This is a genomic window from Saccharopolyspora sp. NPDC050642 (assembly GCF_040654735.1).
GTDB classification, from domain to species: Bacteria; Actinomycetota; Actinomycetes; order Mycobacteriales; family Pseudonocardiaceae; genus Saccharopolyspora; species Saccharopolyspora elongata.
This window is the reverse complement of record NZ_JBFAIN010000049.1, coordinates 1-57671: the sequence shown is the minus strand read 5'-3', so window position 1 is coordinate 57671 and position 57671 is coordinate 1. Positions and strand designations below refer to the sequence as shown.

47 protein-coding genes (1 of these 47 running past the window's edge) are annotated in these 57671 nt (G+C 71.4%); 28 read left to right on the top strand and 19 right to left on the bottom strand.

The window, feature by feature from the left end; translation table 11 throughout:
* Window positions 1-199, top strand: partial view of a DoxX family protein gene (locus AB0H93_RS39650; RefSeq protein WP_358580959.1) — the 3' end only. It extends 227 nt beyond the left edge of the window; only the last 199 of its 426 coding nucleotides appear in the window; its start codon lies off the left edge, out of view; its stop codon occupies window positions 197-199.
* A 143-nt stretch (window positions 200-342) separates the two neighbouring features.
* Here the strand turns inward: AB0H93_RS39650 and AB0H93_RS39645 are convergent, their stop codons facing one another.
* From AB0H93_RS39645 to AB0H93_RS39625, 5 genes are all read right to left on the bottom strand, one after another.
* A complete protein-coding gene (locus tag AB0H93_RS39645) occupies window positions 343-1053 on the bottom strand; it encodes a TIGR03089 family protein (protein ID WP_358580957.1) in 711 nt (236 codons plus the stop codon).
* Window positions 1054-1224: 171 nt separating this feature from the next.
* Window positions 1225-3807 (bottom strand): AAA family ATPase, encoded by a 2583-nt coding sequence (locus tag AB0H93_RS39640; protein WP_358580955.1) that lies wholly within the window; start codon window positions 3805-3807, stop codon window positions 1225-1227.
* 29 nt (window positions 3808-3836) lie between these two features.
* A complete protein-coding gene (locus tag AB0H93_RS39635) occupies window positions 3837-4814 on the bottom strand; it encodes an SDR family oxidoreductase (protein WP_358580953.1) in 978 nt (325 codons plus the stop codon).
* 177 nt (window positions 4815-4991) lie between these two features.
* A complete protein-coding gene (locus AB0H93_RS39630; protein ID WP_358580951.1) occupies window positions 4992-6173 on the bottom strand; it encodes an LCP family protein in 1182 nt (393 codons plus the stop codon).
* 120 nt (window positions 6174-6293) lie between these two features.
* A complete protein-coding gene (locus AB0H93_RS39625; protein ID WP_358580949.1) occupies window positions 6294-7730 on the bottom strand; it encodes an LCP family protein in 1437 nt (478 codons plus the stop codon).
* Window positions 7731-8266: 536 nt separating this feature from the next.
* On the opposite strand from AB0H93_RS39625, the gene rfbB reads away from it, so the two are divergent.
* Together rfbB and rfbD are read left to right on the top strand one after the other, a co-directional pair.
* Window positions 8267-9256, top strand: coding sequence for a dTDP-glucose 4,6-dehydratase (rfbB, locus tag AB0H93_RS39620; RefSeq protein WP_358580947.1), 990 nt, complete (start codon window positions 8267-8269; stop codon window positions 9254-9256).
* Window positions 9253-10170: a dTDP-4-dehydrorhamnose reductase gene (rfbD, locus tag AB0H93_RS39615; RefSeq protein ID WP_358580944.1), complete on the top strand. Its 918-nt coding sequence runs from the start codon at window positions 9253-9255 to the stop codon at window positions 10168-10170. Before rfbB ends, rfbD begins: the two co-directional genes overlap by 4 nt.
* A gap of 175 nt (window positions 10171-10345) precedes the next feature.
* On the opposite strand, the gene AB0H93_RS39610 is transcribed toward rfbD, so the two are convergent.
* From AB0H93_RS39610 to AB0H93_RS39595, 4 genes are all read right to left on the bottom strand, one after another.
* The gene (locus tag AB0H93_RS39610) at window positions 10346-10915 is read right to left on the bottom strand and encodes a hypothetical protein (RefSeq protein ID WP_358580942.1); all 570 of its coding nucleotides are present in this window, start codon (window positions 10913-10915) and stop codon (window positions 10346-10348) included.
* A 224-nt stretch (window positions 10916-11139) separates the two neighbouring features.
* Window positions 11140-12189, bottom strand: a complete 1050-nt coding sequence (locus tag AB0H93_RS39605; RefSeq protein ID WP_358580940.1) for a glycosyltransferase family 1 protein — start codon at window positions 12187-12189, stop codon at window positions 11140-11142.
* Window positions 12179-14686 (bottom strand): glycosyltransferase, encoded by a 2508-nt coding sequence (locus tag AB0H93_RS39600; RefSeq protein ID WP_358580938.1) that lies wholly within the window; start codon window positions 14684-14686, stop codon window positions 12179-12181. Before AB0H93_RS39600 ends, AB0H93_RS39605 begins: the two co-directional genes overlap by 11 nt.
* Window positions 14687-14965: 279 nt before the next feature.
* Window positions 14966-15913, bottom strand: a complete 948-nt coding sequence (locus AB0H93_RS39595; protein ID WP_358580936.1) for a glycosyltransferase family 2 protein — start codon at window positions 15911-15913, stop codon at window positions 14966-14968.
* Between the two features lie 219 nt (window positions 15914-16132).
* On the opposite strand from AB0H93_RS39595, the gene AB0H93_RS39590 reads away from it, so the two are divergent.
* From AB0H93_RS39590 to AB0H93_RS39580, 3 genes are all read left to right on the top strand, one after another.
* Window positions 16133-17254 (top strand): glycosyltransferase family 1 protein, encoded by a 1122-nt coding sequence (locus tag AB0H93_RS39590; protein WP_358580934.1) that lies wholly within the window; start codon window positions 16133-16135, stop codon window positions 17252-17254.
* Between the two features lie 103 nt (window positions 17255-17357).
* Window positions 17358-18488: a glycosyltransferase family 1 protein gene (locus AB0H93_RS39585; RefSeq protein WP_358580963.1), complete on the top strand. Its 1131-nt coding sequence runs from the start codon at window positions 17358-17360 to the stop codon at window positions 18486-18488.
* Between the two features lie 168 nt (window positions 18489-18656).
* Entirely contained in the window at window positions 18657-19517 is an 861-nt protein-coding gene (locus AB0H93_RS39580; RefSeq protein WP_358580932.1) for a glycosyltransferase family 2 protein, read from the top strand.
* Between the two features lie 50 nt (window positions 19518-19567).
* Here AB0H93_RS39580 and AB0H93_RS39575 read toward each other — a convergent pair whose 3' ends face one another.
* Window positions 19568-19915 (bottom strand): hypothetical protein, encoded by a 348-nt coding sequence (locus AB0H93_RS39575; protein ID WP_358580968.1) that lies wholly within the window; start codon window positions 19913-19915, stop codon window positions 19568-19570.
* 171 nt (window positions 19916-20086) lie between these two features.
* Between AB0H93_RS39575 and AB0H93_RS39570 the strand changes: the two genes are divergently transcribed.
* From AB0H93_RS39570 to AB0H93_RS39560, 3 genes are all read left to right on the top strand, one after another.
* A complete protein-coding gene (locus AB0H93_RS39570; protein WP_358580930.1) occupies window positions 20087-21184 on the top strand; it encodes an NDP-sugar synthase in 1098 nt (365 codons plus the stop codon).
* A 22-nt stretch (window positions 21185-21206) separates the two neighbouring features.
* Window positions 21207-22118 carry a DNA-3-methyladenine glycosylase 2 family protein gene (locus AB0H93_RS39565; protein WP_358580928.1) on the top strand — a complete coding sequence of 304 codons (912 nt, stop codon included), beginning with the start codon at window positions 21207-21209 and terminating at the stop codon, window positions 22116-22118.
* Between the two features lie 444 nt (window positions 22119-22562).
* Complete coding sequence (locus tag AB0H93_RS39560) at window positions 22563-22856, top strand: hypothetical protein (protein WP_358580926.1); 294 nt, start codon at window positions 22563-22565, stop codon at window positions 22854-22856.
* On the opposite strand, the gene AB0H93_RS39555 is transcribed toward AB0H93_RS39560, so the two are convergent.
* From AB0H93_RS39555 to AB0H93_RS39540, 4 genes are all read right to left on the bottom strand, one after another.
* The gene (locus AB0H93_RS39555) at window positions 22857-23393 is read right to left on the bottom strand and encodes an NUDIX hydrolase (RefSeq protein ID WP_358580924.1); all 537 of its coding nucleotides are present in this window, start codon (window positions 23391-23393) and stop codon (window positions 22857-22859) included.
* On the bottom strand, window positions 23390-24733 hold the full coding sequence (locus AB0H93_RS39550; RefSeq protein WP_358580922.1) for a coenzyme F420-0:L-glutamate ligase: 1344 nt from the start codon (window positions 24731-24733) through the stop codon (window positions 23390-23392). The genes AB0H93_RS39555 and AB0H93_RS39550 overlap by 4 nt, the downstream gene beginning before the upstream one ends.
* Window positions 24730-25722 (bottom strand): 2-phospho-L-lactate transferase, encoded by a 993-nt coding sequence (cofD, locus tag AB0H93_RS39545; RefSeq protein ID WP_358580920.1) that lies wholly within the window; start codon window positions 25720-25722, stop codon window positions 24730-24732. Before cofD ends, AB0H93_RS39550 begins: the two co-directional genes overlap by 4 nt.
* A 70-nt stretch (window positions 25723-25792) precedes the next feature.
* A complete protein-coding gene (locus AB0H93_RS39540; RefSeq protein WP_358580918.1) occupies window positions 25793-26551 on the bottom strand; it encodes a site-2 protease family protein in 759 nt (252 codons plus the stop codon).
* Window positions 26552-27129: 578 nt separating this feature from the next.
* Here AB0H93_RS39540 and AB0H93_RS39535 point away from each other — a divergent pair.
* Together AB0H93_RS39535 and AB0H93_RS39530 are read left to right on the top strand one after the other, a co-directional pair.
* Window positions 27130-27360 (top strand): WhiB family transcriptional regulator, encoded by a 231-nt coding sequence (locus AB0H93_RS39535; RefSeq protein WP_177226558.1) that lies wholly within the window; start codon window positions 27130-27132, stop codon window positions 27358-27360.
* Window positions 27361-27459: 99 nt separating this feature from the next.
* Window positions 27460-30540 (top strand): glycosyltransferase, encoded by a 3081-nt coding sequence (locus tag AB0H93_RS39530; RefSeq protein WP_358580916.1) that lies wholly within the window; start codon window positions 27460-27462, stop codon window positions 30538-30540.
* 69 nt (window positions 30541-30609) lie between these two features.
* On the opposite strand, the gene AB0H93_RS39525 is transcribed toward AB0H93_RS39530, so the two are convergent.
* Window positions 30610-31080: a carboxymuconolactone decarboxylase family protein gene (locus AB0H93_RS39525; protein WP_358580914.1), complete on the bottom strand. Its 471-nt coding sequence runs from the start codon at window positions 31078-31080 to the stop codon at window positions 30610-30612.
* A 46-nt stretch (window positions 31081-31126) separates the two neighbouring features.
* Here AB0H93_RS39525 and AB0H93_RS39520 point away from each other — a divergent pair, with 46 nt between their 5' ends.
* Complete coding sequence (locus tag AB0H93_RS39520) at window positions 31127-32557, top strand: PLP-dependent aminotransferase family protein (protein WP_358580912.1); 1431 nt, start codon at window positions 31127-31129, stop codon at window positions 32555-32557.
* Here AB0H93_RS39520 and AB0H93_RS39515 read toward each other — a convergent pair.
* Window positions 32541-33014 carry a metallopeptidase family protein gene (locus AB0H93_RS39515; protein WP_177226553.1) on the bottom strand — a complete coding sequence of 158 codons (474 nt, stop codon included), beginning with the start codon at window positions 33012-33014 and terminating at the stop codon, window positions 32541-32543. The genes AB0H93_RS39520 and AB0H93_RS39515 overlap by 17 nt on opposite strands.
* A gap of 262 nt (window positions 33015-33276) precedes the next feature.
* Here AB0H93_RS39515 and AB0H93_RS39510 point away from each other — a divergent pair, with 262 nt between their 5' ends.
* The 7 genes from AB0H93_RS39510 (at window position 33277) to AB0H93_RS39480 (ending at window position 40647) form a co-directional block, all read left to right on the top strand.
* Complete coding sequence (locus AB0H93_RS39510) at window positions 33277-33636, top strand: DUF3499 domain-containing protein (RefSeq protein WP_083822372.1); 360 nt, start codon at window positions 33277-33279, stop codon at window positions 33634-33636.
* 107 nt (window positions 33637-33743) lie between these two features.
* On the top strand, window positions 33744-35093 hold the full coding sequence (locus AB0H93_RS39505) for a phosphomannomutase/phosphoglucomutase (protein WP_358580908.1): 1350 nt from the start codon (window positions 33744-33746) through the stop codon (window positions 35091-35093).
* Window positions 35094-35163: 70 nt separating this feature from the next.
* Window positions 35164-35379, top strand: coding sequence for a Trm112 family protein (locus tag AB0H93_RS39500; protein WP_093267122.1), 216 nt, complete (start codon window positions 35164-35166; stop codon window positions 35377-35379).
* A 5-nt stretch (window positions 35380-35384) separates the two neighbouring features.
* Window positions 35385-36464 carry a hypothetical protein gene (locus AB0H93_RS39495; protein ID WP_358580905.1) on the top strand — a complete coding sequence of 360 codons (1080 nt, stop codon included), beginning with the start codon at window positions 35385-35387 and terminating at the stop codon, window positions 36462-36464.
* Between the two features lie 106 nt (window positions 36465-36570).
* Window positions 36571-37815, top strand: a complete 1245-nt coding sequence (manA, locus tag AB0H93_RS39490) for a mannose-6-phosphate isomerase, class I (protein ID WP_358580902.1) — start codon at window positions 36571-36573, stop codon at window positions 37813-37815.
* Window positions 37816-37924: 109 nt separating this feature from the next.
* Complete coding sequence (locus AB0H93_RS39485) at window positions 37925-38848, top strand: cation diffusion facilitator family transporter (protein WP_358580900.1); 924 nt, start codon at window positions 37925-37927, stop codon at window positions 38846-38848.
* A gap of 260 nt (window positions 38849-39108) precedes the next feature.
* On the top strand, window positions 39109-40647 hold the full coding sequence (locus AB0H93_RS39480) for an amino acid permease (protein ID WP_358580897.1): 1539 nt from the start codon (window positions 39109-39111) through the stop codon (window positions 40645-40647).
* Window positions 40648-41035: 388 nt separating this feature from the next.
* On the opposite strand, the gene AB0H93_RS39475 is transcribed toward AB0H93_RS39480, so the two are convergent.
* Complete coding sequence (locus AB0H93_RS39475) at window positions 41036-43711, bottom strand: hypothetical protein (protein WP_358580894.1); 2676 nt, start codon at window positions 43709-43711, stop codon at window positions 41036-41038.
* Window positions 43712-44120: 409 nt separating this feature from the next.
* Here AB0H93_RS39475 and ahcY point away from each other — a divergent pair, with 409 nt between their 5' ends.
* Window positions 44121-45584: an adenosylhomocysteinase gene (gene ahcY / locus AB0H93_RS39470; RefSeq protein ID WP_358580892.1), complete on the top strand. Its 1464-nt coding sequence runs from the start codon at window positions 44121-44123 to the stop codon at window positions 45582-45584.
* Window positions 45585-45689: 105 nt separating this feature from the next.
* On the opposite strand, the gene AB0H93_RS39465 is transcribed toward ahcY, so the two are convergent.
* On the bottom strand, window positions 45690-46163 hold the full coding sequence (locus AB0H93_RS39465) for an OsmC family protein (RefSeq protein ID WP_358580889.1): 474 nt from the start codon (window positions 46161-46163) through the stop codon (window positions 45690-45692).
* Window positions 46164-46272: 109 nt separating this feature from the next.
* Here AB0H93_RS39465 and AB0H93_RS39460 point away from each other — a divergent pair, with 109 nt between their 5' ends.
* From AB0H93_RS39460 to secA, 7 genes are all read left to right on the top strand, one after another.
* Window positions 46273-46920 (top strand): dTMP kinase, encoded by a 648-nt coding sequence (locus AB0H93_RS39460; protein WP_358580886.1) that lies wholly within the window; start codon window positions 46273-46275, stop codon window positions 46918-46920.
* A 248-nt stretch (window positions 46921-47168) separates the two neighbouring features.
* The gene (gene mtrA / locus AB0H93_RS39455; RefSeq protein ID WP_093160527.1) at window positions 47169-47846 is read left to right on the top strand and encodes an MtrAB system response regulator MtrA; all 678 of its coding nucleotides are present in this window, start codon (window positions 47169-47171) and stop codon (window positions 47844-47846) included.
* Between the two features lie 304 nt (window positions 47847-48150).
* Entirely contained in the window at window positions 48151-49872 is a 1722-nt protein-coding gene (gene mtrB, locus AB0H93_RS39450) for an MtrAB system histidine kinase MtrB (RefSeq protein WP_358580882.1), read from the top strand.
* Window positions 49869-51584, top strand: a complete 1716-nt coding sequence (locus AB0H93_RS39445) for an LpqB family beta-propeller domain-containing protein (protein WP_358580880.1) — start codon at window positions 49869-49871, stop codon at window positions 51582-51584. The genes mtrB and AB0H93_RS39445 overlap by 4 nt, the downstream gene beginning before the upstream one ends.
* Before the next feature lie 58 nt (window positions 51585-51642).
* Window positions 51643-52329 (top strand): ComF family protein, encoded by a 687-nt coding sequence (locus AB0H93_RS39440; RefSeq protein WP_358580877.1) that lies wholly within the window; start codon window positions 51643-51645, stop codon window positions 52327-52329.
* A 420-nt stretch (window positions 52330-52749) separates the two neighbouring features.
* Window positions 52750-53424: a ribosome-associated translation inhibitor RaiA gene (gene raiA / locus AB0H93_RS39435; RefSeq protein ID WP_358580875.1), complete on the top strand. Its 675-nt coding sequence runs from the start codon at window positions 52750-52752 to the stop codon at window positions 53422-53424.
* Window positions 53425-53612: 188 nt separating this feature from the next.
* On the top strand, window positions 53613-56489 hold the full coding sequence (gene secA / locus AB0H93_RS39430; protein ID WP_358580873.1) for a preprotein translocase subunit SecA: 2877 nt from the start codon (window positions 53613-53615) through the stop codon (window positions 56487-56489).
* Here the strand turns inward: secA and AB0H93_RS39425 are convergent, their stop codons facing one another.
* Window positions 56490-56846 (bottom strand): Rv3235 family protein, encoded by a 357-nt coding sequence (locus AB0H93_RS39425; RefSeq protein WP_358580871.1) that lies wholly within the window; start codon window positions 56844-56846, stop codon window positions 56490-56492.
* A gap of 113 nt (window positions 56847-56959) precedes the next feature.
* Between AB0H93_RS39425 and AB0H93_RS39420 the strand changes: the two genes are divergently transcribed.
* Complete coding sequence (locus AB0H93_RS39420; protein ID WP_358580868.1) at window positions 56960-57352, top strand: HAD-IA family hydrolase; 393 nt, start codon at window positions 56960-56962, stop codon at window positions 57350-57352.
* Window positions 57353-57671: the final 319 nt, after the last annotated feature.

Genomic DNA, 57671 nt, shown 5'->3' with positions numbered 1-57671 from the left:
CCTGCTCGCGGCGGTCATGGTGGGTGCGCTGTTCACCGCGCACCTCAGCGGCGGGTTCTTCCTGTCGGACGGCGGCTTCGAGTACGTGCTGGTGCTCGCGGCGGCCAGCCTCGCGCTCGGCTTCAGCGGCCCGCGCTTCACGCTCACCGGCCTGTTCACCGGCAAGTCGGCGGCCAGCCGCGAGAAGGCCGCGGCCTGATCAAGGCGAAGGGCGCCTCCGGCCATCTCGGCCGGAGGCGCCCTTCGCCGTTGGTCATGCACAAGCCGGGGATCCCGGGGCCCAGGCGGTGTCTGAGGTTCCGCTGCCGGCACCGCAATGCAGAACGAGTTTGGAACCCGTCTCTAGGTCAGGTCGACGGTGATGCGCTCGTCGGCGCGGCGCTGCTCCAGCTTCTGCGGGTCGGGATTGGTGCAGTGCACCAGGGAGGCCCGCGCGGACAGCACGGTGAGCAAGCCGTCCACGACCCCGCCCGGCAGCTGCCATTCCAATGTGGACAGAACACGGTCGTCGCGGCCGATGTGCAGCGCCTCGGCGCGCCGCCGGGCCTCGGCCAGCAGGTCCTCGACCGACAGGTCCAGCAGCGCCGGGTTGTCGCCGCCGACCGGCGAGAGCGGGCTGAAGTCGTCGCCGTGCACGCGGATGTCCGACACGTAGTCGGCGACGCCGCCCGGCAGGCCGCGAACCGGCGCGCCGAGCGCGTCCAGGCCAACGGCGGCGATGGTGTGCGCGCCCTTGCCGCTGTCCAGGTCGGATGCCGGGACGAACGCCACCTCGGCGCCCTGCGGGTCGTCGGTGATGTGCGCCCCGCACCACCAGGCGCCCAGCAGCACCCCGACGGTCTGCCAGTGCGCGGGCAGCGCCACCAGCACCGGCGCGCCCGGCTCCAGGTCGAGCTCGTCGACCAGCCAGTTCGCCGTCTTCGCCGCCCAGTTCGCGGTGGTCGCGCGGGACAGCTCGATGCGCGCCCCGGTGGCGTCGTCGTAGTGCGTGATCAGCGGTTTCGGCGCTCCGCCGGCCAGCAGCGGACCGAGCAGTGCCTGGGTAACGCTCATGCCGCGAGCCTAAGGGGTGGCTGCACTCGTTTTGCGTGGCGGTGCGGGTGGCGGCCCCCTGCGGGAATTGCGGTCCCCGATTTGTGCATGACCAATTACGCGGCTTCGGGGACTGGCCTCGCCCAGTAGCTCAGCAGAGGGCGGGCACCCGCGGCGGTGCGAGCTGAGTCGTCACGGTTCGAGGTCGAAGCCGCGCAGCTGTCCCCGGCCGGCGATGCCGAGCTTCGGGAACACCTTGTGCAGGTGGTATCCGACGGTTCGGTGGCTGATGAACAACCGCGCGGCGATCTCGCGGTTGCTCAGCCCCCGGGCGGCGAGCGCGGCGACTTCGCGTTCCTGCGCGGTCAGCGCGGCGACGTCGCCGCGAGGCGCGGACCCGCCGCACGCCCGCAGCTCGCCGCGGGCCCGCTCCGCCCATTGCCGCGCTTCCAGGCTCTCGAACAGGTCGATGCCGACCCGCAGCTCGGCGCTGGCTTCCGCGGGCCGCCGTTCGCGACGCAACCACTGGCCGTGCAGGAGCGAGCCGCGGGCCCGCTCGAACGGGAAGTCATCGATGTCCGATGTGGACAGTAGGTAGTGCTTCTCCGAATCGTCGGCAAGCGCCAGGCAGCGGTGCAGAACCGCTTGCAACCACGGCGGATTCGCCGGATCGATCGAGGTCTCGACGATCCGCTCCACGCGTCCCGCCCGGACATGAGCTTCGACGGCGTCGGCGGCGGCCAGCCGGGCGATGTGCTCGTGGGCCTGCGGCAGGCCCGGCGCGGACAGCGCGGCCAAACGGTCGCTCGCCTGCTCGACATCGCCGGATGCCAGCTCCGACACCGCCAACGACCAGGTCGCCTGCGCGGCGGCGAGGTTGTTGTGCACCGGAATGGCGCGCTCCAGGGCGAGTTGTGCGTGCCGTCGGCAGCCCGAGGTATCACCGCGCCACGCTGCTAGCAGTGCGAGCTGGGACAGGAAATCGGCCTCGCGCGGCCGCTGGCCGGTGTCGCGGGCCAGGTGGAGGCCCTCTTCGGCGTGCTCCGCCGCGTCCGCCCACAACCCGAGCCGGCACTCCAGCTCCACCAGCCACGGCAGCGCGATCGCCGAGATGGCCAGCATCCCCGTGGTGCGCAGTTGCTCGTGGGCGGCAAGCCCGAATTCCCTGGCCGCCCAAGGATCCCGGCCGAACCGGTTGAGCAACATCGGCAGCAGCCAGCGGTGCGCGCCCGAACGGCGGACCGGCTCGGGCGCGGCATCGAACACCTCCCACGGCTCGGCGTCGACGACCCGCAGCTCCAGTACATCCGCGAGCCACCGGCCGTAGTCCCGGAACCCGGGCAGGTCGGCAACCTGCCGGGCCAGTCGGCGGGCGTCGCCGAGCCGGTCGGCGTGCAGCGCCGCATCGGCGGCCAGGAAGAACAGCTCCCCGGCCTGGTCCGGCAGTTGGGCCGCCCGCGCGTGGCGGCGCAGGAAGTGCAGCGCGGTGACCTGATCGCTGCTGTAGAGCTCGACGAGGCCGCGGGTGCGCACCTGAGTCGGAGTGTTCTCGCTGATCCGCGACAGCAGCGTGCGTGCCAGCCCGATGTGACCGGACTTCCAGGCGACGTGCGCCGCCGCCGCGGTCCGGCGCTCCCGATCGGCCCTGGTCGGACTCAACCGCGCTGCGTGCAGCAGAACCGAAGCGGTCGCGGCAAGACCGCCGCGCGCCTCCGCGTCGTGCGCGTCGGTTTCGAGCTCGGCGGCGAGCGGTTCGTCCGGCCCGGCCGTCGCCAGGCAGCGGTGCCAGCGGGCGCGAGGCGGATCGGTGGCGGCCAGGGCGGCGGCGATCCGCCGGTGCGCCCGGCCGATCTCGCCGCTGGTCGCAGCTGAGTAGGTCGTCGCGCGGGCCAGCGGATGCGCGAAGCGCAGGCGGCCGCCGGAGACCTCGATGAGCCCGGCCCGTTCCGCCGGATCGAGCGGGCCGCCGAGGCTCTCGACCAGGTCGAGGCGCCCGGTGTCGTCGGCCGCGGCGATCAGCAGGGCCGCTTGCGTCTCCGCCGGGAGCGCTTGGAGCTGGGCGGTGAACGCGGCTCGCAGCGCCGCGTCGACCGGCACGCTTCCGTCGAGCGCCAGCCGGTCCCGGTCCGCGCTGCGCCCCAGCGTGGTCAGCGCGAGCGGGTTCCCGGCGGTGGCGGCGACGAGCCGGTCGCGGGTCGGGCCGTCGACGGGCGTGCCGAGCGCATCGAGCAGCCGCGCCGCGCTTTCGCCGTCCAGTCCGGAAAGCCGCAGCTCGGCGAGCCCGGCGCTGTCCACCGCGCGCGGAGCGGGATCGCGCACCGCGAAGAGCATGCCGATCTGCCGGTCCGCCAGCCGTCGCGCGGCGAACAGCAGCGCGGTCATCGAGGCGCGATCGACGTCATGCGCGTCGTCCACGACGACCAGCACCGGAGCCCGCTCGGCGAGCCGGTTCAGCAGCCCCAGCACTCCTGCGCAGACCAGCCGATCCGTCGTCTCACCGGATTTCGTGCCCAGGGCCCGGCGCAGCGCATCCGCCTGCGGCTCGGGTAGCCCGCCGATCTCGTCCAGTACCGGGAGGAGGAGCTGGTGCAGCCCGCTGAACGCGATCTCGACCTCGGATTCCACCCCGTTCGCGCGGAGCACCCGGCCCGGCGCGCCGGCCACGACCTCGGCCAGCAGCGAGCTCTTGCCGATGCCGGCTTCGCCGCGGATCACCAGCGCGCCTCCGGCCGCGATGCCGCCCACCACGCGCAGTTCCTCGTCCCGGCCGATCACGCCACCAGCTTAGGAGCCGCGGGGAGCGGTCAAGACGGAATGCCGGGCGGCATCCGCATCTTGCCGCCCCGGCTCGGCCCACCGCCGACCTCGACGGACGAGCCCGTCATGTAGCCGAAGTCGTCGCCGGCCATCGCCAGCACCGCCCGCGCGATCTCCTCCGGCGCGGCCATCCGCTCCAGGGCACTGACGTTGAGCGGCCCCCACGCGTCCCGAAACGCGGGCCACACAGCGTCCGGGATGCCCGGCGGCCGGACGAACGCGGTGTCCGTGGTGCCGGGCAGGATCGCGTTGACCCGGATCCCCCGCGTGCCGTAGTCCAGCGACGCGGCCTGCACGATGCCCTCGATCGCGCGTTTGCTCGCGGTGTAAGCGGTTCCGCCCGGCCGCGTCGACCCGGACGAGGTGCAGATGATCACGCCGCCGCCGCGGGCGAGCAGGTGCGGCACCTCGTACTTGATCGACAGGAAGACGCCGCGCTCGTTGGTCAGGTGCACGTCGTGGAAGTCCTCCGGACGCATCTCGTGTAGCGGCGCGGTTTTCGTGATGCCGGCGTTGTTGAAGGCGATGTCCAGCCCGCCGAAGCGGCGCGCGGTCTCGTCGACGAAGTGCTGCAGCTGCTCGGGAATCCGCACGTCGGCGGGCAGGTAGACGGCCTTGCCCCCGGCCGCGCGGATCTCCGCCTCGACCTGCCTGCCCAGCTCGGTGCGCCGGCCGCAGAACGACACCCGGGCGCCCTCGGCGGCGAAGGCCAGCGCGGTCGCCCGCCCGATGCCGGAGGTCCCGCCGGTGATCAGCACGGCCTTGCCGGCGAACCGCCCGCTGGGCGCGGCGGCGGGAGCGGGCCGGGTGGCGGGCCCGGCGAGGTAGGCGGGCAGCGCCGAGCCGGTCACGGTGCCGACGGCGCCCACCGCGGCTCCGGCGGTGGCGATGCCGAGCAGCGCGCGGCGGCTCCGCCGTGCCGGTCGGGTGGTGGTTTCCTCTTCGGGGACAGGGGAATTCGTCATGATGCCGGTGCTCGACCTTTCCGGGAAGCGATGTCGCCACCAGCTTCCCGGCGGAGCCCGCCGCCGCCATCTGTCAGAACGACCAGTCCCGCCGCTCCAGGCGCGGGTCCGGGCTGCTCGCAACGGCTGATTTCGCGCGAAATCGCCACCACGCGCCGCGTTCGAAGCGGCCCGAGGTCAGTTGACGCAGGGGATCCCGCCGTCGGAGGTGATCGGCTGCTGGGCGTGCGCGGTGCCGTCCAGGCGCAGCCGGGCCGCCGGGGCCAGGCGCGGCGGGTCCAGGTTGGTCAGCCTCTCGAAGAAGCCCTGCGCCGCCGCCGGATCCACGTTGATGATGTACTGCCCGCGGTCGTCGCGGGCGCCCGAGTCGGACACCGGCAGCGTCACGAACGTGACCCGCCCGGCGGCCAGTTCCTGCATCTGCTGCACGAAACCCAGCGGGTCCCAGCCCTCGTCGAGCACCACCGCGCGGCGGGTCGCCTGCACCAGGTCGTTGATCATCCCCGGGTCGGTGAGGGTGCCGGTGGACAGCACCTTGTTCGCCAGCCCGGCCATGAACACCTGCTGGCGCACGATGCGGTCCAGGTCGCCGCGCGGCAGGCCGTGCCGCTGCCGGACGAACGCCAGCGCGTCGCCGCCGCTGATGGTGTGCCGCCCGGCGGCGAAATCGGCGCCGGAGTCCTTGTCGCTGGTGGCCTGCTGCAGGCAGACGTCGACGCCGCCGACGGCCTCGGTGAGCTCGAAGAACCCGACCAGGTTGAGCTCCGCGTAGTGGTCGATGCGCACCCCGGTGAGGCCCTGCACGGTCTGCACGAGCGCGCGCTGCCCGGCGAGCCGTGCGGCGTGCTCGATCTCCGACTCCGGCATGCCGTCGCCCCGCAGCTTCTCCGCGGTGGCGCTCTTCGTCAGCCCGTAGACGGCGTTGATCTTCTCCGGCCGGCCGCCCGGCACGTCGGTGTAGGTGTCGCGCGGGATGGAAACCGCGGTCGGCTGCGCGGTGTTGTGCGGGATCCGGATCACCACGAGGCTGTCGGTGTTCAGGCCGCCGACGGCCTCGGTGCGCAGCTGCTTCAGCACGCTTTCCGGGAGCGGATTGCCCTGTGCGTCGGTGCGGCTGTCGCTACCGACCAGCAGCACGTCCGTCGCACCGTCGTCGGCGGGTGGCCCCGGCGGCGCATCCGCGAGCACCTTGGCGGAGCTGACGTCGCTGAGCCGATCCACCACGATCCAGCCGATGGCGGTGAGGGCGAGCACGACGGCCGAGACCAGCGCGAGGAGGCTGCGGCCGGCGATGCGGATCCCGGCCCGCTGCGGGCCGACCGACTCCGCCGCCTCCGGTTCCCGTTCCGGTTCGCCCACGTCGTTCCCCCAACCGTTGCGTGCCGACGACCAAGGTTAACCGCCAGGGGAACCCGTGAGGGGCAGCCCGGCGATTAACCTCGGAGGTGAGACGCGCTCACCCCGCCGGCGTGACGCCGGTCATCGAATGCAGGGCACGTCGTCCGCGGTGATCGCGGGCACGTCGTCGGTCGCCGGCTGGGCCAGGAGCGGACCGGCTTGGCTCAGCCTGTCGAGCTGGACGGTCTGGGCAGGAGCGAAGTTCTGCGTGCCCGGGCCCTTGTAGTCCTTGCCCAGGTAGACCTCGACGCTGCCGGCCTCGACGCTGGAGCGCACCTCCGTCGGCACGCCGCCGAGGGCGTCCGACACCTGCTTCGCGGCGGCCTCCTCGCCGGTCGCGTAGTAGATGACCGAGCGGTCCATGGTGTCGGAGTTGGAGCTGCCGCCGGCCTTGAAGCCCTGCCCGGAGATCTCTTCGAGCACCCGCGCGGCCAACCCGCTGGCCCCGGAGGCGTTGTAGACGCTGACCGAGGTCGCGGCCCGGGCCTGCATCGCGACCTGCTTCTGCTGCCGTTCGGTCGGCGACAGCAGCAGATCCGCGGCGAACTGCCGGACCTCGGGGATCTTGATCGTGACGTCCTCCGCGCCGGACGAGCCGACGAGGTGCACCGGGGCGGTGAAGAACTGCACGTTCCCGCCGGCGATGCCCTGCATCTGCTGGGCGAAGCCGAGCACGTCGTTGGCCAGCGCGGGGTCGAGGATGACCGACTTCTGGACGGCGTTGACCAGTTCGGTCAGCTTCGCCGGGTTGGTCAGCGTGCCGGTGGACATGACCTTGCGGGCGAGCGCGGACACGAAGACCTGCTGGCGCCTGCCGCGGTCGAGCTCGTTGATCAGGCCCTTCCGCTGGCGGACGAAGGCCAGCGCGTCGGCGCCCTGGATCGTCTGCCTGCCCGCGTGGAAGTCCGCGCCGGAGTCCTTGTCCTTGGTGTCCTCGAGCAGGCAGACCTCGACGCCGCCGATGGCGTTGGTGACGTCGTAGAAGCCGAGCAGGTTGACCTCGGCGTAGTGGTCGATGCTGACGCCGGTGACGTCCTCGATGGTCTTCAGCAGCAGCTGCTTGCCGGCCAGCCGGGACTTCTCCTCCAGCTCCTTCGGGTCGGTGACGCCGTCCTTCTTCAGCTTCGCCATCTCGGCGTGCTTGCCGCGGTTCATCGTCTCGGTGAGCTTGGTCTTGCCCTCTCCGAGACCGACGTCGACGAGGGTGTCGCGGGGGAAGGAGATCGCGCTGGCGCTCTGCCCGCCGTTGGGGATGCGGACCAGGATCATCGCGTCGGTGAGGTCACCGCCGTCGTAGCTGGTGCGCAGCTCGCGAAGCACGTTGTCGGGCAGCGGATTGCCGAAGGCGTCGTTGCGGCTGTCGTTGCCGATCAGCAGGATGTCGGTGGCGCCGTCCGGGGCGCTCAAGCCCTTGCCGATGACGTCGGCGGTGGAGGTGCCGCCGGCCCCGGGCCGGAACATGGCCCAGCCGAACCCGGTGGTGCTCAGCACCAGCACGGACAGCAGCGCGAACAGCACCCGGCCGAAGTTCCGCGCGCCCCGGTGGTTGCGCCGCCGCTGCCAAACGTCGCCTTCCGGGGGGACCTCCTCGTTACCCGAACGGGGGGCTGAGCGGCGCCGGGCGTCACTCTGCGCTGGCCTGCGGCCGGGGCCGCCGGGCGGCGGGGCAGCGCCACCGCGCCGCCCGCCCGACGGGGTGCCGCCGGACGCTGGCCGGCCCTGTCCACCGGGGCCGCGGGGCGGCACGGATCTACCGGGCTGGCCCTGCGGGCCACCTGGCCACCTCGGCCGGTCCTCCACGCCGAATCCTCCTTGGCCTGTCGGCGAGCGTTACATGTTGGCGAAGTGATTTTGCTCGTGTTCCGGTTGCAGGCTAGCGGTGAACCTGGGGCGGGTGGGCAGGTCCCAGTAACAGGGGTGACATCACTCATAAGAGTTAGGCGCCTTTGTGACGCTGAGTAACGCGGGAACCTGCCTCGTAGCTCGCCGTGTCATGCCAGACTGCGGACGCGGGCCCGCTGCGGGCCGCGGTAATCCCGGCGAGGAAGGGCGCAATGCGGATTCTGGTCACCGGTGGGGCCGGCTTCATCGGCTCGCACTACGTTCGGCAGCTCCTCAGCGGCGCGTATCCCGCGTTCTCCGATGCCGACGTGATCGTGCTCGACAAACTCACGTACGCGGGCAACGAGGCGAACCTGGCGCCGGTCGCGGACAACCCGCGGCTGAAGTTCGTCCGCGGCGACATCTGCGACCGCGAGCTGGTCGGTGGCCTGATCACCGACGTGGACGTGGTCGTGCACTTCGCCGCCGAAACCCACGTGGACCGGTCGATCACCGGCTCGGACGCCTTCGTGCTCACCAACGTCGTCGGCACGAACGTGCTGCTGCAGGCCGCGCTCGACGCCGGGGTCGGCAAGTTCGTGCACGTGTCCACCGACGAGGTCTACGGCTCCATCGACGAAGGCTCCTGGCCCGAGGGCCACGCGCTGGAGCCGAATTCGCCGTACTCGGCGGCGAAGGCGGGCTCGGACCTGCTGGCCCGCGCCTACCACCGCACGCACGGCCTGCCGGTGTGCATCACCCGCTGCTCCAACAACTACGGGCCCTACCAGTTCCCGGAGAAGGTGCTGCCGCTGTTCATCACGAACCTGATGGACGGCGCCCAGGTGCCGCTCTACGGCGACGGGCTCAACGTGCGCGACTGGCTGCACGTCGGCGACCACTGCCGGGGAATCCAGCTGGTGGCCGAATCCGGGCGGCCGGGCGAGATCTACAACATCGGCGGCGGCACCGAGCTGACCAACAAGGAGCTGACCGAGCGGCTGCTCGCCGAGCTCGGCGTGGACTGGTCGATGGTGCGGCCGGTGGCGGACCGCAAGGGCCACGACCGCCGCTACTCGGTGGACCACGGCAAGATCGTCCAGGAACTGGGGTACCGGCCGCAGGTCGACTTCGAGACCGGGCTGCGCGAGACGGTCCGCTGGTACCAGGAGAACCGCGACTGGTGGGAGCCGCTGAAGGCCCGCGCGGAGGCGGCGAAGTGAGCCGCCTCGCCGTGCTGGTCCCGGGCGGCCACGGCCAGCTCGGCTCGGAGCTGGCCCGCATCCTCGCCGCGCGGTCCGGCGCGCTGGTGCACGCGCCCGGCTCCAAGGAGCTGGACATCACCGACGCCGAGGAGATCGCCGACGCGGTGGGTTCGTTCGCGGAGGCGGCGAAGGACGCCGAGCTGGAACCAGTGGTGATCAACGCCGCGGCCTACACGGGAGTCGACGCGGCGGAGTCCGACCCGGATCGCGCGGCCCGGATCAACGCCGAAGGCGCCGCCGACCTGGCGAAGGCCTGCCGGACCAGCGGCCTGCCGCTGCTGCACGTGTCGACGGATTACGTGTTCCCGGGCGACGGGACCCGGCCGTACGAGCCGGCGGACCCGACCGGGCCGCGCTCGGTGTACGGGCGCACGAAGCTCGAAGGCGAGCAGGCGGTGCTGGAATCCGGCGCGCGGGCCTGGGTGGTGCGCACGGCGTGGGTGTACGGCGCGCGCGGCGGGAACTTCGTGAAGACGATGATCCGCCTGTCCGGCGAGCGGGACTCGCTGTCCGTTGTGGACGATCAGATCGGCTCGCCGACCTGGGCAGCGGACCTGGCGCACGGCCTGCTGGAACTGGCCGGGCAGGTCGCCGAGCGCCGTGACCCGAAGCAGAAGGTGTTGCACTGCACCAATTCGGGCCAGGCGAGCTGGTTCGAGTTCGCCCGGGCGATCTTCGCGGAACTGGGCGCGGACGAGAACCGGGTGAACCCGTGCACGACGGCGGACTACCCGCTCCCGGCGCCCCGGCCGGCCTACTCGGTCCTGTCCGACGCGGCCTGGCGCGAAGCGGGCCTGACCCCGATGCGCCCCTGGCGAGAAGCCCTGGCGGCGGCCTTCGAAGCGGACGGCGAAGCCCTCCGGGGAAGGTGACGAAGTCGCCTGACCCGGTGAAGCCGACCGCGAAAGGCCGTGCCAGGGGCATAACGGCTGGTGTGGAATCGGGACGACGTGCATAATGGGCACTGCCTGATCCCGCGGGGAGACGGAAGGAAGGCCAGGTGGCCCGGGGCATTACCGGGAGCCTGGCCTGACGCCTATCTAGGGGTCAGCAATTGGTGTCGATCTCGATGTCATATACCCGGTCGGCCAGCATCTCTCGATATTCATCATCGCCGAGATATGCGGCCCTGCATACGCCTGCGACGACGTCGGCGGCCCACAGCAGGGGCTGGCCAGGGCCTGGGCAGTGATCAATGCGGAATTGGGCACCGCGAGGGAGCCAGGTCTGACGGACCCCGGCTGCGGTTTGCACATCGCGTTGGTTGAGATCGGGAGACCGTGCCTCAAGCACCAGCGTATCGACATCGAGCCCGTGCAACTCGATGATCAGCTGAGTCAGACACTTTGCGCGTGCCCGTTCCTGTCTCTGCAAGGGCACTGGCGAGCCTATGACAACAACGTGCAGGCCATCGAGATCGGCCAGTTGCTTGACCACTCGCCGTTGCTCATCGGCATCCATCCCGTGCCAGTGCAACTTTCGCCGCTTTCCGCGGAGTGCTAGCAAAGTCTCACGCGCGTCTTCGAGAGTTGGAATCTCAAAGACTGCGCTGGCAAGAACGTAGAAGCCGTGCTTCAGGTGTTCCCGGAAGGACTCATCGCCGTATGCAACAGGCACGAGGGATCACGGTAACGGGCGGGTCGAATTCTCTTTCGAGCGATACGGGGACCCCTGGTGATCGCCTGATGCGGTGATTTTCCCTATTTTCAGGCAAAATTGGGAGTTCGGCCGCCTTCGCGGCGGGCATGATGGCGGTGCCTGATCCCGTGGGGTGACGGAAGGAAGGCCAGGTGGCCCGGGGCATGACTGGGAGCCTGGCCTGACTCATGTCTGGGGTGTGTTCAGGTCGTTGCGCGTTGGTATGCCGTGATCGTGGTTTCCGCGCAGGCCCGCCAGGTGAAGGTTTTGGCCCGGGTGCGGGCGTTTTCCGCGTTCGGCGGGTTGGTCAGGGCTTGGTGCAGGGCTTCGTTGAGGGCCGCCGGGTCGCCGTGGGGCGCGAGGATCGCTTGGTCTGCCGTGACTTCGCGGAGGGCCGGGATGTCCGAGCACACCACCGGCGTTCCGCAGGCCATGGCTTCCAGCGCTGGTAGGCCGAATCCCTCGTCGCGCGAAGGCAATACGAGCGCGGCGGCGCCGGCGACCAGGCGGCGCAGGTGCTCGTCGGGGAGGTAGCCGGTGCGGATCACGCCGCCCCGGCTGCCCGGCTCGCCGGGACCTGCGATGACCAGCGGGGGCAGGTCGGGGCCGTGGGCTTCGAGCAGCGTCGGAAGCCCCTTGCGGGGACCTTCGGCGCCGACGAACAGCAGGTACTCCGACGGAAGTCCATAGTGGACTTCCAGCTCGGAATCCATGGGTGCCGCGGAGAACCACTCGGGGTCGACGCCGAGCGGAGTCACCAGGACCTTCTCCCGAGGCACGTCGAGCCGGGCGCTGACGGCGTCGGCCACCGCGGTCGTCGGCGTGCATACCACCCGCGCCCGCCGCGCGGAACTCCGCACCAGATCGGGCAAGTCGGGTTCGGCCAGCAACGGATCGTCCAGGAACGCCAGGTCGTGCACCGTCACCACGCCGCCCGCCCGGATCGACGGCGGAAGCACGAAGTTCGTGCCGTGCACCACCTGCGCCGACCCGGCGAGCAGTTCGACGGGCGGGAAAGCGCCGCGCTGCCAGAGCTTCCGCAGCACCCGCGCCGGAATCGGCGGCCCCACCGCGCGCGTTCCGTTCGGTGCCAGCGAACGCAGCTCACGCCAGCCGCGGGTGGTGAACCCGATCAGCCGGACGTCCACCAGGGCCGCGAGCTCGCCGACCAGGGACGCGGTGTAGCGCCCGATTCCGGTGCGCCGGCCGAGCAGCGGCGTGCCGTCCAGCAGGACGCGCAGGTCAGCGCCCACGGAACCGCTCGCCGGCGATCCGCCGGAGCCGCCCGGTCGCCCGCTTCGCGACCTCCAGCGGGCCGCCCGCGTCGAGGTACTCGCGCAGCAGCGCGATGTCGCGGCGCGCCGTCTCGACGCGGTTCAGCTGCGGGCTGCGCACGAGCGGCGCGCTCGCCTTCAGCCGGTCGGCGGCCGGGCGCGGGTCGCGGCAGAACTCGGTCAGCGGCGCCAGCACGGATTCCCAGGTGAACCGCTCGCGGACCGGGGCGATGCGGCGGCGGCACTCGGCGGCGAACTCCTCGTCGTAGAGCACCTTCTCCAGCGCCTCGGCCAGCGCGTCCGGATCTTCGGCCGGGACCACGACGCCGATGCCCTCCTCGCGCACCAGGTCGGCGAACGAGTCGCCGTCGGTGGTCACCACAGGCAGCCCGGACCACAGGTAGTCCAGCACGCGGGTGCGGAACGCGAACGTCGTCTCCACGTGCTCGAAGTGCGTGGTGACGCCGCAATCCGCGTCGAGCAGGTAGTTCTGCCGCTCGCCGTAGGGCACCCACGTCTCGTTGAAGAACACGAACTTGTCGGTCAGCCCGAGCCGGCGGGCCAGGCCGCGGGTCTGCCCGGCCATGCCCATCTCCGGCACGTCCGGGTTCGGGTGCTTCATGCCGAGGAAGAACAGCCGGACGTCGTTGTGCTGGTGGGAAAGCCGGTGCACCGCGTGCAGCAGCGTCAGCGGGTCGAACCAGCTGTAGACGCCGCCCGCCCACAGCACGACCTTGTCCTCGGCGGCGATGCCGGACCGGTTGCCCTTGATCGCCGGGCCGGTGCGGCGCGGCGCCACCGACGGCAGGCCGAACGGCACGACCGACAGCAGCGACCGGACGGTCGGGTCGTTGTCGTACAGGCCGGGGGTCAACCTGCCCAGCGATGCGAGGTGGCCCAGCCAGAAGTGCCGCTGCCGTTCCGAGGCGCAGAGGAAGAAGTCGCCGCGCTGCAGCTGGGTGTTGAGCACCTTGGTGACCCCGGCCAGGTCCTTCGCGCGGCGCTCGTCGTCGGTGTCGCGGCCCTGCTCCAGCAGTTCCAGGTGCATCGGGTCGTAGACGTCGCAGACCACGATCTTGGTGGACTCGACGTTCTTGAGCGCCGGCACCATCTCCAGCACGTGGCCCTGCAGCACCACGACGTCCGCCCAGTCGACGTGGGCGCCGAGTTCGCGCGGTTTCGCCGCGACCACGGCGAAGCGGGACTCCGGCGGGCTGACGAGCGCGTTGACGCTGACCAGCCGCACCTCGTGCTCCGCGGAGAGCACCTCGGCCATGTGCCACGCGCGGATCGCCGGGCCGGCCATCCGCTCGGTGACCGCGTCGCCGGTGATCACCACGACCTTCCGGGGCCGGCCGAAGAGCTCGTCCAGCCCGAACGCCTCGACCAGCGCGTCGTGCGCGGCGAGGTAGCGCGGCAGCGGGTAGGCGGGCTCCATGGCCTTGCGCATCAACGGCACCAGGTCGGCGTCGGTGCGCACCCGCGCCCGCTGCTCCTCCTCGCGGGACTCCTTCAGCGACGGCAGCAGCTCGACGAACTGGTCGATCGCCAGCATCCCGGCCAGCGCCGACCGGTCGATCGGGACCGGGCTGTCGTCCTCGCTGTCGCCGCGCCGGGTGATCTCCAACTGGGTCGGGTCGATCTCGCCGCGCGCGGTGGCCCGACGCACGGCCAGCGCCATCGCGGCGGGCAGCGCCTTCGCCAGCGTCTCGTCGGAGACGTTCTTGTACAGCGCGGCGAGCGCGTTGCGCTCCAGCAGGTAGTGCTCGCGGGCCGAGGAGACCTCGGCCATCGAGGCGTGGTGGCGGTGGAACGTCAGCGAACCCGGTTCGTAGCGGACCCGCCAGCCGCGCAGGTTCAGCCGCCAGCCGAGGTCGACGTCCTCGTAGAACATGAAGAAGCGCTCGTCGAAGCCGTCGAGCGCGGCGAACAGCTCGGCTCGCACGAACAGCGCCGAACCGGTGCCGAACAGCACGTCCCGGGCCGCGTCGTGCGAGCCGTCGTCGACCTCGCCCGCGTGGCGCTTGTAGCCCATCCCGAACCAGGTCAGCCCGCCGTCGACGAAGTCGATGTGGCGGCCCTCCCAGTCCAGGACCTTGCTGGCGACCGCGCCCACCGTCGGCTCCGACCGCAGCACCGCGACGGCCGCGCGCACCCAGGCGCGATCCGGTTTGGCGTCGTTGTTGAGGAAGGCCAGCACCTGGCCGGTGGCGTTGCGGGCGGCGAGGTTGCACCCGCCGGCGAAACCGAGGTTGGTGTCCGACTCGATCAGCCGCGCCTCCGGAGCGGCGGCGCGGATCCGCTCGGCGCTGCCGTCGCCGGAGGCGTTGTCGACGCAGATCACCTCCAGCCGGTCGGCCGGGTAGTCGAGCTCGTCGCGGAGCGCGCGCAGGCAGGTGATGGTGTCGTCCGCGCCGCGGTAGTTGACCACGATCACCGACACGACGGGCAGGGTGCTGTCGGACAATTCAGCCACGCCCTAAAGCGTGCACCATCCCCCGGCGCAGCCTGCGGGGTGTTCGCGAAAACGCGGCCATCCCGACACCTGGCCGCCCGGGGCGGAGCGAACCCGCCTCGCGAGGTGAACGGACCGTTCGCCTCGCACGCGGCGCTCGCAGGACGGTTTGGATCAGAGCTGTGGTGGGACTAGGACACGCCGGAGCGTGTCGGCGCGGGTCGGTGTGTTGGGTGGTGTGAACGGCCTGTTGACTCCGTCTAGCGAGGTGAACGGGCCGTTCGCTCGACGGTGCCGGGTTCAGGCTCCTGCCCAGGTGTTCCAGACCTCGCGCCGCGGAACCCGCGCCGTACGGCCGATCTGTCGCCGGGCGCGGAGCGCCGCCGGTAGACCGGCCGCGACCTCGGCCAGCACGCGGAGCCGCAAGGCGACGCGGAAGTTCGCCGCGTCGGGAACGGAACGAGCCCCGGTCGCCCGGCGCAACGGCAGGGCGAGGGTGATCGCCGCGAACCGGGCGAGCTCCCGTGCCGTGACCGAAGCGGGAGCGCAGCGAAGCAGGGTGAGCAGGCGGTTCCGCTCGTTCCAGCGGTGGAACAGCGCCGAACCCGGCAGCGTCGTCGCACCGTGCAGGTGCGAAGCGGTGGCGTCGGCCGCCGGGACGATCCGGTGCCCCGCGAGGCGCAGCCGCCACGCCGTGTCGGTGTCCTCGTAATAGCAGAAGAAGTGAGCCGGAACACCGCCGACGGAACGGAGGTGCGAGGTGCGCAGCAGCGCCGCCCCGCCGCAGAAGCCGAACACGCCGCCGGAGGCATCAGGCGCGTCAGCGCCGTGGCCGTCGGCCGTGAGGCGCACGCCGGCGGACTGCACCCGGCCGTCCGGCGTGCGGAGCACGGAGGACGCAGCGGCTGCGGAGCCGTCCGCGTCGAGCGCGGCTTCGAGCGCCGCGAGCCAGCCGGAGGCTGGCGCAGCGTCGTCGTTGAGCCACGCGACGTAAGGAGTGTGGATTCGGTCGAGCGCAGCGGCGATCCCACCGGCGTAGCCGGTGTTGCGGCGTAGCCGCAGCACCTCCGGCGCCGACGGGTGGGCGGCGATCAGGTCGGCCGTGCCGTCTGCGGAGGCGTTGTCGACCACCAGTGTCCGATGTGGACGATCCTGGGTCGCCAGCGCGTCCAGGCACGCCTCGATGTGGTCCCGCCCCCGCCAGGTCACCACGACAACGGTGCTGCGCACCCGCTCCGACGCTGTCACGCCCGAAGACGTTACGCACCAGCGACCCGACACCCGCCGTTGGTGGCGCAATCTCGCGATGGTCGAGTTCTCGCGAAACCGTCCGACGCTCACGGAGTGGTGCACGGAAGCTACGGGACGTAGCGGGTCTCGTCGCCCCGGACCGGTGCGATTTCTCGCGAAATTGCGCCCCGTCCGCGATGGGACTACGGCGGTGAGGTGGCGTGGGAAGCTGGGCGGGTGCCCGAGCTAGTCACGATCGCCGAGCAGCTGCTCGCGCCGGTTCCCGGCGGAACCGGCCGCTACACGCGGGAACTGCTGCGCGCGATGGCCGAAACCGCGCCGAGCGGGTGGGAGCTGAGCAGCGTGATCAGCCGCGGCGGTGATCCCGAGGCCGCACGGGTTCCCGGCGTGCTCGGGCCTCGGGTGCTGCCGCTGCCGCGTCGCGCGCTGATCGCGGCCTGGGAACGCGGCATCCCGTTCTGGCCGGGCGGTGACTCGGTGCACGCCATGACACCGCTCGCGCCGCCCGCGAGGCGCGGGCGGGGCCTGGTGGTGACGGTGCACGACACGGTTCCGTGGACGCATCCGGAAACCCTGACGCCGCGCGGTGTTTCCTGGCACCGGCGGGCGATCGCCCGGGCCGCGCGGCACGCCGACGCGCTGGTAGTGCCGACCGCCGTCGTGGCGGCGGACCTCGCGAAGCGCGTCCAGGTCAGCGCGAGGCTGGAGGTCATCGGCGAAGGCGTCACGCCGTCGTTGCTGGCCGAACCCGACCCGGCCATCGCCGCACGGCTGGCGCTGCCCGAGCGGTACGTGCTGGCGATAGGCACCATCGAGCCGCGCAAGGGCTACGAACACCTGGTGCGGGCGATGGCCGAGCCCGCGGCCCCGGATGTGCCGCTGCTGATCGTCGGCCGTCGCGGCTGGGGCGATGTCGACGTGCTGCGGATCGCCGCCGACTGCGGCGCGGAGGACGTGCGGGTCTTGGAGTCGGTGTCCGACGCCGAACTCGCGGCGCTGCTGCGGAACGCGACGGCGCTGGCAGCGCCGAGCCTCGCGGAAGGCTTCGGCCTCCCGCTCGTCGAGGCGATGGCGCTCGGCGTGCCGATCGTGCACTCCGACGCACCTGCGCTCGTGGAGGTCGCGGGCGGGGCGGGCGTGACGGTGCCGCGGGCCGACCCGGCCGCGCTCGCCGCCGCACTGCGCGCGGTCGTCGACGACCCCGGGCACCGGGCCGGGCTGATCGCCGCGGGTTCTCGGCGGGTCGCGGATTTCACCTGGTCACAAGCGGCGCGACAGGTCTGGCGTCAGCACCTCGACATCGTCACCCGATCCGGGGATCCCGGCGGCGCCGGCTAGGACCTTCACCGGGCATAGCAGGACAGAACACATTTTCGCCGACTCGACGCAGGTTCACCCATCCGCACCGTAATCTGCTCTGGTGCACAGAGGCGAGCCGCACATCCTCATCGACGCCACCGCAGTACCAGCGGATCGAGGCGGCGTCGGCCGATACGTCGACTCCCTGCTGGCTGCCCTGGACGCGGACGGTGCCCGGCTCACGGTCGCCTGCCAGCCCCGCGACGCGGAGCTGTACGCGGCCATCGCCCCGCGCACCGACGTGGTGCCCGCCACCGAGGCCGTCGCCACCCGCACGGCCCGCCTGACCTGGGAGCAGACGACCCTGCCGCTGCTGGTGCGCCGGCTCGGGATCGACGTGCTGCACTCGCCGCACTACACGACCCCGCTGGCCAACCCGGCCGCATCGGTGGTCACGCTGCACGATGCGACGTTCTTCACCAACCCCGCGGTGCACTCGCCGGTCAAGGCCAGGTTCTTCCGCGCGTGGACGCGCACCGCGCTGCGCCGCGCGACGCTGTGCATCGTGCCGAGCAAGGCGACCGCGGCCGAGCTGGCCCGCTCCGTCGGCGCCGACCGCGCCCGGATGCCGGTCATGTACCACGGCGTCGACCCGGACCGGTTCCACCCGCCGACCCCGGAGGAGATCCAGGAGGTGCGCGACCGGCTGAGCCTGCACGACCAGCCCTACGTCGCCTTCCTCGGCGCGCTGGAGCCGCGCAAGAACGTGCCCGCGCTGATCCGCGGCTTCACGATCGCCTGCCAGGGCCGCACCGACTCGCCCGCGCTGGTGCTGGCCGGCCAGCCGGGCTGGGACACCCGCGTGGAACGGGCGCTGGAGGCCGTGCCGCACCGGATCCGGGTGATCCGGGCCGGCTACCTGCCGTTCGACCAGCTGGCCGGGTTCCTCGGCGGCGCGCACCTGGTCGCCTACCCGAGCATCGGCGAGGGCTTCGGCTTACCCGTGCTGGAGGCGATGGCCTGCGGCGCCGCGGTGCTCACCACGCGGCGGCTGAGCCTCCCGGAGGTCGGCGGCGACGCCGTCGCCTACTGCGGGGTGGGGGCGGGCGAGATCGCCAACGGCCTGACCGAACTGCTGGACGACCCGGCCCGCCGTGCCGCGCTCGCCGCGGCGGCCCAGCGCCGGGCGAAGGAGTTCACCTGGGCGGCCTGCGCGACCCAGCACCGGGAGACCTTCGCCAGGGCCCACCACATCCACACCAGGACCCGTTAGAACAGTTCCGCTTGCGCTGCTCAGGGCCCGTGAATGTTTTGTGCTGCCATCGCGACACACCGTGCTCACGGGGTCTGACCAGTGGAAACGGAGCCTCCGCCGGCGTGCTCGCGGGGAACTGCGGTCGGGTGGCCGTCCGGTCTGCGCCGTTCGGCAGAATGTATCGGTGTGACCGACGCTCGCACCTACGGCGATGAAGTCGCCGTTGTCACCGTGACCTACTCCCCGGGCGAGACCCTGGAGCAGTTCCTCGACACCTTGGCCAAGGCGACGGAGCGCTCGGTCCGGGTGATCCTCGCCGACAACACCTCCACCGACGGCGTGCCCGAACGGGCAGCCGCGGAGCGAGCGAACGTCGACTTCGTGCCGACCGGTGGCAACCTCGGCTACGGCGGCGCGGCCAACCGCGGCGTCGCCGAGCTCGGCGACGAATTCGGCTGGGTCGTGATCGCCAACCCGGACCTGGAGTGGCAGCCGGGCTCGCTCGACGAACTGCTGGACGCGGCCAAGCGCTGGCCGCGCGGCGGATCGTTCGGCCCGCTGATCAAGGAGCCCACCGGCGAGGTCTACCCGTCGGCGCGGCTGCTGCCGTCGATCGGCCGCGGCGCCGGGCACGCGGTGTTCGCCAAGATCTGGCCGAACAACCCGTGGTCCCGCGCCTACCACCAGTCCGAGGCGACGATCACCGAGCGGCCCGCCGGTTGGCTGTCCGGCTCCTGCCTGCTGCTGCGCCGCGAGGCCTTCGACTCCGTCGACGGCTTCGACCCGCGCTACTTCATGTACTTCGAAGACGTCGACCTCGGCGACCGGCTCGGGAAGAAGGGCTGGCTGAACGTCTACGTGCCGAGCGCGGAGATCATGCACATCGGCGGGCACTCCACGGCGGGCGCCTCCAAGCGGATGCTCGTCGAGCACCACCGCAGCGCCTACCGCTACCTCGCCGACCGCTACCCGGGGCCGGCCTGGGCGCCGCTGCGCCTCGCCCTGCGCGTGGCGCTGACCGCCCGCGCCCGCATCGCGGCCCGCTGACGACTGTGAGTCCCGCACTTCAAGCGGCTGACGCCGCTTGTAGAACAGCCCTAGTGCTGGTGGTAGTGCTGGCCGGCCTGCGAACCGAGCGGCCCGAACTCGTGCGGGGCGCGCTGCGCGTGGTACGGGTTCGGCGGCAGATTCTGCTGGCCCTGCTCGTAATCCTCGGTCGGCCAGCCGCCGTGCTGGGGCTCCTGCCGCTGCGGCTGCTGACGGGGGTGACCGCCGGGCAGCACCTGCGTGGTGTCCGCCGGGTCGGCCTGGCTGACGACCTCGCGCGGGATGCGCACGGTGCTCGCGGCATCCATCGGCGAGGTGGCATTGTCGGGGGTGACGACGAACGCGCCGCGTGCCCGCGCGCGAGCAAGTGCTTCGTCGGCTCGGAGGCGCGGGTCCATGGGGATGCCCTCTCAGTCGTTCGCAGTCGGTGGTCCGCGTTGGCGGGCGTCGGACTGGGCGCGGCCGCTGCGGGCGGGCCCAGTGCTCATTATGCCGTTGCCCCTGCCAGAGTATTCCCCCCAATGGGTTTTCGTCACTGAAGTGCATCAGGTAGAGGAGGATCAACGCCGATGTCCGCGGATGCGCAGGACCCGGCCGCGTCGCCGACGGCGGAAGCGGTCGTGCTGGTAGGTGGTCGGGGCGTGCGGCTGCGGCCGTTGACCTTGTCGGCGCCCAAGCCGATGCTGCCGACCGCCGGGGTCCCGTTCCTGAGCCACCTGCTGTCCCGGATCCGGGCTGCCGGCATCGAGCACGTGGTGCTCGGCACGTCCTACAAGGCGGAGGTGTTCGCCGAGCACTTCGGCAACGGATCCGAGCTCGGCCTGCGGCTGGAGTACGTCGTCGAGCCGGAGCCGCTGGACACCGCGGGCGCGATCCGCAACGTCGCGGACCGGCTCAGCGCCGACGACGTGCTGGTGTTCAACGGCGACATCCTCTCCGGCGTGGATCTCACGGATCTGCTGGAAACGCACCGCAGCGCCGCGGCGGATGTGACGCTGCACCTGGTGAAGGTCGCCGATCCGCGCCGCTTCGGCTGCGTGCCCACTGACGCGGACGGGCGGGTCACGGCGTTCCTGGAGAAGACAGAGAATCCTCCGGTCGACCAGATCAACGCGGGTTGCTACGTGTTCCGCCGCGAGGTGATCGACACGATCCCGGTGGGTCGGCCGGTGTCGGTGGAGCGCGAGACGTTCCCGGAACTGCTCGCGTCCGGCGCACGCGTGCAGGGCCACGTCGACACCTCGTACTGGCTGGACATGGGAACCCCGGAGGCGTTCGTCCGGGCTTCCGCGGACCTCGTCCTCGGCGTGGCGCCGTCGAACGCGCTGCCCGGCGAGCGCGGCGAAGCGCTGGTGCTGGACGGCGCGGAGATCGCCGCCGACGCGGAAGTCTGCGGGGGCAGCGCGATCGGCGCGGGCAGCACTGTGGAATCCGGTGCGCGCGTTGCGGAATCGGTGCTCTTCGAAGGCGTGCGCATCGAGCGGAACGCGGTGGTCGAGCGGTGCGTGATCGGCAACGACGCGACGATCGGCGCGGGTGCCGTGCTGCGCGACGCGATCATCGGTGACGGCGCGCGGATCGGCGCCGACTGCGAGCTGCTGGGCGGGGTGCGGGTCTGGCCCGGCGTCGAGCTGCCGGCCGGCGGCGTCCGCTTCTCCGCGGACTGAGCGGGCGTACGGTCGGGGGACCATGAGCGATGCCCTGACCCGGACCTGGCGCCCGCCGCATCCGCTGGACCTGCCGCGGGTGCTGGCCCCGCTGCGCCGGGGGAGCGGCGATCCGACCACGCGCGTGGACGCGTCGGGCGAAGTGTGGTGGGCCACCACGACCTCGACCGGCCCGACGACGCTGCGGTTGCAGAAGGACCACACCGGAACCGTGACCGCGACGGCGTGGGGGCAGGGCGCGAGCTTCGTGCTGGACAACGTGCCGGACCTGCTCGGCGCTTCCGATGACGACAGCGGTTTCGTCGCGGTGCACGACGTCGTGGAGCGCGGTCGGCGCGCATCGCGGGGCGTGCGGTTGTGCGCATCGGGCCGGGTCTGGGACGTCCTGGTCGCCGCGGTGCTGGAGCAGAAGGTCACCAACCGGGAGGCGTGGCGGTCCTGGCGGGAGCTCTGCCGGCGCTTCGGCAGCCGCGCCCCGGGACCGGTCGACGGGCTCTGGGCGGCGCCGGATCCGTTGCAGCTGCGCCAGATCCGCGACTGGGAGTGGCATCGGGCGGGCATCGACGGAGCCCGCCGCCGCACGCTGCTCGCCGCCGCATCGGTGGCCGGAAGGCTGGAACGGGCGGTCGAGCTGCGCGGAGTCGCGGGACGGGAACTGCTGCAGAAGGTGCCTGGCATCGGCCCGTGGACGGCGGCCGAAGTCGCGCAGCGCGCCTGGGGCGACCCGGACGCGGTCAGCGTCGGAGACTTCCACCTGCCGACGATCGTCGGCACGGCGCTGGTCGGCCGCCCCCTGGACGACGAGGGAATGCTCGAAGCCCTGGCCCCGTACGAGGGCCACCGCCACCGAGCGGTCCGCTACTTAGGAGCGGCGGGCGTCCAACGCCCCCGCTACGCCCCAAGAATGCCGGTCCGCAACTACCGCACCATGTGACGCCTTCCGTTCACGCCTCGCCGGGTTGGATCCGGTTGGTGGGTCGCCGACGGCGAGGAAATCGTCGAGGAGTGCGGATCAGCCGACTGCTCTCGACCTCTTCGAGTGAAAGTCGATCAAGTCGTGCCGCAAGAACGCATTGCGACGCAATGCGTCGTGTTCTACTCTGGCGGTGCGTGAAATTGTCTGGACGGAGCAATCCGAGGAGCACATAGCCCGGCACTGCGTAGGGCCGAGCGAGGTGGAGGAGGTCGTGTACAGCCGGCCGCAGTGGGTGGTTCCCCGGCCCGACGAGGTGGAGCTGCTGTTCGGCCGCACCCACGCTGGTCGCTATCTGCTAGTCGTACTGTCCGACGGGATGGACGGACGTTGGTATGTGGTGACGGCACGCGAAATGACCCACAGAGAGCGCCGCACCTTCCGGCGTAAGGGAAGGTAAGAGACATGGCGAAGTTGGATGAGCTCGCGCAGTACTACGACACCCACGACATGAGTGCCGAAATGGATTCCGGGCATTGGGAAACCGAGCCGGCCCCGCCGGATCCGATGATCACCACCTCGCTGCGGTTGCCGAAGTCCCTGCTGGATCGAGTGCGTGCGCGGGCCGCCGAGGAGGACATGAAAACCACGGCGTGGATCCGCGTGCTGATCGAGTCGGCGTTGTCCGAAGCCGGCCGGAACAACATCGAAGAGCGCGTGCGGCGGCTGGAAGCCGCGGTTTTCAAGGAATCCGCTTAATCACCCGCGGGCGCGGGCGGCGGCCATCAGGGGGCCGATGTCGGAGCCTTCGGGAAGGGCGTTCAGCGGCCACCAGCGCAGGTCCAGGGACTCGTCGCTGCGGGCCGGCTCGGCTCCTGCCGGGGCTCGCACGATGAAGCGCACGTCGAAGTGGCGGGTCGGCTTGCCCAGCGAGCAGGTGATCGGGTGCACGTCCAGGTGCACCGGCTCCGGGTCCACGACCAGACCGTCCACGCCGGACTCCTCGGTCGCCTCGCGCAGTGCGGCCCCCGCCAGCGACGTGTCCGCCGGCTCGCAGTGGCCGCCGAGCTGCAACCACATCCCCACCCGGGGGTGCAGCGTGAGCAGCACGTTCTCGCCCGCCGCGTCGAGCAGCACGGCCGACGCGGTCACGTGGCCCGGCTCGCAGGCCCGCAGGCAGGCGTCCGCGCGGGCGTCCAGCAAGGTCAGGAAGGCGTGGCGCAATGCGTCCTGCTGCGGATCGGCCGGTCGCCAATCGCCGAGGACGCGCAGCGCGTCCGCGTGCGGCCCGCTCACAGCTCCACCAATCCGCCGTCGAGCTCCCGCGGTTCCCGCGGCCCGCCGCCCGCTTCCGCGGGATGGCCGACCGCCACCGCGCCCAGCGGCTCCCACGAGTCGGGCAGGTCCAGCGCCGCCCGGACGACCTCCGGACAGAACATCGTCGAGGACACCCAGCACGAGCCGAGCTCCTCGGCCGCCAACGCCACCAGCAGGCCCTGCACCGCGGCGCCGCCCGCGACGGTGAACATCTGCCGCTCCGCGTCGGCGCGCAGATCGTCGGGGTAGTCGTGCGCGCCCTCGCGGACCAGGAACGGCAGCACCAGTTCAGGCGCGGCGTAGAGCAGGTCGCCGCGGCCGACCCGGCGCTGCGCGGCTTCCTCGGAGAGCCCGTCGGCGCGCAGGTCGGTCAGCCAGGCGGAGCGCATCGCGTCCAGCAGCTTCGTCCGAAGTGGACGATCACGCAGCCAGACGAACCGGACCGGCCGGGTGTGGTGCGGCGCGGGAGCGGTCAGCGCGGCGCCGACCGCGCGGCGCACCGCCTCGGCGTCGACCGGGCCGTCCACGAACGCCCGCACCGAGCGGCGCATCAGCACCGCCTCGCGTCGGCCCTGCGCCAGCGCCTCGGCGGTGCCCATCCGGAACAGGTCTTCCTCGACGGGGCGCGTCAGGTCGCGGGCGGTCGACCCGTCGTCGGTGGTCGTCAGCCCGCGCACCACGGCGACCGGAACCGAGCCCAGCTTGCCCTTGACCAGGTCGGCCGCCCCGGCGATCTCGTCGGCCACCGCGACCTCGGTCACCGCCAGCTCGTTGCCCTGCGAATCGGTGGTGCCCGCGTAGCGGTGCAGCACCCGCAGGCCGGCGGAGCCGATCGCCACGTCGGTCTGGCCGACCCGCCAGGCACGGCCCATCGTGTCGGTCACCACCACGGCGACCTGCACGCCGAGCCGCTCGGCGAGCCCGGCCCGCAGCTTGCGCGCGGAAGCGTCCGGGTCGTCCGGCAGCAGCGCGATCTGGTCCAGCGCCACGTTCGAGGCGTCGACGCCCGAGGCCGCCTGCACGATGCCCAGCTTGTTCTGGGTGATCATGAACCGCTCGCGGCGCGCCAGCACGTGGGTGGCCTCGGCCAGCACCAGCTCGCGGCGCAGCTTCTCGCGCAGCTCCGGGTCGCGCGGCGTGGTCACCATGCGGCCCTCGACCTTCGACACCACCTTGCTGGTGACGACCACGACGTCGCCGTCGCTGAGCCAGGGCGCGGCCGCCGCGATCGACGCGGCCAGGTCGTCGCCCGGGCCGAACTCGGGCAGCCCGCCCACCGCGAACAGCTGCAACCCGCCCGCGGCCGCGTGATCCTTCATCGCCCCTCCCGGGCCAGGTCGAAGGCCGCCTGCGCCATCGCGGCGGTGGCGTCCACATCGGACATCAGCAGCGGCACGGCGCGAACCCGCACCCCGGGCACGTCGGCGCTGTCGCCGGTGTGCACCAACCAGCCGTCCAGGATGCCCTCGGCGTCCTGCCGGGAGCCGTAGTGCCGGCCGACCGCCTCGGCGGTGCTGTCCACCCCGATCGCGGTCAGGCACGCGTCCGCCATGCCGCGCAGCGGCCGGCCGCCGACGATCGGCGACAGCCCCACCACGGGCGCGGACGTCTTCCGCAGCGCGGCGCGGAAGCCCGGCACCGCGAGCAGCGTCCCGATGCTGACCACCGGGTTCGACGGCGCCAGCAGCACCACGTCGGCCTGCTCGATCGAGTCCAGCACGGCCGGCGTCGGCTTCGCCTCGTCCGCGCCCACCGGCACGATCGCGTGCGCCTTCGGCTCCGCCCGGTACCGCACCCACCACTCCTGGAAGTGCACCGCCCGCTGGTCGCCGTGCTCCGGATCGTCGATCGCGACGTGCGTCTCGACCCGTTCGTCGGTGACCGGCAGCAGCCGCACGCCCGGGCGCCACCGGTCGCACAGCGCCTCGGTCACCGCCGACAGCGAGTAGCCCGCGCGCAGCATCCGGGACCGCACCAGGTGGGTGGCGATGTCGCGGTCGCCGAGCCCGAACCAGGTCGGCTCGGCGCCGTAGGCCGCCAGCTCCTCCTTGACCGACCAGGTCTCGTCGACCCGGCCCCACCCCTTCTCGGTGTCGATGCCGTCGCCGAGGGTGTACATGCAGGTGTCGAGGTCGGGGCAGACCCGCAACCCGTGCATCCACACGTCGTCGCCCACGTTGACCACCGCGGTGATCTCGTGCTCGGACTGCTGCTGCGGTTCGCCGATCGCGGGCAGTCCCAACGCCGCTTTGACCCCGAGCAGGAAACGCGCGCCGCCGACTCCGCCGACCAGAACTACGACCTTCACGGCCCCGATCCTCGCACGCCCGCCCGCGCGCCCGGGCGTGAACCTGATGACGGTCCAGCAGGCGGACGCATCACAGGAAGCCGAAGATGCTGCGGAACATGCTCTGCCCCAGGTAGCTGTGCAGCGTGTCGCCGCCGACGAGGTCGAAGACGAAGTAGGCGAGCCCGAAGAACGCCTGGCCGACGAACGGCACCCCGATCAGCAGCAGGAACAGCACCAGCGGCGCCCACGGCCGCGCCTTCTCGCCGAACCGCCGCGCCGGGGCGGACAGCCACGGCTCGATCGCGCCGTACCCGTCCAGGCCGGGGATCGGCAGGATGTTCAGCACGAACGCGATCACCTGCAGGAAGGCCAGGTAGGACAGCCCGGCCGCCAGCCCGGTCGGCATCGGCACGATCGCGACGGCGGCGCTGATCAGCAGGCCCAGCACCAGGTTCATCAGCGGCCCGGCCAGCGACACCATCGACTCGGTGCGCCGGGACCGCAGCGCGTGGTGGTTGATCCACACCGCGCCGCCCGGCAGCGGGATGCCGCCGAGCGCCACGAAGATCAGCGGCAGCACGATGCTCAGGACGGGGTCGGTGTAGTGCCGGGGATCCAGCGTCAGGTAGCCCTTGGCGCGCACCGACCAGTCGCCGCCGCGGAACGCGGTGATCGCGTGCCCGAACTCGTGCAGGCACAACGAAGTCGCCCAGCCGCCGAGCACGATCAGCACCACACCGCCGACCCGGGCGGCGTTGTTCTCGAGCGTGGCGAGCACGCCGCCCAGCACGGTCAGCCCGACCAGGCCGAGGAACAGGGGACTCACTCGAACCGCGGATTTGCTCACGCCTCCAGTGTCCATGAGCGACTCCCGGGCCGACCGCGCCCGCACCCCGGCACGGGCGGCCGCGCGGTGGTATCCATGATCATGGGTCTTGCCGATGCTGCGCACGGAGTACCGGCGATGCGCCGAACGCGCCCATCGGGCGGCTTGCGGGGGTTGTCCCCCTACGGAAGGTCTCCGCTTGACCGCAAGGAGCTACACGGGTGTAATCACAGCAGTGTCATTCGTCGCTGAAATGATCGTTCCTCGGGTGGAAACCGGTTGGATGGTCGCAGGCGGCGGCCGAACGGGTACGGGAGACCCGGTCGGGCACGGGTCGATCGAAGTGCCGCCCGCGGTGAGAGGCGGGCGGTGCGGTCGATCGGCGACGGCGCCGCCGCCGTCGAAGCGCGGGGCTCCCGGCCGACGGGGGCCGGGCGACCTGCGATCAGGAGTGCGTCCTGTTCCGGCCCTGGGGAGGGCCGGCGGGAACGGGAGAAATCGGGGGAAACCAAACGATGTGGGAATCAGGAGATAGCCGCCTCGCGGAGCGTGGGGACGCCACCGCGGCGGAACTCGACGTCCTGGCCGAGCTGTTCGAGATGGGCGACGACGAACAGGAATGGCAGGAGCGCGCGCTGTGCGCCCAGACCGACCCGGAGGCGTTCTTCCCGGAGAAGGGCGGCTCGACGCGGGAGGCGAAGCGCATCTGCGCGGGCTGCGAGGTGCGCTCCGAATGCCTGGAGTACGCGTTGCAGCACGACGAGCGCTTCGGCATCTGGGGCGGTCTGTCCGAACGGGAGCGCCGCAAGCTCAAGCGCCGCGTGGTCTGATCGGCCGCAGTTCGTTTCGAGGGGTTTTCTTCCGCTCCTGGTGCATTACCGTTCAGCGGTAGTGGATCAGGTTAGCGGGAGGGCATTTTGGTCGCGCCGGTGCTGGCGGTGTTGGTCTGTCACGACGGCGATTCGTGGCTGCCGGAGGTTCTCGCAGCGCTGGGCGACCTGACGGAGAAGCCGCGGCACGTGGTGGCCGTCGACACCGGTTCGACGGACCGCACCGCGGAACTCCTGGCGCGGGCACGCGCGGACCGAGTCGTCGACGACGTGCTCACGATGCCGCGCGACACCCAGTTCGGCGCCGCCGTAGCGGAAGCCCTGGCGCACGCGACCAAGCGGTGGGCCGATCCGGGCCGCTGGTTGTGGCTGCTGCACGACGATTCCGCACCCGAGCCGGAATGCCTGGAGCGCTTGCTGCGCGCCGCCGAGGAGGATTCGGCCGCGGCGCTGCTCGGCCCGCTCGGGTTGGACTGGGCGGATCCCCGGCTGGTGGTGGACGCGGGCCTGAGCACCGATGCCGCCGGGCACCGGCAGACCGGCATCGGACCGTCCGAACTGGACCCGGAACTCGTCGGCGAAACGCCCCCGGCGTCCGGCGTGCTGGCGGTGACCACGGCCGGTGCCTTGGTGCGGCGCGATGTCTTCGAGCAGCTCGGCGGTTTCGACGCGGATCTCGGCGGCAGCGCGGACGTCGACCTGGGCTGGCGGATCAACCTGGACGGGCACGGCGTCCGGTGGGTTCCCGGGGCGCGGATGCGGCATGCGGCCGCGAAGCGCGGGCTCCAAGCGGGGGAGCGGGCCGATCAGGTTCGCACCTTCTTGGCGAACGCGCCGGTGTGGGCGTTCCTGCTGGGCCTGCCGCGGCTGTTCTGCCTGGCATTGCTGCGGATGTGCGGCTTTGCGGCGCTGCGGCGGTGGAGCGAGGCGGGCGCCGAGTTCGCGGTGCTGCGCGGTTTGCTCGGCGGGCGGTTGAAACTGCTGGCCGGCCGGGCTTCGCGCGCCGCGACGATCCCGATCCGGCACGGCGGCCGAGGGCTGTTCACGAGCCGGCCGGCGCGGTTGCGGAACTGGGCGCGCACGTCGTTCGAGGGCCTGGTCAGGGAGCGGGTGCGGCGCGATCTGGCCTTGGGGCGGGAGCCGACGGGTTGGCTCATCAAGGCCGACCCCGAAGCGCCGCGGCCCGACAAGCCTGGCCGGTCGGGGCTGGTCGTGGTGCCGGTGCCCGACATCGGGGCGCCGAAGCCGTCGCCGTTGAAGCGGGACGCGATCCGGCGGGACCTGCTGCTCGTGCCGGTCGACCGCTGGCGGGTGCTGCGCGAACTGGTGCTGACGCCGCCCGTGGCGCTGACGGCGTTTCTGGTGCTGTTCGCCCTCGTCACCAATGGACTGATCGCCGACCGCTTCGGGGCCGGTCTGCAGGGCGGCCGGATGCTGCCGGTGGCCGATCTGGCGACGACGTGGCGCGACTACCTGGCGGCCTGGCACCCGGTCAACGGCGGCACCGGCGCGCCGGCTTCCCCGTCGCTGCTGGTGCTGGCGCTGCTCGGCACCGTCCTAGGTGGACCGTCGGTGGTGGCGTCGGTGCTGCTGCTGTTCGGCGCTCCGCTGGCGGGCCTCAGCGGTTACCTCGCGACGCGCGCCCTCCCGGTGTCGCGTCTGCGGCGAGCCGTCGCGGCCGGTGCTTACGCCTTGCTGCCGGCGGCTTCGCTTTCCGCCGGGCAGGGCCGGTTGGACGTCGTGGTCGCGCACATCCTGGTTCCGCTGCTGCTGGCCGGGATCGTCTCGGTGCTCGGGCAGTCCGGCGGGAAGTGGTTGGGAACGGCGTGCCTGACCGCGCTGGGCCTCGCGGTGCTGGGCGCCTTCGCGCCGCTGCTGCACATCGCGTTCATTGTGCTGACCCTGATCGCCTTCGTCGTGCTGCCAAGCGCGGGTTCGCGCGATCGGCGCCGGGTGGCCGGGCTGGTCGCGGTGGCACTGCTGTCCGTCGCGTGCCTGCTGCCGTGGCCCGCGGTGCTCCTGCACCACCCGCAGATGTTGTTGCACGGCCTTGGTGCGCGGATCACCGAGACCCCGGCGGGTGCATGGCTGCTGGCGCTGAGCCCTGATGGGTCGCCGGCGAGCCTGGTCGGCGCGTTGTTCGCGCTCGCCGTGGTCGCCGCGTTGGTCACCGCTTGGTCTCCGCGGATGTTGCCGGGCGCGGCCGTCGCGGTCTTCGGCTGGGCGCTGGCCGCGATGGTGGACAACCTCGCCGCCGAACCGATCACCGGCGGCCCGAGCACGACCGGCTGGACCGGCGGGCCGCTGGTGATCGCCGCGGCCGGGTGCGGGTGGATCGTGCTGGTGGCGCGGAAACCGCGCGTGCCCGGCAAGATCCTGCTACCGGCCCTGGTGGTCGGCCTGCTGGGGCTGACGACCGGTGCCGCGTTCGCCACGGTCGGCGGGCCGCTGCGAGCCCAGCAGACCATCGCAGCCGATCTGCCCGGTTCGCTGCTGGTTCTCGACCCCGGGCCGCAACCCGCGCGGCTCGTGGATGGCACCGCGCCCCGCTTCGGCGACGACGACCTCGCGCCGGTCGGCACGGCCGTCGAATGGCTCCGCCGGGTCGACGACGACCTGCAGTCCGGCGATCCCGCGCGGACGCGCGCCGCGCTCGCGGCGTCGGCGGCTCGTGGCGTCGGTTTCATCGCGGTACCGGATGATTCGCGGCTGCCGGCAGTCGCTGCGGGGCTGGTCGCCGAGCACGAGCGGCTGCCCGACGGGCGCCGCGTCCTGCGGCTGCTGCTGCCGAACAGCCCGGTGGAGCTGCTCGGGCCGGACCTCGCTCGGCAGGCGCGCACCGAGCCCGCGCCGACACCGGAGGCGAGGCCGTTGCAGGTGGCCGCCGGGCTGCCCCTGTTCACGGTCCGGATGTCCGAGGGCGGTGCCGGCCGGGCGCTGGTCCTCGGCGCGGAGAACGAGCCCGGCTGGTACGCCCGGATCGACGGCCGGACGTTCCCGCTGGCCACGGCCTGGGGCCACCAGGTGGCGATCCCGCTGCCCGAGAACGCCGCCGAGGTCCAGGTCGGCTACACGGAGGTGCCGCGCACCGCGTTCCTCGGCGTGCAGTTGGCGTTCGTCCTGTTCGCCCTCGTCGCTGCTTTCCCGGAACGCCGCCGTGCGAAGCCCAGGAGCACCTGAGCCGCAGCGCCGCCCGGTGCGGGTTTTTCCCAATTCTGCCTAAAGATTGGGAAAACCCGGTCCTGATCGTCAGGCGGCGGTGCGCTCGTCGGTGCCCGGGACCTTCGCCGTGCTGAGCGCGATGCGGTTCCAGGTGTTGATGGTGAAGATCAGCGCGAGCAGCCGAGCCAGCTCCGGCTCCGCGAAGTGCTCCGCGGCGCGGGCGTAGACGTCGGCCGGCACGCCGCCATGGGACACCAGCGTGACGGCCTCGGTCAGCTCCAGCGCGGCCAGCTCCGCCTCGGTGAAGAAGCCGCGTGCCTCCCGCCACACCTGCACCATGTGCAGCCGCTCTTCGCTCTCCCCGGCCTTGCGGGCGTCCGTGGTGTGCATGTGCAGGCAGTACGCGCAGCCGTTGAGCTGGGAGGCGCGGATCTGGACGAGCTCGACCAGCGCGGGGTCGAGGCCCTCCCGCGCCGCGGTGTCGAACCCGATCAGGGCCTTGAACGCCTTCGGCGCGGACTTCGCGAAGTCGAGTCGCTTCATTTCGTTGTTCGTCATGACTTCACGCTATGGCGCGAATCGACCGGTCGTAGAGTGCATTCACGTGTCAGATTCTTGGGTCAATTCGGCCGAGCGGACGGGCAGCGACCTGCATCTGGACCTGTCGGGTCCGGGCAGCCGCCGGTCGGTGCTCATGGGTGCCTTGCGGGACGCGATCCGGTCCGGGCGGCTGGCACCGGGCACCCGGCTGCCGCCATACCGCTCGCTGGCCGCGGACCTGGGTCTCGCCCGCAACACCGTCGCCGCCGCCTACGCCGAGCTCATCGCGGAGGGCTGGCTGACCGCCCGACAGGGCTCCGGCACCCGCGTTGCGCAGCGCGCCGAACCGCGCAAACCAACCCGTGCGCCGAAAGAAGCGCGAAGCGTCGCCGCGCCGGTCCACAACCTGCGGCAGGGCCAGCCGGACGCTGCATCGTTCCCGCGCACCGCCTGGCTGGCCTCGGCCCGGCGAGCCATCAACGCCGCGCCGAACGAGGCCTTCGGTCCCGGCGACCCGCAAGGCCGGCTCGAGCTGCGGCGAGCGCTAGCCGACTACCTCTCGCGGGTCCGCGGCGTGCGGGCGCGACCGGACCAGATCGTGATCTGCTCCGGCTTCGCGCACGCGCTGCGCCTGCTGTTCCCCGGTGTCCTGCGCGGACCGCTCGCCGTGGAGTCCTACGGCCTCGCCTTCCACCGCGAACTGCTGCACCAAGCGTCGATCAAGACCATCCCGCTCGAGCTAGACGAGCACGGGCCCCGCGTCGACGAACTGCCGTCCCGCAAAGGAGTGCGCGCGGTGCTGCTGACGCCCGCGCACCAGTTCCCGACCGGCGGCCCGCTGCACCCGGCCAGGCGCGCCGCCGTCGTCGACTGGGCCAGGGCCCGTGACGGGCTGGTCCTGGAGGACGACTACGACGGCGAGTTCCGCTACGACCGAGAACCGGTGGGCGCGGTGCAAGGCCTGGACCCGGACCGCGTGCTGTACATCGGCTCGGTCAGCAAGAGCCTGTCGCCGGCGGTTCGGCTCGGCTGGATGGTTCTGCCCGAGCACCTGGTCGACGACGTGCTGGCGGTCAAGGGCGAGCGGGAGGCCTGGGCCAGCGTCCTTGACCAGCTCACCCTCGCCGACTTCGTCGACTCCGGGCACTACGACCGCCACGTCCGCCGCATGCGCCAGCGCTACCGCCGCCGCCGCGACCAGCTCGTCGCGAGGCTCCTCGAACGTGCTCCGCACGTCACCGCGACCGGCGTCGCCGCAGGCTTGCACGCCGTGCTCCGCCTGCCCCCGGGCTCCGAGCGCTCCGCTGTCGCGGCCGCGGCCCGGCGGGGCCTCGCCCTGGACGGGCTCGCCGGCTTCCGCCACCCGGACGCCACGATGCCCGCGATGGACGGGCTGGTCGTCGGCTACGCCACGCCGCCCGAACACGCGTACGCATCGGCGCTGGACGCGCTGGTGGATGCGTTGAGCGCGGGGGAGGTCACTGGCCTTCGATGACGTCGGGATCCAGCCCGAGGTAGGTCGCGACCTGCTCGACGAGCACGTCGTGCAGCAGGTCCGCCATGTCCGTGCCGTCGCGGGCCCGCGCTTCCAGCGGCCGCCGGTACAGCACGATGCGCGCCCGGGTCGGCAGGCCGCGCCGGTCCACGCCCGCCGGGACGAGCCGGGCCAGCGGCACGTTGGCGTCCACCACCACGTCGTCGTCCCAGACCAGCTTCTCCGGGGTGGTGCTGGTGATCTCGGGTACCTCGTCGACGGCCACGTCGAGCTGGGTCAGCTCGGCGTGCCAGCGCTGTTCGATAGGTTCGAGCGCCTCCAGCACCAGCGCGTCGAACCGCTGCGAACGGCTGCGCGATACCGGAACCGAGGACGGGTACAGCGGTCCGCGCAGGCCACGGCCCCGCCGGTCCCGGCGGAAGCGGCTTCGACGCCGAGATCCACGTGCGGTCACCACGGGCCGAGGGTACGCCTTCGGCGGTCAAGGTCGGGACAAGCGTCGGGAGGATTCGCGTTCCGCCACCCGCCACGCCCGGGACCGCGCGCGACGTCGCTCGCCGCCGGGCTCCGAAGACGGGACAACCCGTGCAAATCGACCACCGCGCCGCCGGCTGTTCGCGCAGAGCTGACTGCTGGAAACCGGTGCTCGCGCGGGCTGTCGCGAGCGGTTTCCGCGTGCCTGCGCCGCGCGCCGGAGCGAGGGCGCTATCGTGCGTGTCGTGCGGAGCGTGAGGCGTTGCTCGCGGACCGGGTGTACCAACCCGGCCGTCGCCACGCTCACTTATGCCTACGCGGACTCCACCGCGGTCGTCGGCCCGCTCGCCACCTACGCCGAACCGCACAGCTACGACCTGTGCGAAGCGCACGCGCTGCGGCTCACCGTGCCGAAGGGCTGGGAGGTCGTGCGGCACGAAGGCGAATTCGCGCCACCGGAACCTTCCGACGACGACCTGACCGCGTTAGCGGAGGCCGTGCGGGAAGCAGGTCGACCGGACCGGCCGGTCGAGGCCCAGGGCCTCACCCCGGGCGGCAGCCGACGCGGACATCTGCGCGCCCTGCCCGATCCGATCGACGAGTGAATAGATCGTGACGAACAGCTCGCGTGTGTCGAGCTGGCGCCACCGCGCCCTCGATCGCCGGTAGGCTTCGAGCCACGTCGTCGGACGCGGAACGGGGAGGGTGCAGCGTGCGGGACCTGTCGGGGATCGTCAAGGCCTACGACATCCGCGGGGTGGTCGGTGACGGCCTGGACGCCGACGTGGTGCGGGAGATCGGCGCCGCTTTCACACGGCTCGTGGGTGGCCCGGCGGTGGTCATCGGACACGACATGCGGGAATCCTCGCCGGGACTGGCCGCGGCGTTCGCCGAAGGCGTCACCGGCCAGGGCGTCGATGTGATCAACATCGGGCTGGCCAGCACCGACATGCTGTACTTCGCCTCGGGGCGGCTCGACCTGCCCGGCGCGATGTTCACCGCCAGCCACAACCCGGCCCGCTACAACGGCATCAAGCTGTGCCGCGCCGGGGCCGCTCCGGTCGGCCAGGACAGCGGCCTGTCCGAGATCCAGGAGCTGGTCGCGCACGGCGTGCCGGAGTTCCTGGGCGCCAAGGGCGCCACCACCCAGCGCGACCTCGTCGACGAATACGCCGCCTTCCTGCGCGAACTGGTCGACATCAGCGGCATCCGCCCGCTGAAGGTCGTGGTCGACGCCGGGAACGGGATGGGCGGGCACACGGTGCCGACCGTCTTCGACGGCCTGCCGATCGAGCTGGTGCCGATGTACTTCGAGCTGGACGGCACCTTCCCCAACCACGAGGCCAACCCGCTCGACCCGGCGAACCTGGTCGACCTGCAGGCCAAGGTCCGCGAGGTCGGAGCCGACGCCGGGCTGGCCTTCGACGGCGACGCCGACCGCTGCTTCGTGGTCGACGAGCGCGCCGAGCCGGTCCCGCCGAGCGCGATCACCGCGCTGGTCGCGGTGCGCGAGCTGGCCAAGGAGCCCGGCGGGACGATCATCCACAACCTGATCACCTCCAAGGCCGTGCCCGAGATCGTCGCCGGGCACGGCGGCAAGCCGGTGCGCACCCGCGTCGGGCATTCGTTCATCAAGCAGACGATGGCCGAGACCGGGGCGATCTTCGGCGGCGAGCACTCCGCGCACTACTACTTCCGCGACTTCTGGCGCGCCGACTCCGGCATGCTCGCCGCGCTGCACGTGCTCGCCGCGCTCGGCGGCCAGGACCAGCCGCTGTCGGAGCTGATGACCGACTACTCGCGGTACGCCGCCTCCGGCGAGATCAACTCCACGGTCGACGACCAGCAGGCCCGGATGCGCGCCGTGGCCGAGGCCTTCGGTGACCGCAATGGCGCTCGTGTGGACGAGCTCGACGGGCTTACCGTGGAGCTGGCGGACGGCTCCTGGTTCAACCTTCGCCCGTCCAACACCGAACCGCTGCTCCGGCTCAACGTCGAGGCAAGGGACACTGACGCGATGGCCGCGCTGCGCGATGAGGTGCTGGCAGTCGTCAGAGGATGACGACCCGGCGTCGCCGCGATGGCAGGAGTGCGTGCCCGCGAGGTCGGCGCGGGTGATTTTGGGAGGAAAAGTGGCCGTTGACCTGCAACCACAGCTGTTGGAGATCCTGGCATGCCCGTGCCCAGAGCACGCGCCGTTGCGGCCGGGGCTCGGCGATGACGCGCAGGCCGACTACCTGACCTGCACCTCCTGCGGCCGTGGTTTCCCGGTCCGGGACGGAATTCCGGTGCTCTTGCTGGACGAGGCGGTCGGGGGGCCGGCCCCCGGCGCGGCCGGGGAGGGGTGACGTTCGTGCTGGACGACAGTCTCTTCGACGACCCGGCCAGGCTGGTCGATGTGGATTCCGGCGGCCTGCTGCGGCTCGCCGCGCTCTCCGGGGCGCAGGTCCGAGCCGCGGTGGAGAGCGCGGGCGAAGCGGACCTGGCCGAGCTCGCCGACGGGCGCCCGCGCGCCGTGGTGCTGCTGGCGCGCCCCGGCGTCGGCCCGGGCGTCTGCAGCCTGCTGGCGGCCCTGGCCGGGCCGCGGTGCCCGGTCCCGCTGGTGATCGCCGAATCGGTCCCGGCGTGGGTCGGTGCGCTGGACGTCGTCTTCGCACACACCGACGACGTCGGCGACGCGGCGCTGGCAGAGTCGGTCTCGGTGGCCTGCCGCCGCGGCGCGTCGGTCGTGCTCGCCGCCCCGGCCGACGGCCCGGTCGCGGCCGCCGGTGCGGGCCGCGCCAAGTTGCTCCCGCCGCGCATCCCGGTGCCACCGGCGCTGTCGTTCGCGCACGTCTTCGCGGCCGGGCTCAGCATGCTCGGCGCCCTCGGCCTGCTCCACTTCGACGCCGAGAGCCTGGCCGGCGTGCTGGACCGGGAAGCCGAACGTGCGCACCCGAGCCACGAATCCCTGGTCAACCCCGCGAAGTCGCTGGCCCTGCGGCTGGCCGACCGCGCCCCGCTGCTATGGGGCCTCGACCCGGTGTCAACGGCAGTGGCGGCGCACGGCGCGTTCGCGCTCGGCTGCCACGCAGGTGTGGCCTGCGGCGTCGCCGACTACCCGCAGGCGGCCACCGAGCGGGCGTTGCACCGCGCCGCCGCCGCGGTCGGCTCCGAGGCGGACCTGTTCGCCGACCCCGAGGACAACCCGGGCGCGCTGCTGCGCGTGTTCCTGGTCAGCGCGCGGTACGACGCGCGGGGGGAGGCATTCGAACGAGCCGCGACGCGGGACCTGCCCAGCGCGGACCTGGTCACGCCCGGCGAATCTGTGGGCGACGACGCCGTGCTGCGGTCCGCGGCGCTGGCCGCCCGGTTCGACCTGGCCGCCGTGTACCTGGGGCTGGCCGCCGGAACCTTGAACGGGCCCGGCTGGCCGGCGATGGCGGTTCACTGAGGGAAAGTTCAGGGGATGCCCCGATGCCGCCCGCCGGTCCGGCGCGGTGTGCTGTGCTGGGCGTCGGGCACGAGCAGACGCTAGGACGAGGAAGCGAGAATCGACTGTGGAGCTACTGCGGAACGCGGTGCGCCCCTATGCGTGGGGCTCGCGTACCGCTATTGCTGATCTGCTCGGTCGGCCCGTCCCCACGCCGCACCCCGAAGCCGAGCTGTGGATGGGCGCCCACCCGGGTGACCCGTCGCGGGTGGTCCGGTCCGGCGGGGAAGAGGTGTCGCTGCTGTCCCTGCTGGACAGCGACCCGGCGCACCACCTCGGCCCGGCGTGCGTGGACCGCTGGGGCGGCCGGTTGCCGTTCCTGCTCAAGGTGCTCGCGGCCGACGAGCCGCTGAGCCTGCAGGCGCATCCGTCCGCGGCGCAGGCGGCCGAGGGCTTCCAGCAGGAGGAGCGAGCGGGCATCGCCCGCAACGCCCCCAACCGCAACTACCCGGACCCCACCGCGAAGCCCGAGCTGATCTGCGCGCTGACCGAGTTCCACGCGCTGGCCGGGTTCCGCGACGCGCAGCGGACCGTGCGCCTGCTCGACGAGCTCGCCGTCCCGAGCCTGCGCGCCCACCGCGAACTGCTGGCCGCGCAACCCGATGCCGACGGTCTGCGCGCCCTGTTCACCACCTGGATCACGCTCCCCGAGCACTACCTGCGCGAGGTGCTGCCAGACCTGCTGGAAGCCTGCGTGGCCCACGTGCGGGAGCACGGCGAGTTCGGGCTGGAGTGCCGGACGGTGCTCGAACTCGGCGAGGCGTACCCGAACGACGCCGGAGTGCTGGCCAGCCTGCTGCTGAACCGGATCGTGCTCCAGCCCGGCGAAGCGATCTTCCTGCCCGCCGGGAACCTGCACGCCTACCTGCACGGCACCGGCATCGAGATCCTGGCCAACTCCGACAACATCCTGCGCTGCGGCCTGACGCCCAAGCACGTCGACGTGCCCGAGCTGCTGCGGGTCCTCGACTTCGCCTGCGGCGACATGCGGGTGCTCAAGGGCGAGTCGCTGGACGCCAACCTGACCGCCTACCGGACGCCGGCCGACGAGTTCGAGCTGTCCAGGCTGGACTGGACGCCGGCCGAGGGCGGCGCGGTCCGGCTGGACTCGCCCGGGCCGCAGATTCTCCTGTGCACCAGGGGACGCGTCCGGTTGACCAGCGGCAACGGGTCGCTGCCGCGCGAGCTGGTGCTGGAGCGCGGCCACTCGGTGTGGCTGGCGGCATCCGACCCGGCGGTGGAGGTGCACCCGGTCGAGCTCGACGCCGACGGCAGCGCGCAGGTCTTCCGCGCCGCCGCGGGCGTGTTCTGAGGTCGCCGGTTCTGCGGACCTGATCCCCCGGCGCGGGGCCAGCGGGTAGATTTCTCCCGTCATCGGGCCGGGCACCGGCCTCCCCGCACACCGAATCGGGAGATACATCGTGTCAGCAGGAGGCGGAACCAAGGCCATCCTGGCCGCGCTGGCCGCGAACGCGGGCATCGCCGTGGCCAAGTTCGGCGGGTTCCTGTTCACCGGTTCCTCGTCGATGCTGGCGGAAGCGGTGCACTCGGTCGCCGACACCTCGAACCAGGGCCTGCTGCTGCTCGGGCAGAAGACCTCGCAGCGCAAGCCCACCCCGGAACACCCCTTCGGGTACGGCCGGGACCGCTACTTCTACTCGTTCGTCGTCGCGCTGCTGCTGTTCAGCCTGGGCTCGGTGTTCGCGCTCTACGAGGGCATCCACAAGATCCAGCACCCCGAGCCGCTGCACTCGGCGTGGGTGGCGGTGGTCATCCTGCTGATCGCGATCGGTCTGGAGACCTTCAGCTTCATCACCGCGATCCGGGAATCGAAGGTGATCAAGGGCGAGCTGACCTGGTGGCAGTTCATCCGGCAGGCCAAGACCCCGGAGCTGCCGGTGGTGCTGCTGGAGGACTTCGGCGCGCTGATCGGCCTGGTGCTCGCGCTCGGTGGCGTCGGCCTCACCGCGCTGACCGGCGACCCGGTCTGGGACGGCATCGGCACCGCGTGCATCGGCGTGCTGCTGGGGGCGATCGCGATCGTGCTGATCGTCGAGACCAAGAGCCTTCTCATCGGCGAGGGCGCGACCCGCGACGTGCTCGACGAGATCGTGGGCCAGCTGGAGTCCGAGCGGGTGGAGAAGGTGATCCACATCCGGACCCAGTACCTCGGCCCGGACGAGCTGCTGATCGCCGCCAAGATCGGCCTCGCCCCGTCGCTGTCGGTGGCCGAGGTGGCGGCCGAGATCGACGGCGCCGAGGCGCGGGTCCGGGCGAAGGTGCCCGCGGCCCGGCTGATCTACCTCGAACCGGACCTGGAGCGGGGCCGCGCCGCGACCGCGTGACCGCCGCGGCGGCGCGCCAGGTCCTGCCCCGGGCCGAGATCCCCGACATCATGTGCCTGTGTGACGTCGGGGGGTTCCCGATCGATCACCGTACGTAGGTGAAAAGGGCAGACATTCCGCTTCCGGGGGTAAGGCCAGGGCGTGTTTGCATTACAAGGAGTTAACGAAACGGGTGGCGGGCTCAAGTCAGCTAGTTCCGATCGAGATACTGCCGCGTTAGGGTGCGGACCCACCATTTGGGCTCAATGAGGGAGGCGACAGTGCCAGGCACTGGGCTGTGGCGAACCAAATCGGTCGAACAATCCATCTTGGATACCGACGAACCGGACACCAAGCTGCGAAAGAACCTCGGAACCTGGGACCTGATCGTCTTCGGGGTTTCCGTGGTCATCGGTGCGGGCATCTTCACGCTCGCCGCGCGAACCGCCGGTGATGTCACCGGCCCCTCGGTGTCGCTGGCGTTCGTGCTCGCCGCGATCGCCTGCGGGCTGGCGGCGCTGTGCTACGCCGAGTTCGCCTCCACCGTTCCGGTCGCAGGCAGCGCGTACACCTACTCGTACGCGACGTTCGGCGAGTTCATCGCCTGGATCATCGGCTGGGACCTGATCCTGGAGTTCGCCGTCGCGGCGGCCGCGGTGGCCAAGGGCTGGTCGATCTACCTGGAGCAGGTGCTCAAGCTGATCGGCCTGGAGGTGCCCACGGTCCTGCCGCTGGGCCCGCTGCAGTTCGACTGGGGCGCCGTGCTGCTCACGGTGGTGCTGTGCACCCTGCTGGCCCTCGGCACGAAGCTGTCGGCCCGCGTCAGCCTGGTGATCACGCTGATCAAGGTGGCCGTGGTGCTGCTGGTCATCGTGGTCGGCCTGGCCTACGTGAACGCGGCCAACTACAGCCCGTTCATCCCGCCGGCGCAGACCGCCGCCGAGGAAGGCCCGAAGCTGGAGCAGTCGCTCCTGTCGCTGATCCTCGGCGGTGAGACCAGCACGTACGGCGTCTTCGGCCTGCTGGCCGCGGCATCGCTGGTGTTCTTCGCCTTCATCGGCTTCGACATCGTGGCCACCACGGCGGAGGAGACCAAGAACCCGCAGAAGATGGCGCCCCGCGGCATCCTCGGCAGCCTCGCGATCGTCACCGTGCTCTACGTCGCGGTCGCGCTGGTCGTCACCGGCATGGTGCCCTACACCGACCTCGCGACCGCCGAGGACGGCAGCCGTTCCACGCTGGCCACGGCCTTCGCCCAGCACGGCGTGAACTGGGCGGCGGCGATCATCTCGGTCGGCGCCCTGGCCGGTCTGACCACGGTCGTCATGGTGCTGCTGCTGGGGCAGACCCGCGTGCTGTTCGCGATGTCCCGCGACGGCCTGGTGCCGCGCGGCCTGGCCAAGACCGACCCGAAGCACGGCACCCCGGTCCGGGCCACCATCCTGGTCGGCGCGGTCGTGGTCGTCGCGTCCGGTTTCTTCCCGGCGGACAAGCTGGAAGAGATGGTCAACGTCGGCACGCTGTTCGCCTTCGTGCTCGTCTCGCTCGGCGTGATCGTGCTCCGCAGGACCCGGCCCGATCTGCCGCGCGGCTTCCGGGCCCCGCTGGTGCCGCTGGTGCCGATCCTGGCGATCCTGGCCTGCTTCTGGCTGATGCTGAACCTGACCGCCCTGACCTGGGTCCGGTTCGCGGTCTGGATGGTCGCCGGTGTGGTGATCTACTTCCTGTACGGCCGCAAGCACTCGCGGCTGGCCCAGCGCCAGGCCGGTGAGGTGGCCGCAGGGGGTGCGGTGCCCCAGGACGGGGGCTCCAGGGACTAGCCGGGTGACTGGCTGACCGATCGAAGCGGCGCCGCCCTGCGAGGGCGGCGCCGCTTTTTCGCCTGCGATTCGAACAAATGTTCACCTGGCTGAGTGATGATCTCCGGCGTCCGGCTCCGGATCATGGAGGCATGACACGGAGAACAGCTCAAATCAGGAACGGTCATCACTCCGCACGCCGCCGCAGCAGGGCTCGCGGAGGCAGGAATGCGAGGGTCGAGGGCGGGCCCTTGCCTATGGCGTTCGTGCCCGCAGGCCTCGTCGGCGAGGCGCGATCTTCCGGAGCGCCTCCGCCGCTACGGAGGTCGGCGCTCGGTGCACGCGTGGAGCGAGCCATGTCGCTTTGGTACGCCGCCGGGCTGCCCGGCGGGTGGTCACGTGCCGTTGCTCAGCGCTCGGAAGCGCGCAGCGCCATGCCGCGCTCCCACGGGGCGCTGCGCCCGCGGGGCTCGGTGATCTCCGGAAGCACCGAAGGCTCCGGCCGGGGCTTCGCGTCCTGCTGTCGTGGCACCGCCGCCGTGGTCCGCTCCGGCTCGTCGTGCTGGGCGGTTTCGGGCTCGTCGGCGTCGGTCTTCGGGCGGGTCAGCCCCTCGATGGTCTCGGTGAGGGATCCGCCGTCGCCGCCTTGCGCCGTCAGGTGAGGCGTCTTCGGCGCGCTCGCCGTGGCCGGGACCTGAGCCGGGGTCGGGGTCTGCGGCTGCAACGGGAGCGCGGCGCCGCGAACCGGGGACTCCAAGCTCGCGGCCATCGCGACGGCGCGGTCCCACTCCGGGTCGCCGCTGTAGTCGGTGTGCCCGAGCACGCCGGGCACCCAGCGCCGGCACGAGAACGGGCCGCGCTGCGGGTCGGGGAGCCAGTGGTCGCCGCCGAGCACCAGGGCGCCGGTGGGGCCGCGGGTGGCGGCGGGCAGCGGCCCCTCGGTGCCATCGGCACGCAGTCCGACCCCGATCAGCATGCCGTCGTAGACCTGCCGGTTCCAGGTGGTCACGGCGCCGCCGATCGGGTCGGTGCCGCGGCACAGCGAGCGCCAGCGGCCGCCGAGCGCGCCGGCCAGGTCGCGCAGCGAAGCGTGGGGCACCACGCCGGGGAACGCCCGCGGGTAGGCCCACTGGAGCTGGGAGCCCGCGGTGACCAGGCCGACCCGTTCGCGGTCGGCCTCCGGCAGGGATTCCAGCAGCCGGGCGGTCGCGACGGCGGCGAGCAGGCTGCCCTGGCTGTGCCCGACGAGGACGACGCGCGTGTTCGGGTCGGCGAGGTGCTCGGTGGCGCGGGCGGCGAGCTCGGGGATCACCTTCAGCGCGTAGCACGGCGGCACCACGGGGTGCCCTTCGCGAGGCCAGAACAGCGCCAGGTCGCAGAGCACGCCGAGGTAGCGGGCGGTGTCCCGCTTGGTGGCGGCCAGGTACACCATCCGAAGCAGCCCGACGGCGAGCGTCGCGAGCGCGGCGACCCCGACCCCGATCAGCCAGGTGAAGCCGGGCAGCTCGGCGACCCGGGCCACCAGGGTCAACGCGGTGCTGACGGCCAGCACCCCAGCGATCACGAGGAGGACGAGATGTGAGTAGCGGCGCTGCAGGTCCGCCCACTTCCAGGCGTTGGCCGCGGCGCGCTGGTCCGCGGGCCGCCCGGCGTGCAGCAAGGCGACCTCGTCGGGAATCGAGTCGTCGGTGCCCACGGAGCTGTCCACGCCGTCGCCATCGCGGCGTCCAGCGCGCCACCGCTTCAGCAGCATCCACGGGGTGCCGATGATCCCGGCGGCGAGCAGCAGAACAGCCGTCGTGCCCCAGAAGATCGTCACGTCGTCGTAGGCGGTGGGCAGCATGAGCACCGGGTCGCCCGGCTCCTGCGAGGCGCCCAGCGCCCGGGCCACGCTCAGGCCGAGTCCCGCGCCGAACCCGTTGCCGAGCATGCAGGCGAGCATCAGCACGGGGGCGGTCATCCAGCCGCCGATCCAGGGGCGGAGCCGGGGCGGGCAGGTCTTCCAGCCGGGCCGGGCGAGCAGTGCGGCGGGTGCGAGCAGGACGGCCACCGCGAGGCATGTGATCACCAAGGCACCGGTGATCGCGTCGATCGTGTCGCCCGAGCCGGGCAGCGGGCCGGTCAGCTGCCCGGGGAAGAGGGCGACCGTGCACAGCAGTAACGCGGCAACGGTCATCAGCGCGCGACGCGGAGTGCGGCCGAGCGTGATCCGCAGCGCCTTTTCCTTGCCGTCGGGGCGCATTCCGGCCGGGTCGTCGAGCACGACGGTTCCGACCAGGGAGAAGACGAGCAGCGCCGCGGCGATCAACCAGCGCGGATCGGCGCTGATCGAGAACGGTCCGCCGAGCGCGAGAAGCGCCACAGTGGACAGTGCCGCGATGACGTGCAGGGTGCGCAGCACCGGCGTGTCCGGGTCCGCGACGACGTTCGCGCCGGGCAGCATCGGTGCCCGCGACGAGTGCTGTGGTTTGTCGGTCTTCGGCGCGGAGACCTGCCAGGACACAGTGGACAGGCGATGCATGAGGAGGATCACGAGAGCAACGGGCAGCAGAGCGACCGAGGCGCGCAGGATGTCGATGCTCCGAATGGCGCCCGGGACGAATTCCATGCACTGCACGCCAGGTCGGAGGCATTGCGCGGCGACCAGGTCCAGGGTGACCACGGCCAGCTGCGCGACGAGCAGCATCGTCAGCAGCAGGGCCGAAATCCGGAGCAGCGCGCGCAGCACGGACGAGAGCGCGGTGCTGATCGGGTTGCCGGTCCGGGCCGGCGGCAGCATCCAGTGCGCCATGTTGGCCAGCGCGAACGGGAACAGCAGGGCCCAGGTCGCCTTGGCCAGGCCGCCGGAGGTCATGCCGCCCCAGACGTAGCCTTCGACGATGCGGGGCACCGAGCGGTCCCCGGCCGACAGCATCGGTCCGGGAACCGGTCGGCGAAGTCGGTCGGCCGGGCGCATGATGCGTCCGATGCCGTCGCCGGCGACGTCCACCGAGGCGACCGAATCGGTCAGCTCGTCGCCGGTGGTGCCGAGGATGCCGTGTACCCGCAGCTCGACGACGCGGGTGTCGGGCCCGGGTATTTGCACTGGATCCTCCCGTGCGGTTGTTGATCGTCGAAACGCCGGTGGCGATTCTCCACTGCTGATCGACATCTGGCGAGCTCTGCCCCTCCGATTGTGATCGTCCGGGGCGCCCCATGTCCCGCATTCCTCGCAGGTTTCCCGGTGCTTTTCCGGCAGTGGTGCCTCTCGTGGCCGACGGGGACCTGCGAAGCACGGCGACCGCGGCCGGCGTGGTCGGCGAGCGGCGAAGCCGGAGTGCAGCGCGGACCAGCGGCTGGGCTGCGCTGGGCCGGCGCGGAGCGGCGCTAGCGCGGCACCGGCCAGATGTTATCGCCACGAGTGATCGATCGAATACCGACGGTAGTCTCGGTGCGGGGTCGGCTGCCGAATCCGTGCCCTGACCAGCACGCATCTTCCCGAGGGGGGGCGAAGGATGAGCGTCGAGAAGCTGCAGACCCGCGGCGGTGTCGAATTCGCCGTCGCGGATCTGGCGCTGGCCGCCGACGGCCGGAACCAGATCCGGTTGGCCGAGCACGAGATGCCCGGGCTGATGGCGCTGCGCCGGGAGTACGCCGAGGTGCATCCGCTGAAGGGCGCGCGCATCTCGGGTTCCCTGCACATGACGGTGCAGACCGCCGTGCTGATCGAGACCCTGGTGTCGCTGGGTGCCGAGGTGTGCTGGGCCTCCTGCAACATCTTCTCCACCGACGACGCGGCGGCCGCCGCTGTGGTGGTCGGTCCGCACGGGACTCCGGACGAACCCGGGGGCATCCCCGTGTTCGCGTGGAAGGGCGAGACCCCGGCGGAGTACTGGTGGTGCACCGAGCGGATGCTGACCTGGCCCGGCGACCAGGGGCCGAACATGATCCTGGACGACGGCGGCGACGCGACCCTGCTGGTCCACGAGGGTGCGCGGTGCGAGGCGGCCGGGGTGGTGCCGAATCCGGCGGACGACGACCCGGACGAGCTCAAGGTGATCTTGGACGCGTTGCGCGCGTCGCTGGCCGCCGACCCCCACAAGTGGACCCGCACGGCGGCGGGCGTCCGGGGCGTCACCGAGGAGACCACGACCGGCGTCAACCGCCTCTACCGGCTCGCCGCGCGCGGCGAGCTGCTGTTCCCGGCGATCAACGTCAACGACTCGGTGACCAAGTCGAAGTTCGACAACAAGTACGGCATCCGGCACTCGCTGATCGACGGCATCAACCGGGGCACCGATGTGCTCGTGGGCGGCAAGGTCGCGGTGGTGTGCGGCTACGGCGACGTCGGCAAGGGTGCGGCGGAGTCGCTGCGCGGTCAGCGGGCCCGCGTGATCATCACCGAGATCGATCCGATCAACGCGCTGCAGGCGATGCTGGACGGGTACCAGGTGGCCCGGCTGGAGAGCGTCATCGACCAGGCCGACATCGTGATCACCACGACGGGGAACAAGGACATCGTCACCGTCGACCACATGCGGCGGATGAAGCACCAGGCGATCCTCGGCAACGTCGGCCACTTCGACGACGAGATCGACATGGCCGGCCTGCGCCGTGCCGCCGATGCGCGCCGGGTGCGGATCAAGCCGCAGGTCGACGAGTGGGTGTTCGACAACGGCAGGTCGATCATCGTGCTGTCCGAGGGGCGACTGCTGAACCTGGGCAACGCCACCGGGCATCCGAGCTTCGTGATGTCGGCGTCGTTCGCCAACCAGACGATCGCCCAGATCGAGCTGTTCACCAAGCACGAGGAGTACGACAACGAGGTCTACCGGTTGCCCAAGATCCTCGACGAGAAGGTCGCCCGCATCCACGTGGCGGCCCTCGGCGGCGAGCTGACGAAGCTCTCCAAGGAGCAGGCCGAGTACATCGACGTCGACGTGGAAGGTCCCTACAAGCCGGACCACTACCGGTACTGAAGCCCTGCGTGCCGGGCGGCAGAACCTCAGGTGTCCGGGCGGGCTGCGGATCGCCGACCCGCAGCCCGCCCGGCCCGAGGTCCTGCGGCGATGCTGGCCGGCTCGTCACTGCGCGATGTGGATCTCCGGTTCGTGGCGGACCGGGAAGTTGACCGAGTTGGCGATGAAGCACTTGCGATGCGCCTCTTCGTGCAGCTTTTCGGCGGTCGGCAGCTTGGCCGGGTCGGTGATCGTCACCTGCGGGCGGAGCACGACCTCGGTGAAGTGCCCGCCGGTGTCGGGGTCTTCCGCCATGGCGCCGCTCGCGTCGTCGCGGTAGGCGGTGACGACGATGCCGGAGGTGCTGCACAGCGCGAGGTACCACAGCATGTGGCACTCGGACAGCGATGCGACCAGGAGGTCTTCCGGGTTGTGGAGGCCGGGGTCACCGCGGAAGGCGGGATCGGCCGATGCGGTCAGCTGCGGCTTGCCATCGATGTCCACGACGTGCTCACGGCTGTAGTCGCGGTACGAGGCGGTGCCGCGGCCGGTGTTGCCGGTCCAGGTCACGGTCGCGCGGTACGAGTGGGTCTTTGGCATACCGGTTGTATACAGCAGAACGGGTTGCGGCGAAAGCGAATTCACGCGCCGGGACGATCGGACGAGGGTGTCCGGATGGGGGTGTGGCGGCTGGACTACCGTCGACGGCGTGGGTCGACTAATCGTCATCGAGGGACTGGACGGCGCGGGCAAGCGCACGCTCGCCAACGGCATCGCGGCGGAACTGACCGCCCGCGGCCACTCCGTGGCCCGCTCGGCGTTCCCGCGCTACGCCGACGACGTCCACGCCGAGCTCGTCGCGGAAGCGCTCCGCGGTCGCCACGGCGACCTCGGCGACTCCGTCCACGGCATGGCCGTCCTCTACGCGCTCGACCGCCGCGCCGCGGCGGACGCGCTGCGTGCGGACCTCCGCGCGCACGACGTCGTCCTCCTCGACCGCTACGTCGCCTCGAACGCCGCCTACGGCGCCGCCCGGCTCCACCAGGACAGCCACGGCGACTTCGTCGCCTGGGTCCGCGAGCTGGAGGTGACGCGCTTCGCGCTGCCGAAGCCGGATCTGCAGATCCTGCTGCAGGTGCCGTCGGAGGTGGCGGCCGCCCGCGCCGAGCACCGGGAGCGGACCGAAGTGGACCGCCAGCGGGACAACTTCGAGTCCGATGCCCCGCTGCAGCAGCGTTGCGGCAAGGTCTACCAGCAGCTCGCGGCGGAGGACTGGTGGTCGCCGTGGGTCGTGGTGGACGGCGTGAACCACGTGGACTTCGGCGCGCTCGTCGACCAGCACGTCCTCGCGCGGTAAGCGTTCGGCGGCACGGCGAACGCCCGCACTGTCCGAAGTGCACACTCGTCCAGGCAGCCCAAGCCGTTGCTACGCAACGTGAGTCGATCGGCACGCGGCGTCGAACCGGATCGGTGTGCGAAACCACTGGACCGGATGCTCCATTCGGCGGTATTCGCTGGGCCGATTCGGTTGTCCCGCCGCGACCTGCGGCGACGATCAGCGGGTGGATGCACGGCGGCGGGGTGACAAGTGCAACCATGTTGGCCATGAAGGCACGCGTGCTCGTGGTGGACGACGATCCGGCCCTGGCCGAAATGCTGACCATCGTGCTCCGAGGTGAGGGCTTCGAGACGGCCGTCGTCAGCGACGGCACCAAGGCGCTGCCTGCCTTGCGCGAGCTCAAGCCCGACCTGGTCCTGCTGGACCTGATGCTGCCCGGGATGAACGGCATCGACGTCTGCAAGGCCATCCGCACCGAGTCCGTCGTGCCGATCGTGATGCTGACCGCCAAGAGCGACACGGTCGACGTGGTGCTGGGCCTGGAGTCCGGCGCCGACGACTACGTGGTCAAGCCGTTCAAGCCGAAGGAGCTGGTCGCCCGGCTGCGGGCCCGGCTGCGCCGGACCGACGCCGAGCCGGCCGAGGTGCTCACCATCGGCGACGTGACCATCGACGTGCCCGGCCACGAGGTGACCCGCGACGGCCAGCCGATCGCGTTGACGCCACTGGAGTTCGACCTGCTGGTGGCGCTGGCCCGCAAGCCCCGCCAGGTGTTCACCCGCGAGGTCCTGCTGGAGCAGGTGTGGGGCTACCGGCACGCCGCCGACACCCGCCTGGTCAACGTGCACGTCCAACGCCTGCGGTCCAAGGTGGAGCGCGACCCGGAGCGTCCCGAGGTGGTGCTGACGGTCCGCGGCGTCGGTTACAAGGCCGGCCCCCCGTGATGTCCTGATCGAAATGGGCGCCCGCTCGCGAGCGGGCGCCCATTCGTCCGGTCCGGAACTTCGGATCCGGCCCGGGATCGCGATTCTCGCCTGCGCGCGGCGCGAGTTGCGGGTGTGGAACAAGAGGAAATGACTGCGCCGCCGGCACCGGACTGCGGGTGGGCGCGGTGATCCGGAACTGCGCACCGGTCGGGGCACCGGTGTGGGCGGTCGGCCGGGCCTTTGACACAGTTGCTAGCCGGGTCGTAGTGGCGGAGTGGCCCGGGGGACGGTTGCCGTGAGGGTGTGGACGCGTCGAGGCCGCTTGGTTCAGCGGCTGATCAGTCGTGTCCGCGAGGAGGTCCGCAGCCGCTGGCGCCGCTTCGAAGCGCTGTGGCGGCGGTCGATGCAGCTGCGCGTCGTGGTCAGCACCCTCGCGCTGTCGATGGCCGTGGTCTTCGCGCTGGGCATGATGCTGCAGTGGCAGATCACGTCGCAGCTGCTGTCCACGAAGGAGACCGCCGCGATATCGCAGGTCGAGGTCAGCCTGCCGATCCTGGAGCGCGAGCTGACCGCGGTCGACCCGAACGCGGACAACGTCACCGAACAGCTGCAGGCCGCGCTGAACCGGCTGACGACGACGTCCTCCGGGCAGTCCACCACCGAGACGGTGGCCGGCGCGTTCGAGCCGGTGCTGGTCGACGGTCGCGCGCCGGGCGAACGGTCGCAGCAGCCGGCCGCCGGCCCGATCGACGACGTGCCGTCCGATCTGCGCCAGTTCGTCGAACGCGGCCAGCTGGCCACCAAGATCACCACCGCGCACCGGGAGAAGGGCACCTCCGTCACGATGCTGGCGGTGGGGACGCCGGTGAGCACCGCGACCCGGCAGCTCCAGGTCTACCTGCTGTTCCCGCTGACCGCCGAGCAGAACACCCTCGAGGTCCTGCAGCAGACCCTGCTGCTCGGCGGGCTGGTGCTGCTGGTGATGGTGGGCGCCATCACGAATCTGGTGACCCGCCAGGTGGTGCGCCCGGTGCGGCAGGCCGCGCAGATCGCCGAGCAGCTGGCCGAAGGCGACCTGGACAAGCGGATGCGGGTGATCGGCGAGGACGACGTGGCCCGGCTGGCGGAGTCGTTCAACGAGATGGCCGACAGCCTCAAGCAGCAGATCACGCAGCTGGAGGAGTTCGGCCAGCTGCAGCGCCGGTTCACCTCGGACGTCTCCCACGAGCTGCGCACCCCGCTGACCACCGTGCGGATGGCCGCCGACGTGCTGCACGCCTCCCGGGAGCAGTTCCCGCCCGGCCTGTCCCGGTCGACCGAGCTGCTCGTCGACGAGCTCGACCGGTTCGAGCTGCTGCTGGCAGACCTGCTGGAGATCTCCCGGCTTGATGCCGGCGTCGCCGATCTGGCGGCCGAGCAGCTGGACCTCACCGAGATCGTGGACCGCTCCGTGGAGGCGCTGCGCCCCATCGCCGACACAAGCGGTGTGGAACTGCGGCTGATCGCCCCGTCGGGGGGCGAGCTCTCCATCGTCGCCGACGCCCGCCGGGTGGAGCGGATCATGCGGAACCTGGTGGCCAACGCCATCGACCACGCCGAGGGCGGGCCGGTCGAGATCCGCTTCGGTGGCAACGAGCAGGCCGTCGCGGTGACCGTCCGGGACTACGGCGTCGGCCTGCGCTCGGGCGAGGCCGAGCTGGTGTTCACCCGGTTCTGGCGGGCCGACCCGTCCCGGAACCGGCGCACCGGCGGCACCGGCCTCGGGCTGTCGATCAGCCTCGAGGACGCCCGGCTGCACGGCGGCGGGCTGGACGCGTGGGGCGAACCCGGCGAGGGCTCGTGCTTTCGCCTCACCCTGCCCCGTCGGCCGGGCGAGGCGTTCGACACCAGCCCACTGCCGATGCCGGGCGTCCGCCGGATCGCGGCACCGGAGGCGCTGCTAGCGGCCAGCGTCGACCCGCCGAAGGACGGCGAGGCCGGCGATCCGGACTTCCGCGACCGCGGGCCGGCTCGGTTGTCCGAACACTCCTGGGAGGACGAATGATGGGCGTGCGTCGGGTGGCGGTGCTGCTGGCGGTGCTGCTGTCGGTGTCGGCGTGCGCATCGATCCCGGAGAGTTCGGATCCGAGGGCGATCCGGGCGGTCGACGAGAGCAACGCGACCGCGCCCGTGCCCCCGCCGCCGGACGGCGCCGACCCGCTCGCACTGGTCCGCAGTTTCGTCAACGCGTCCGCCGCCCCGGAGAGCAACCACGAGTCCGCGCGACAGCACCTCACCCCGGCGGCGCGCCGGAGCTGGACCCCGGCGCCGGGCCTGCTCATCGTGGACAACGTCGACACGATCCCGGCGACGCAGCCCACGCCGCTGCCCAACGGCGTGCAGATGGTCACCGTGCAGGCCGACAAGGTGGGGCGGCTGCTGCCGGACTCGTCCTTCGTCCCCGAAGTCGGCGAGTACCAGGTCCAGGTGCGGGTGGAGCTGCAGCCGGACGGGGAGTGGCGCATCGCGACGCCGCTGCCTGAGATCGTCGCCAGCAAGGGCTCGTTCAGCACCGTCTACCAGGCGGTCCCGATCTACTTCCTGGACCACGACTCGACCGGCATCGTCCCGGATGTGCGGTACGTGGTGTCGCAACCGGCGAGCACCCTGCCCAGGCAGGTCATCGACCTGCTGACCAGCGGCCCGTCCGCGGGGCTGGAGTCGGCCATGCGCACCGCCATCCCGCCCGGCGTGCACCCGAAGACCAACCCGGCCGACCCCGGGGACGGCGCGCTGGAGGTGAACCTCAGCGATCTCGGCGCCCTCCCGCGGGAGGACCGCCAGCTGATCGCCGCGCAGGTGGTGTTCACCTTGCAGAGCGTCAACAACGCGCGGGTCCGGCTGAAGGTGGAGGGCGCGCCGCTGCTGCCGGACGGGAAGGACCTGCGGCCGACCGACCTCGGCTCCTACGAGACCAACAACACCGCCCGCCCGGATCTGCCGGGATTGGTGGTGGTCGACGAGCGGCTGCTCACCCTCGACACCGCGCAGCCGATCCAGGGCCCGGCCGGATCGGGCGAGTACGACGTGCTCCGGGCGGGCCAGTCGCTCGACGGCAGCCATCTCGCGGCGGTCACGCGCGTCGCCGGTGGCGTCGGCGTCGAGCTGCGGGTCGGCCGCTACGGCGCGCAGCTGCCCGAACTCCCGGTGCGCGGCGCCGATATGAGCAGGCCCACCTGGCGCGGGAAATCCGAGGTGTGGACCGTTGTGGACGGTCGCAACGTGGTCCGCGCGCTGGATGCCGGGAACAGCTGGGTGCCGCGCCAGGTCGACGCCGGGCAGCTGACCGGCGACGGACCGATCAGCGATCTGCGGTTGTCCCGCGACGGAACGCGGGTGGCGGCGGTGGTCGGCGGCCGCCTCGTGGTCGCCGGAGTGTCCGATCAGGACGGTCAGGTGGTGCTGCAGCGGCCGATCACGCTGCCTGCGCCGGGGGTTCGGATCACCGGAGTCGACTGGCTGAAGGACGACTCGCTGGTGGTGATCAGCGACAGTAACATCACGCCGGTCTTCGAGGTGACGGTCGACGGGTTCCAGTGGGTCCCGTTCACCGCCGCGAACCTCGGCCAGCCGTTGAAGGCGGTCACGGTCGCCAACCGCGGCCGGGTGGTCGTCAGCGACCGCAGCGGGATCTGGGAGTCCAGGGAGACCGACGACGTCTGGTCCCTGGTCCAGGGCTCGATCGGCGGCGGTTCGATCCCGTTCTTCCCGGGCTGACCGCCGATCCCGACACGCGTCGGTGAGTCGGGACGCCGACCTGCGGCACCATCGGCCGGTGCGCGTTTCCTGGTTCGGTGCGGGGCTTTCCGGCTTGGTCGACCTGATGCTGCCGCTGCGCTGCGCGGGCTGCGACGCGGCGGGTGTGGCGTGGTGCCGGGACTGCGCGCGTGAACTCGGCGGGCTCCGCCGAGTCGAGCGACCGCTGCTCGAAGCCGTCCCGCCGGTGTACGCGCTCGGCCAGTACCGGGGCGCCGCCCGGCGAGCGGTGCTCGCCTACAAGGAGTCCGGCCGTCGCCATCTCGCCGATCCGCTGGCCCGCCACATCGCGATCGGCCTGCGTGCGATCACCGCCGAGCACCGGCTCGATCCGGCCTGGTACCTGGTGCCGGCGCCGTCCCGGACGATCGCCTCCCGCCGAAGGGGCGGCGCGCACATGTCCCGCATCGCGCACCAGGCCGCGGCCGGGCTGACCGACGCGGGCCATCCCGCGGCCGTCGCGGACTGCCTGGTGACCGCGCGCGGTGCGGCGGATTCGGCTGGGCTGGATGCGGCCGAACGAGTGCGCAACCTGTCCGGCCGAGTGCTCGGCCGGACGAGTCGTTTTCCGCCGCAGGCGGCGCAAGTCGCGCTGATCGACGACGTCATCACGACCGGCGCGACGGTCGCGAGCTGCTTGGCGGTCCTCGGAACCGCAGGCATCGAGGTCGCCGCGGTGCTCGGCCTGACCGCGACGGCCGCCTGAAGCATTCGGGTGGATTGCCATTACTCGAACAGCCGCGGGAACTTCACCTGCCGTCCACTCGTTTTCCAGTTATGAGCAGGCAGGACCCGGCCCTCCGGCGGCCCGGCGCGGAGCTACGGCACGTAGCCCCCGATCGGGTGAAAAATGAGGCCGATGGGGCGCCTGGGGTAGGGCACGCCCGCGCCCGCTGCCTGCTTCGAACGGTGGCAGCAATCACTCTCGGTGGCCGCTTGACTTCGCCCGACAAGGGGGGTGTCACAAATCGGTAAACCGAGCTAACGTGCCACTCAATCCAGCCAACCCAGGCGGGAGGGAAGGAGCGAAACCCCATGTCCCTGGCGCCGGAAGTGAGCTGATCGCCTTCTAGCCGGCGCCGCCGTGCACACCTCGCCTACGGCACGCAAGGAACGGAGGTCGTGAATGGATATCGTCGTCAAGGGTCGCAACGTCGAAGTTCCCGCGCACTACCGGGAGCACGTCAATGCGAAGTTGACCCGGCTTGAGCGGTACAACAAGAAGGCAATCCGGGCGGACGTGGAACTGTTCCACGAGCGCAATCCCCGTCAGGCCAAGAATTGCCAGCGAGTCGAGATCACGCTGATGGGCAAGGGCTCGCCCGTGCGGGCCGAGGCTTGCGCAGGCGATTTCTACGCCGCACTCGACGCCGCCACGACCAAGCTGGAGAGCAGGCTCCGGCGCATGCACGACCGTAGAAAGGTGCACTACGGGCAGCACAACCCGACATCCGTGGCACAGGCGACCGCAGCGATGGCGGATCGACCCGTCGCGATGGGCCAGGCCGTGGCCGAAGGCCGGACCGCGCTACTGGAAGCGCCGCTGGAGGTCGACGAGTACGCCGCCGAGGTCCCGGGCCAGCGGATGGCCGCGGAAAACGGGTACGACGAACCAGGCCGAGTCGTCCGCGAGAAGGACCACCCGGCCGAGCCGATGACGGTTGACCAGGCCCTCTACGAGATGGAACTGGTCGGACACGACTTCTACCTCTTCTCCGATGCGGACAGCGGTAGGCCCAGCGTGGTCTACCGGAGGAAGGGATTCGACTACGGAGTGATCAGGTTGGCTGACGCGCTATAGGGCGAGTCTGCGCCAACGCCGACCCGAACGGCTGTCCCCCGCGTACCGTGGTTCGCGGGGGACAGTCGCGTGTGGGGGTCCGCCACCCGGACCTGCACCGGATGGCGGGTCCCCACTACCAGCTCTAATACGATGACCGCAAAGCGTCCGTGACGGACGCGTCACGATCAGCTAGTGAGGTCGACCGGATGGTCCTGTCCCGACTGCTCCGCGCCGGCGAGGGCAAGATGCTCAAGCGTCTGCGCAACATCGCGGCGCACATCAACGAGCTTGAAAAGGACATCGTCGCGCTGTCCGACGCCGAGCTGCGGGGCAAGACCGACGAGTTCAAACGCCGCCACGCCGACGGTGAGTCCCTCGACGAACTGCTGCCCGAAGCGTTCGCGGTGGCCCGCGAGGGCGCCAAGCGCACCCTGGGCCAGCGGCACTTCGACGTGCAGCTGATGGGTGGCGCGTCGCTGCACCTCGGCAACATCTCCGAGATGAAGACCGGTGAGGGCAAGACCCTGACCTGCGTGCTGCCCGCCTACCTCAACGCGATCACCGGCAAGGGCGTGCACGTCGTCACGACCAACGACTACCTGGCCCGCCGCGACGCCGAGTGGATGGGCCGCGTGCACCGCTTCCTGGGCCTGGAGGTCGGCGCGATCCTGGCCGACATGACGCCGGAGCAGCGGCGCAAGGCCTACGCCGCGGACATCACCTACGGCACGAATAACGAATTCGGCTTCGACTACCTGCGCGACAACATGGCCTGGAGCCTCGCCGACTGCGTGCAGCGCGGGCACTACTTCGCCGTCGTCGACGAAGTCGACTCCATCCTGATCGACGAAGCCCGGACGCCGCTGATCATCTCCGGCCCCGCCGACCAGTCCTCCCGCTGGTACCAGGAGTTCGCCAGGCTCGCGCCGATGCTCAAGCGCGACCAGCACTACGAGGTGGACGAGCGCAAGCGCACCGTCGGCGTCACCGAAGACGGCGTCACCCTCATCGAGGACCAGCTCGGCATCGAAAACCTCTACGAGGCGGCCAACACCCCGCTGGTGGGCTACCTCAACAACGCGCTGAAGGCCAAGGAGCTCTACAAGCGCGACAAGGACTACATCGTCCGCGACGGCGAGGTGCTGATCGTCGACGAGTTCACCGGCCGCATCCTGGCCGGACGCCGCTACAACGAGGGCATGCACCAGGCGATCGAGGCCAAGGAAGGCGTCGAGATCAAGGCCGAGAACCAGACGCTGGCCACGATCACGCTGCAGAACTACTTCCGCCTCTACGACAAGCTGGCCGGCATGACCGGTACCGCCGAGACCGAGGCGGCCGAGTTCCACACCACCTACAAGCTCGGTGTGGTGCCGATCCCGACGAACAAGCCGATGGCCCGCGCCGACCAGCCCGACCTGGTGTACAAGACCGAGCCGGCGAAGTTCGAGGCGGTCGCCGAGGACATCGAAGAGCGGTACCAGAGCGGCCAGCCGGTCCTGGTCGGCACGACCAGCGTGGAGCGCTCCGAGTACCTGTCGAAGCTGCTCACCAAAAAGGGCATCCCGCACAACGTGCTGAACGCGAAGAACCACGCGCGGGAGGCCGCGATCATCGCCGAGGCGGGTCGCAAGGGCGCGGTCACGGTCGCCACCAACATGGCCGGTCGCGGTACCGACATCGTGCTTGGCGGCAACATCGACCACCTCGCGGACGCCGAACTGCGCAGCCGCGGCCTGGACCCGGTGGAGAACCGCGAGCAGTACGAGGCCGAGTGGCCCGCGGTCGTCGAGAAGATCACGGCGCAGGCCAAGGCAGAAGGCGAGGAGATCCGCGAGGTCGGCGGACTCTACGTGCTGGGCACCGAGCGCCACGAGTCCCGCCGCATCGACAACCAGCTGCGCGGCCGCTCCGGCCGCCAGGGCGACCCCGGCGAGTCCCGGTTCTACCTGTCGCTGGGCGACGAGCTGATGCGGCGCTTCAACGCCGCGATGGTCGAGACCGTGATGACCCGGCTCAAGGTGCCCGACGACGTGCCGATCGAGCACAAGATGGTCAGCCGCGCCATCCGCAGCGCGCAGACCCAGGTCGAGCAGCAGAACATGGAGATCCGCAAGAACGTCCTCAAGTACGACGAGGTCATGAACCAGCAGCGGACCGTCATCTACGACGAGCGGCGCCGCGTGCTGGACGGAGAGGACCTGCACGAGCAGGTCATGCACATGCTCACCGATGTGGTGACGGCCTACGTCGACGCGGAGACGGCCGAGGGCTACGCCGAGGACTGGGACTTCGAGAAGCTCTGGACCGCGCTGAAGACCCTCTACCCGATGTCGATCAGCTGGGAAGCCCTAGTCGACGACGAGGAGGACCTGTCCAAGGAGCGCCTGCTGGAGCTCATCCTGGAGGACGCGCGCGCCGCGTACGCCAAGCGCGAGGCCGATGTCGACGGCAAGGTCGGCCAGGGGGCGATGCGCGAGCTGGAGCGCCGCGTGGTGCTCAGCGTCCTGGACCGCAAGTGGCGCGAGCACCTCTACGAGATGGACTACCTCAAGGAGGGCATCGGGCTGCGGGCGATGGCGCAGCGCGACCCGCTGATCGAGTACCGCCGCGAGGGCTTCGACATGTTCGGGGCGATGCTGGAGGCGCTCAAGGAGGAGTCCGTCGGGTTCCTGTTCAACGTCCAGGTCGAGGCGGCCGAGCCGCAGCCCGAGCCGGAAGCGCCGGCCATGCCGGTGTCGGTGAGCCAGGTCGGCAGCGGCACACCGGACGTGCCCCAGACCCCGCAGCCGACGGCACAACCCGCGCCGCAACCGCGGCCCAGGCGCGCCCGGCCGGCATCCGCCGGCCCCGCGTTGAGCCAGCTGCCCACCGCGGCAGACGGCGAGCAGGTCCCGTCCGCGTTGCGCGGCAAGGGACTCGACTCGCCGACGCAGCGGGGCCTGAGCTACTCCGGACCGAACGAGACCGGTGACGTGGAGACCAGCAGCGACGGCGACCAGGGGCCGGAGTCGCGCAGCGGCACCCGCCGCGAGCGCCGGGCCGCCGCTCGAGCTGACGCGAAGAAGAACAAGAAGCGCTGATCAGACGAGGGACAGCAGCGTGCACACCCAGTGCGCGTCGTCCTGTTCCAAGCGCAGCACCAGGGCCCGGACCCGGTAGCGCGTCCCGATGATCATGCAGGCCTCCACCGCGCAGTCGGTGACCAGGCAGGCGTGGACGGATCGCAGCCGGTAGTCCGGGCTTTGTGCTGCGTGCAGCCGGGTGGTGAGCAGCAGCCCGGCCACTTGCGGCTCGAGGTGCTCGCGCACCTCGTGCAAGGCCCGGCGCCCGGCGAGCACGTCGAACACCTGCTCGCCGATGAACCCCGCGACGGCGGAGGCGCTGCTGCCCGCCACCCCCTCGGCCGGCGTCGTTTCGATCGACAGCACTGCGGTCATGGCGTCTCCAGGCGGTCGGCGGACTGGGCTCCCGCTTAACTGAGGAACTTGCGGTCCGGATCCGGTCACCTTCAGCCCGGAACGCCCCGATCGTGTGAGCTACCGTGCGGCTCGTGGATCTGAAGGGACTGCTGCTGGACTACGCCGGGGTGCTCGACGATCCGGGCGACGAGCCGTCCGGCGTTCCGCTGCTGGACGTCGCGCGGCGCATCCGCCGGGCCGGGATCGGAACCGCCCTGGTGTCCAACGCCAACGGGGGCGCCGATCCGGGCCTGGCCGAGCTGTTCGACACCGTCGTGCTGTCCGGGGCGGTCGGCGTCGCCAAGCCGAGCCTCGAGATCTACCGGTTGACCGCGCGCCGGCTGGGGCTGGAACCGCGGCAGTGCGTCTTCGTCGACGACCTCCGCCGGAACGTGGCCGGCGCGGTCGAGGCGGGCATGGTCGGAGTCCACCACCGCGACGTCGATTCGACGGTCACCGAGCTGGCCGCCCTCTTCGGCCTCTAAATCGGCCATTGACCTGGTGTTTTGATGTTTAAGGGGGGGTGGTTGCAGGGGGTGTTTCGGGGGTGTGTAAATTTATCCAAGTCAGCGCGACACGGGCCGGGAAAACCGGGCCGAGCCTGACACGGGTCGCGAACCAAGCTCCTGCCTTCGGGTGGTAGAGTGGGCGAACCGAAAAGGTAGTGAAGAGGAAATGCTCCCCGGAGCTTCCTGGTCTTGTGTGGCTAGGGGTGATGGTGTGGGTGTGTTCTTTGAGAACTCAACAGCGGACTGTTTTGGTTAGTGTTCTTTTATGCCCCCGACCATTTCGGTGGTTGGTGGT

Excerpts from the sequence above, each read along its gene's own strand:
- AB0H93_RS39645 (WP_358580957.1), bottom strand. The coding sequence starts at position 1,053 with ATGAGCGTTACCCAGGCACTGCTCGGTCCGCTGCTGGCCGGCGGAGCG.
- AB0H93_RS39635 (WP_358580953.1), bottom strand. The coding sequence starts at position 4,814 with ATGACGAATTCCCCTGTCCCCGAAGAGGAAACCACCACCCGACCGGCA.
- rfbB (WP_358580947.1), top strand. The coding sequence starts at position 8,267 with ATGCGGATTCTGGTCACCGGTGGGGCCGGCTTCATCGGCTCGCACTAC.
- AB0H93_RS39575 (WP_358580968.1), bottom strand. The coding sequence starts at position 19,915 with ATGGACCCGCGCCTCCGAGCCGACGAAGCACTTGCTCGCGCGCGGGCA.
- AB0H93_RS39570 (WP_358580930.1), top strand. The coding sequence starts at position 20,087 with ATGTCCGCGGATGCGCAGGACCCGGCCGCGTCGCCGACGGCGGAAGCG.
- AB0H93_RS39565 (WP_358580928.1), top strand. The coding sequence starts at position 21,207 with ATGAGCGATGCCCTGACCCGGACCTGGCGCCCGCCGCATCCGCTGGAC.
- AB0H93_RS39560 (WP_358580926.1), top strand. The coding sequence starts at position 22,563 with ATGGCGAAGTTGGATGAGCTCGCGCAGTACTACGACACCCACGACATG.
- AB0H93_RS39550 (WP_358580922.1), bottom strand. The coding sequence starts at position 24,733 with ATGAAGGATCACGCGGCCGCGGGCGGGTTGCAGCTGTTCGCGGTGGGC.
- AB0H93_RS39535 (WP_177226558.1), top strand. The coding sequence starts at position 27,130 with ATGGGCGACGACGAACAGGAATGGCAGGAGCGCGCGCTGTGCGCCCAG.
- AB0H93_RS39525 (WP_358580914.1), bottom strand. The coding sequence starts at position 31,080 with ATGACGAACAACGAAATGAAGCGACTCGACTTCGCGAAGTCCGCGCCG.
- ahcY (WP_358580892.1), top strand. The coding sequence starts at position 44,121 with ATGAGCGTCGAGAAGCTGCAGACCCGCGGCGGTGTCGAATTCGCCGTC.
- AB0H93_RS39465 (WP_358580889.1), bottom strand. The coding sequence starts at position 46,163 with ATGCCAAAGACCCACTCGTACCGCGCGACCGTGACCTGGACCGGCAAC.
- mtrA (WP_093160527.1), top strand. The coding sequence starts at position 47,169 with ATGAAGGCACGCGTGCTCGTGGTGGACGACGATCCGGCCCTGGCCGAA.
- AB0H93_RS39445 (WP_358580880.1), top strand. The coding sequence starts at position 49,869 with ATGATGGGCGTGCGTCGGGTGGCGGTGCTGCTGGCGGTGCTGCTGTCG.
- raiA (WP_358580875.1), top strand. The coding sequence starts at position 52,750 with ATGGATATCGTCGTCAAGGGTCGCAACGTCGAAGTTCCCGCGCACTAC.
- secA (WP_358580873.1), top strand. The coding sequence starts at position 53,613 with ATGGTCCTGTCCCGACTGCTCCGCGCCGGCGAGGGCAAGATGCTCAAG.
- AB0H93_RS39425 (WP_358580871.1), bottom strand. The coding sequence starts at position 56,846 with ATGACCGCAGTGCTGTCGATCGAAACGACGCCGGCCGAGGGGGTGGCG.